This is a genomic window from Mangrovibacterium sp. (assembly GCF_041596335.1).
GTDB lineage: Bacteria > Bacteroidota > Bacteroidia > Bacteroidales > Prolixibacteraceae > Mangrovibacterium.
In genome coordinates this window covers 1-57,671 of the sequence record NZ_JBFHIT010000006.1, presented here as the reverse complement: position 1 = coordinate 57,671, position 57,671 = coordinate 1, and the positions used below count along the sequence as shown (strand labels likewise).

55 protein-coding genes and 1 tRNA gene (1 of these 56 running past the window's edge) are annotated in these 57,671 nt (G+C 43.7%); 32 read left to right on the top strand and 24 right to left on the bottom strand.

The window, feature by feature from the left end; all coding sequences use genetic code 11:
• From proC to ABZD21_RS03890, 6 genes are all read right to left on the bottom strand, one after another.
• On the bottom strand, positions 1 to 613 hold the 5' portion of the coding sequence (gene proC, locus ABZD21_RS03915) for a pyrroline-5-carboxylate reductase (RefSeq protein WP_372773027.1). It extends 179 nt beyond the left edge of the window; only the first 613 of its 792 coding nucleotides appear in the window; its start codon is at positions 611 to 613; the stop codon falls past the left edge of the window.
• A 12-nt stretch (positions 614 to 625) separates the two neighbouring features.
• Positions 626 to 1,777, bottom strand: a complete 1,152-nt coding sequence (locus tag ABZD21_RS03910) for an aspartate aminotransferase family protein (RefSeq protein WP_372773025.1) — start codon at positions 1,775 to 1,777, stop codon at positions 626 to 628.
• Positions 1,778 to 1,857: 80 nt separating this feature from the next.
• Positions 1,858 to 2,832 carry an N-acetyl-gamma-glutamyl-phosphate reductase gene (argC, locus tag ABZD21_RS03905; protein ID WP_372773024.1) on the bottom strand — a complete coding sequence of 325 codons (975 nt, stop codon included), beginning with the start codon at positions 2,830 to 2,832 and terminating at the stop codon, positions 1,858 to 1,860.
• 9 nt (positions 2,833 to 2,841) lie between these two features.
• Entirely contained in the window at positions 2,842 to 4,035 is a 1,194-nt protein-coding gene (locus ABZD21_RS03900; protein ID WP_372773022.1) for an argininosuccinate synthase, read from the bottom strand.
• A 248-nt stretch (positions 4,036 to 4,283) separates the two neighbouring features.
• Positions 4,284 to 4,997: a GNAT family N-acetyltransferase gene (locus tag ABZD21_RS03895; protein ID WP_372773020.1), complete on the bottom strand. Its 714-nt coding sequence runs from the start codon at positions 4,995 to 4,997 to the stop codon at positions 4,284 to 4,286.
• 4 nt (positions 4,998 to 5,001) lie between these two features.
• A complete protein-coding gene (locus ABZD21_RS03890) occupies positions 5,002 to 5,487 on the bottom strand; it encodes an arginine repressor (RefSeq protein WP_372773019.1) in 486 nt (161 codons plus the stop codon).
• 248 nt (positions 5,488 to 5,735) lie between these two features.
• Here ABZD21_RS03890 and carA point away from each other — a divergent pair, with 248 nt between their 5' ends.
• The 7 genes from carA to cysK all read left to right on the top strand — a co-directional run bounded on the left by carA (position 5,736) and on the right by cysK (position 15,749).
• Positions 5,736 to 6,821 (top strand): glutamine-hydrolyzing carbamoyl-phosphate synthase small subunit, encoded by a 1,086-nt coding sequence (gene carA / locus ABZD21_RS03885; protein WP_372773017.1) that lies wholly within the window; start codon positions 5,736 to 5,738, stop codon positions 6,819 to 6,821.
• Between the two features lie 52 nt (positions 6,822 to 6,873).
• Positions 6,874 to 10,113 carry a carbamoyl-phosphate synthase (glutamine-hydrolyzing) large subunit gene (carB, locus tag ABZD21_RS03880; RefSeq protein ID WP_372773015.1) on the top strand — a complete coding sequence of 1,080 codons (3,240 nt, stop codon included), beginning with the start codon at positions 6,874 to 6,876 and terminating at the stop codon, positions 10,111 to 10,113.
• A 340-nt stretch (positions 10,114 to 10,453) separates the two neighbouring features.
• Entirely contained in the window at positions 10,454 to 11,023 is a 570-nt protein-coding gene (locus ABZD21_RS03875) for a DUF502 domain-containing protein (RefSeq protein WP_372773014.1), read from the top strand.
• Positions 11,024 to 11,098: 75 nt separating this feature from the next.
• A complete protein-coding gene (locus tag ABZD21_RS03870; protein ID WP_372773013.1) occupies positions 11,099 to 12,145 on the top strand; it encodes a TerC/Alx family metal homeostasis membrane protein in 1,047 nt (348 codons plus the stop codon).
• 174 nt (positions 12,146 to 12,319) lie between these two features.
• Positions 12,320 to 13,246, top strand: a complete 927-nt coding sequence (locus ABZD21_RS03865; RefSeq protein WP_372773012.1) for an ABC transporter ATP-binding protein — start codon at positions 12,320 to 12,322, stop codon at positions 13,244 to 13,246.
• Between the two features lie 3 nt (positions 13,247 to 13,249).
• Positions 13,250 to 14,596, top strand: a complete 1,347-nt coding sequence (locus tag ABZD21_RS03860; RefSeq protein ID WP_372773011.1) for an ABC transporter permease — start codon at positions 13,250 to 13,252, stop codon at positions 14,594 to 14,596.
• 241 nt (positions 14,597 to 14,837) lie between these two features.
• Entirely contained in the window at positions 14,838 to 15,749 is a 912-nt protein-coding gene (cysK, locus tag ABZD21_RS03855) for a cysteine synthase A (RefSeq protein WP_372773010.1), read from the top strand.
• Between the two features lie 209 nt (positions 15,750 to 15,958).
• Here the strand turns inward: cysK and ABZD21_RS03850 are convergent, their stop codons facing one another.
• Complete coding sequence (locus ABZD21_RS03850) at positions 15,959 to 16,618, bottom strand: porin family protein (protein WP_372773009.1); 660 nt, start codon at positions 16,616 to 16,618, stop codon at positions 15,959 to 15,961.
• 602 nt (positions 16,619 to 17,220) lie between these two features.
• On the opposite strand from ABZD21_RS03850, the gene ABZD21_RS03845 reads away from it, so the two are divergent.
• From ABZD21_RS03845 to ABZD21_RS03810, 8 genes are all read left to right on the top strand, one after another.
• The gene (locus ABZD21_RS03845; protein WP_372773008.1) at positions 17,221 to 17,556 is read left to right on the top strand and encodes a TM2 domain-containing protein; all 336 of its coding nucleotides are present in this window, start codon (positions 17,221 to 17,223) and stop codon (positions 17,554 to 17,556) included.
• A 3-nt stretch (positions 17,557 to 17,559) separates the two neighbouring features.
• Positions 17,560 to 17,976 carry a DUF2752 domain-containing protein gene (locus ABZD21_RS03840; RefSeq protein WP_372773007.1) on the top strand — a complete coding sequence of 139 codons (417 nt, stop codon included), beginning with the start codon at positions 17,560 to 17,562 and terminating at the stop codon, positions 17,974 to 17,976.
• The gene (locus ABZD21_RS03835; protein ID WP_372773006.1) at positions 17,973 to 18,410 is read left to right on the top strand and encodes a hypothetical protein; all 438 of its coding nucleotides are present in this window, start codon (positions 17,973 to 17,975) and stop codon (positions 18,408 to 18,410) included. The genes ABZD21_RS03840 and ABZD21_RS03835 overlap by 4 nt, the downstream gene beginning before the upstream one ends.
• Positions 18,407 to 19,207: a M48 family metallopeptidase gene (locus ABZD21_RS03830; RefSeq protein WP_372773005.1), complete on the top strand. Its 801-nt coding sequence runs from the start codon at positions 18,407 to 18,409 to the stop codon at positions 19,205 to 19,207. Before ABZD21_RS03835 ends, ABZD21_RS03830 begins: the two co-directional genes overlap by 4 nt.
• Positions 19,208 to 19,259: 52 nt before the next feature.
• Positions 19,260 to 19,490, top strand: coding sequence for a PLD nuclease N-terminal domain-containing protein (locus ABZD21_RS03825; RefSeq protein WP_372773004.1), 231 nt, complete (start codon positions 19,260 to 19,262; stop codon positions 19,488 to 19,490).
• Between the two features lie 67 nt (positions 19,491 to 19,557).
• The gene (locus ABZD21_RS03820) at positions 19,558 to 20,670 is read left to right on the top strand and encodes a phosphatase (RefSeq protein ID WP_372773003.1); all 1,113 of its coding nucleotides are present in this window, start codon (positions 19,558 to 19,560) and stop codon (positions 20,668 to 20,670) included.
• Positions 20,671 to 20,700: 30 nt separating this feature from the next.
• On the top strand, positions 20,701 to 21,864 hold the full coding sequence (locus ABZD21_RS03815; protein WP_372773002.1) for a sigma-54-dependent transcriptional regulator: 1,164 nt from the start codon (positions 20,701 to 20,703) through the stop codon (positions 21,862 to 21,864).
• Between the two features lie 406 nt (positions 21,865 to 22,270).
• Positions 22,271 to 23,854, top strand: coding sequence for an ArnT family glycosyltransferase (locus ABZD21_RS03810; protein ID WP_372773001.1), 1,584 nt, complete (start codon positions 22,271 to 22,273; stop codon positions 23,852 to 23,854).
• A gap of 101 nt (positions 23,855 to 23,955) precedes the next feature.
• Here the strand turns inward: ABZD21_RS03810 and ABZD21_RS03805 are convergent, their stop codons facing one another.
• Positions 23,956 to 25,773: a hypothetical protein gene (locus ABZD21_RS03805; RefSeq protein WP_372773000.1), complete on the bottom strand. Its 1,818-nt coding sequence runs from the start codon at positions 25,771 to 25,773 to the stop codon at positions 23,956 to 23,958.
• Positions 25,774 to 25,777: 4 nt separating this feature from the next.
• A complete protein-coding gene (locus ABZD21_RS03800) occupies positions 25,778 to 27,193 on the bottom strand; it encodes a glycosyltransferase (protein WP_372772999.1) in 1,416 nt (471 codons plus the stop codon).
• 323 nt (positions 27,194 to 27,516) lie between these two features.
• Between ABZD21_RS03800 and coaD the strand changes: the two genes are divergently transcribed.
• Together coaD and ABZD21_RS03790 are read left to right on the top strand one after the other, a co-directional pair.
• Positions 27,517 to 27,990 carry a pantetheine-phosphate adenylyltransferase gene (gene coaD, locus ABZD21_RS03795; RefSeq protein WP_372772998.1) on the top strand — a complete coding sequence of 158 codons (474 nt, stop codon included), beginning with the start codon at positions 27,517 to 27,519 and terminating at the stop codon, positions 27,988 to 27,990.
• A gap of 2 nt (positions 27,991 to 27,992) precedes the next feature.
• Positions 27,993 to 29,411, top strand: coding sequence for a peroxiredoxin family protein (locus tag ABZD21_RS03790; RefSeq protein ID WP_372772997.1), 1,419 nt, complete (start codon positions 27,993 to 27,995; stop codon positions 29,409 to 29,411).
• On the opposite strand, the gene ABZD21_RS03785 is transcribed toward ABZD21_RS03790, so the two are convergent.
• On the bottom strand, positions 29,399 to 30,025 hold the full coding sequence (locus ABZD21_RS03785; protein ID WP_372772996.1) for an NUDIX hydrolase: 627 nt from the start codon (positions 30,023 to 30,025) through the stop codon (positions 29,399 to 29,401). The two genes, ABZD21_RS03790 and ABZD21_RS03785, sit on opposite strands and share 13 nt — an antisense overlap.
• Before the next feature lie 32 nt (positions 30,026 to 30,057).
• On the opposite strand from ABZD21_RS03785, the gene pyrE reads away from it, so the two are divergent.
• From pyrE to ABZD21_RS03735, 10 genes are all read left to right on the top strand, one after another.
• On the top strand, positions 30,058 to 30,693 hold the full coding sequence (pyrE, locus tag ABZD21_RS03780; RefSeq protein WP_372772995.1) for an orotate phosphoribosyltransferase: 636 nt from the start codon (positions 30,058 to 30,060) through the stop codon (positions 30,691 to 30,693).
• Positions 30,694 to 30,816: 123 nt separating this feature from the next.
• Positions 30,817 to 31,266, top strand: a complete 450-nt coding sequence (locus ABZD21_RS03775) for a hypothetical protein (RefSeq protein WP_372772994.1) — start codon at positions 30,817 to 30,819, stop codon at positions 31,264 to 31,266.
• A gap of 55 nt (positions 31,267 to 31,321) precedes the next feature.
• On the top strand, positions 31,322 to 32,356 hold the full coding sequence (mnmH, locus tag ABZD21_RS03770; protein ID WP_372772993.1) for a tRNA 2-selenouridine(34) synthase MnmH: 1,035 nt from the start codon (positions 31,322 to 31,324) through the stop codon (positions 32,354 to 32,356).
• Complete coding sequence (gene selD, locus ABZD21_RS03765; protein ID WP_372772992.1) at positions 32,349 to 33,380, top strand: selenide, water dikinase SelD; 1,032 nt, start codon at positions 32,349 to 32,351, stop codon at positions 33,378 to 33,380. The genes mnmH and selD overlap by 8 nt, the downstream gene beginning before the upstream one ends.
• Before the next feature lie 130 nt (positions 33,381 to 33,510).
• Complete coding sequence (locus tag ABZD21_RS03760; RefSeq protein ID WP_372772991.1) at positions 33,511 to 34,221, top strand: hemerythrin domain-containing protein; 711 nt, start codon at positions 33,511 to 33,513, stop codon at positions 34,219 to 34,221.
• Entirely contained in the window at positions 34,221 to 34,823 is a 603-nt protein-coding gene (locus ABZD21_RS03755) for a response regulator transcription factor (RefSeq protein WP_372772990.1), read from the top strand. The genes ABZD21_RS03760 and ABZD21_RS03755 overlap by 1 nt, the downstream gene beginning before the upstream one ends.
• Before the next feature lie 194 nt (positions 34,824 to 35,017).
• Positions 35,018 to 38,416, top strand: coding sequence for a two-component regulator propeller domain-containing protein (locus ABZD21_RS03750; protein ID WP_372772989.1), 3,399 nt, complete (start codon positions 35,018 to 35,020; stop codon positions 38,414 to 38,416).
• Positions 38,417 to 38,485: 69 nt separating this feature from the next.
• Positions 38,486 to 39,055, top strand: a complete 570-nt coding sequence (locus tag ABZD21_RS03745; RefSeq protein WP_372772988.1) for a Crp/Fnr family transcriptional regulator — start codon at positions 38,486 to 38,488, stop codon at positions 39,053 to 39,055.
• 69 nt (positions 39,056 to 39,124) lie between these two features.
• The gene (locus ABZD21_RS03740) at positions 39,125 to 39,511 is read left to right on the top strand and encodes a hypothetical protein (RefSeq protein ID WP_372772987.1); all 387 of its coding nucleotides are present in this window, start codon (positions 39,125 to 39,127) and stop codon (positions 39,509 to 39,511) included.
• Positions 39,495 to 39,995 carry a DUF4405 domain-containing protein gene (locus ABZD21_RS03735; protein ID WP_372772986.1) on the top strand — a complete coding sequence of 167 codons (501 nt, stop codon included), beginning with the start codon at positions 39,495 to 39,497 and terminating at the stop codon, positions 39,993 to 39,995. Before ABZD21_RS03740 ends, ABZD21_RS03735 begins: the two co-directional genes overlap by 17 nt.
• Before the next feature lie 251 nt (positions 39,996 to 40,246).
• On the opposite strand, the gene ABZD21_RS03730 is transcribed toward ABZD21_RS03735, so the two are convergent.
• Together ABZD21_RS03730 and ABZD21_RS03725 are read right to left on the bottom strand one after the other, a co-directional pair.
• Entirely contained in the window at positions 40,247 to 41,170 is a 924-nt protein-coding gene (locus ABZD21_RS03730) for a flagellar motor protein MotB (RefSeq protein WP_372772985.1), read from the bottom strand.
• A 293-nt stretch (positions 41,171 to 41,463) separates the two neighbouring features.
• Positions 41,464 to 42,165: a DNA alkylation repair protein gene (locus tag ABZD21_RS03725; RefSeq protein ID WP_372772984.1), complete on the bottom strand. Its 702-nt coding sequence runs from the start codon at positions 42,163 to 42,165 to the stop codon at positions 41,464 to 41,466.
• Positions 42,166 to 42,377: 212 nt separating this feature from the next.
• On the opposite strand from ABZD21_RS03725, the gene ABZD21_RS03720 reads away from it, so the two are divergent.
• Together ABZD21_RS03720 and ABZD21_RS03715 are read left to right on the top strand one after the other, a co-directional pair.
• Positions 42,378 to 43,703: an oligosaccharide flippase family protein gene (locus tag ABZD21_RS03720; protein WP_372772983.1), complete on the top strand. Its 1,326-nt coding sequence runs from the start codon at positions 42,378 to 42,380 to the stop codon at positions 43,701 to 43,703.
• Positions 43,694 to 45,262 carry an asparagine synthase-related protein gene (locus ABZD21_RS03715; protein ID WP_372772982.1) on the top strand — a complete coding sequence of 523 codons (1,569 nt, stop codon included), beginning with the start codon at positions 43,694 to 43,696 and terminating at the stop codon, positions 45,260 to 45,262. The genes ABZD21_RS03720 and ABZD21_RS03715 overlap by 10 nt, the downstream gene beginning before the upstream one ends.
• 44 nt (positions 45,263 to 45,306) lie before the next feature.
• Here ABZD21_RS03715 and ABZD21_RS03710 read toward each other — a convergent pair whose 3' ends face one another.
• The gene (locus ABZD21_RS03710) at positions 45,307 to 45,675 is read right to left on the bottom strand and encodes a DMT family protein (protein ID WP_372772981.1); all 369 of its coding nucleotides are present in this window, start codon (positions 45,673 to 45,675) and stop codon (positions 45,307 to 45,309) included.
• A 155-nt stretch (positions 45,676 to 45,830) separates the two neighbouring features.
• Between ABZD21_RS03710 and ABZD21_RS03705 the strand changes: the two genes are divergently transcribed.
• Positions 45,831 to 45,902: transfer RNA gene (locus ABZD21_RS03705), tRNA-Glu, on the top strand.
• A gap of 172 nt (positions 45,903 to 46,074) precedes the next feature.
• Here the strand turns inward: ABZD21_RS03705 and ABZD21_RS03700 are convergent.
• The 11 genes from ABZD21_RS03700 to ABZD21_RS03650 all read right to left on the bottom strand — a co-directional run bounded on the left by ABZD21_RS03700 (position 46,075) and on the right by ABZD21_RS03650 (position 56,365).
• Positions 46,075 to 46,698 (bottom strand): rhodanese-like domain-containing protein, encoded by a 624-nt coding sequence (locus ABZD21_RS03700; protein WP_372772980.1) that lies wholly within the window; start codon positions 46,696 to 46,698, stop codon positions 46,075 to 46,077.
• 11 nt (positions 46,699 to 46,709) lie between these two features.
• Positions 46,710 to 47,315, bottom strand: a complete 606-nt coding sequence (locus ABZD21_RS03695) for a YeeE/YedE thiosulfate transporter family protein (RefSeq protein WP_372772979.1) — start codon at positions 47,313 to 47,315, stop codon at positions 46,710 to 46,712.
• A 77-nt stretch (positions 47,316 to 47,392) separates the two neighbouring features.
• Positions 47,393 to 47,908, bottom strand: coding sequence for a YeeE/YedE thiosulfate transporter family protein (locus ABZD21_RS03690; protein WP_372772978.1), 516 nt, complete (start codon positions 47,906 to 47,908; stop codon positions 47,393 to 47,395).
• A 111-nt stretch (positions 47,909 to 48,019) separates the two neighbouring features.
• Positions 48,020 to 48,961, bottom strand: coding sequence for an NrfD/PsrC family molybdoenzyme membrane anchor subunit (nrfD, locus tag ABZD21_RS03685; RefSeq protein ID WP_372772977.1), 942 nt, complete (start codon positions 48,959 to 48,961; stop codon positions 48,020 to 48,022).
• An 11-nt stretch (positions 48,962 to 48,972) separates the two neighbouring features.
• Entirely contained in the window at positions 48,973 to 49,506 is a 534-nt protein-coding gene (locus ABZD21_RS03680; protein ID WP_372772976.1) for a 4Fe-4S dicluster domain-containing protein, read from the bottom strand.
• Complete coding sequence (locus ABZD21_RS03675) at positions 49,503 to 51,746, bottom strand: molybdopterin-dependent oxidoreductase (RefSeq protein WP_372772975.1); 2,244 nt, start codon at positions 51,744 to 51,746, stop codon at positions 49,503 to 49,505. The genes ABZD21_RS03680 and ABZD21_RS03675 overlap by 4 nt, the downstream gene beginning before the upstream one ends.
• Before the next feature lie 278 nt (positions 51,747 to 52,024).
• Complete coding sequence (locus tag ABZD21_RS03670; protein ID WP_372772974.1) at positions 52,025 to 52,585, bottom strand: molybdenum cofactor guanylyltransferase; 561 nt, start codon at positions 52,583 to 52,585, stop codon at positions 52,025 to 52,027.
• A gap of 288 nt (positions 52,586 to 52,873) precedes the next feature.
• Positions 52,874 to 53,671, bottom strand: a complete 798-nt coding sequence (locus ABZD21_RS03665) for a hypothetical protein (protein ID WP_372772973.1) — start codon at positions 53,669 to 53,671, stop codon at positions 52,874 to 52,876.
• Between the two features lie 98 nt (positions 53,672 to 53,769).
• Positions 53,770 to 54,486 carry a L,D-transpeptidase gene (locus ABZD21_RS03660; protein ID WP_372772972.1) on the bottom strand — a complete coding sequence of 239 codons (717 nt, stop codon included), beginning with the start codon at positions 54,484 to 54,486 and terminating at the stop codon, positions 53,770 to 53,772.
• Between the two features lie 83 nt (positions 54,487 to 54,569).
• Positions 54,570 to 55,682 carry a L,D-transpeptidase family protein gene (locus ABZD21_RS03655; RefSeq protein WP_372772971.1) on the bottom strand — a complete coding sequence of 371 codons (1,113 nt, stop codon included), beginning with the start codon at positions 55,680 to 55,682 and terminating at the stop codon, positions 54,570 to 54,572.
• Positions 55,683 to 55,762: 80 nt separating this feature from the next.
• Positions 55,763 to 56,365 carry a hypothetical protein gene (locus ABZD21_RS03650; protein ID WP_372772970.1) on the bottom strand — a complete coding sequence of 201 codons (603 nt, stop codon included), beginning with the start codon at positions 56,363 to 56,365 and terminating at the stop codon, positions 55,763 to 55,765.
• Positions 56,366 to 56,529: 164 nt separating this feature from the next.
• Here ABZD21_RS03650 and ABZD21_RS03645 point away from each other — a divergent pair, with 164 nt between their 5' ends.
• Together ABZD21_RS03645 and ABZD21_RS03640 are read left to right on the top strand one after the other, a co-directional pair.
• Positions 56,530 to 57,099 carry an RNA polymerase sigma factor gene (locus ABZD21_RS03645; RefSeq protein ID WP_372772969.1) on the top strand — a complete coding sequence of 190 codons (570 nt, stop codon included), beginning with the start codon at positions 56,530 to 56,532 and terminating at the stop codon, positions 57,097 to 57,099.
• 62 nt (positions 57,100 to 57,161) lie between these two features.
• Entirely contained in the window at positions 57,162 to 57,569 is a 408-nt protein-coding gene (locus ABZD21_RS03640; RefSeq protein ID WP_372772968.1) for a hypothetical protein, read from the top strand.
• The last annotated feature ends 102 nt before the right edge of the window (positions 57,570 to 57,671 follow it).

The window sequence follows — 57,671 nt, the reverse complement described above, 5'->3', positions numbered from 1 at the left end:
GCGCTGTAATAAACTGAGCCATTTCGGCACCAAAACCCATCTCGATTCCTCCTTGCATGGCAGCGCGCACATAGCGCAGGGCAAATGCTGTTCCGCAGGAAGCAAGCACCGTAGCTGCTCCCATCAACTCTTCGGTAATAATCACTGTTTGGCCTAACTGGTCGAACAATTCCTTCACCGAATCCATACAATCTTTGGTGTTTCCGTTGCCGGAAATACAGGTCATTGATTCTAGAATAGAAATGGCTGTATTAGGCATCACCCGAAGAATCTTCTTGTCCGCGCCAGCCATCGATGCCAACTCTTTCAAGCTGACACCAGCGACAATAGACACGATTATTTTATCTGGAGTCAATACATCTTTCAAATTCGCAATTACCCCTTCAATGTGATAAGGTTTTACAGCGAAAAGCACCAAATCGGCATCCTTCGCGGCTTCGGCATTTTCGGAAAATGCATTGAAACCTTGTTGCCTCAACGCTTCTAAAGTTTTCTCGCGCGGATCGGAAATAGAAATTGATGAGGCCGGGAGATATCCTGATGTCAGAATCCCTTTTGCGATTGCACTTCCCATATTTCCTGCGCCAATAATGGCAATTTTCCCGACTTTCATATCCTTTATAATTTAATTCTGCTCCGCTTTCGCGTACAGCACGTTCAATACTTTTTCAAATTTCGAAATAAAATCGTTCGCTTGCTCCATTGTCAAACTCAGTGGTGGCAGCAAGCGAATAATGTGTGTGCCTGAAACACCGGTGAACACTTTTTCGTCTTCGAGCAATTTCTGACGAATAGCTTTGATAGGTTCTTCAAACTCCAAACCGATCATCAGTCCGTGGCCACGAACTTCCTTAATTTGTTTGAATCCGGCAAGCGTTTGCATCAAATATTGGCCAACTTTTTGAGCATTCCCAACCAGTTGTTCCTTCTCCATAATTTCCAGCACCGCAATTCCGGCGGCACAAGCCAAATAGTTGCCACCAAAAGTGGTTCCCAACATGCCATACCATGGTTTTAGCTCCGGCTGAATCAATAAACCGCCAATCGGAAAACCATTGCCCATGCCTTTTGCTGTAGTTATTAAATCGGGTTTGATGTTGGTATACTGAAAAGCGAAGAATTTTCCGCTTCGTCCATATCCAGACTGTATTTCATCCAGGATCAACAACGTGCCGTATTTCTTACACCGACGTTCCAGCTCTTCCAAGAAAGCGGGCTCAGGCACGCGAATTCCGCCAATCCCCTGAATTCCTTCAATTATGACAGCGGCAACATCTTCATTTTTCAGGCATTCAACTACCCGATCGATATCGTTCAATGGTAAAATGATGGCATTTTCGGTTTCGTTTACCGGAGCAACAATTTTTGGATTGTCGGTAATGGCAACAACAGCCGATGTACGCCCGTGAAATCCCTTATTAAAACTGATCACTTTTTTCCGCCCTGTGGCAAACGAGGCCAACTTCAAAGCGTTTTCGTTCGCTTCGGCTCCGGAGTTGCATAAAAACAGCTGATAACTATCGAACCCGGAAAGTTGACCCAACTTATCCGCCAGCTCTTGCTGCTGCGGAATAACAACCGAATTACTGTAGAACCCGATTTGGTTTAGCTGATCGGTAATTTTTTGGATATAATGCGGATGACTGTGTCCCACTGAAATAACAGCATGACCTCCGTATAAATCGAGGTATTTGTTCCCTTCACTATCCCACATATAAGCTCCTTCGGCTTTTACCGGGATGATATTGAACAGCGGATATACATCAAAAAGTTTCATAGTCATTCAAAGTAAAAAGGTAAAAAGCTCTAAGCTTCATGTTCCAAACGTCTATTCATTCAGACGTCCCGAAATCGGCTTTAAAATGATACCGGTTTTAAGTTCAGCCCGGTTTTTTCATCCAAGCCAAATTGCAGGTTCATGTTTTGAACTGCCTGTCCCGAAGCGCCTTTCAGCAAATTATCGGTCACACTCAGAATCATGAGTTTGCTGCCATGTTTTTCCAAATGCAAAATGGCTTTGTTTGTGTTCACCACCTGCTTCACATCCGGATTTTCGTTGGTAACAAACACAAACGGATGTCCGGCATAGTAGTCCTCGTACAACTTTATCGCTTCTTCAATCGTTCCGGCAAATTCCGTATAGGTTGAAGCAAAAATGCCCCGGGTATGGTTGCCCCGCACCGGAATAAAATTGATGGCTTTATCGTAACCAGGCTGAAGCTGTTTCACACTTTGGGTAATTTCGCCTAAGTGTTGGTGCTGAAACGCCTTGTAAACCGAGACATTGCTATTTCGCCAGCTAAAATGCGAGGTCGACGAAGGCGCCTGCCCAGCTCCCGTTGAACCGGTAATGGCATGCACATGCAGCTCATCGGTCAGCAGGCCGGCTGCCGCAAGGGGCAACACAGTCAACTGAATTCCGGTTGCAAAACATCCGGGGTTAGCAATGTGTGCCGACTGCCGAATTGTTTCGCGGTTCAATTCCGGCAGGCCGTACACAAAGTCATTTCCTTCGGTCTTCAAGCGGTAATCGTGACTAAGGTCGATAATTTTCACGGTTGAAGGAATGTCATTCGCGGTGACAAATTCCTTCGATTTACCGTGTCCCATGCACAGAAAGATGACATCACACAGGCTAAAGTCGGGCTTAGCGACAAAAACCAGCTCTGTATCTCCCACCAGGTCACGGTGCACTTCGTAAATTGGGTTTCCCGCATTACTGCTGCTTTGAATAAAAGTCAATTCAGCTTGCGGATGGTACATCAAAATCCGGATTAATTCGCCAGCCGTGTAACCGGCTCCTCCAATAATTCCTACTTTAATCTTGCTCATCAGTCCGGACTAGAATTTCTTATTTACTGAATTATAAATTTTCAGCGACGTTCCTAAAATCTTGGTAAACCCTTTCACATCGTCTGATGTCCAGGCTTTATTCATTTCGCCATACTCACCAAAATCAGATTTCATCAGGTCGTATGGAGAATCAACACCAACCAGCACAAACTGATAAGGACGCAATTTCACAATCACTTTCCCCGAAACCGTTTGTTGCGTATTTTCCAGAAACTTCTCAATATCGCGCATGACCGGGTCGAGGTAGAGCGACTCGTGCAGAAACATTCCGTACCAGTTCGACAACTGTTCTTTCCAGTACATTTGCCATTTGGTCAGGGTGTGTTTTTCCAGCATCTGGTGGGCCTTCAAAATGACCATAGGAGCGGCAGCCTCAAAACCGACCCGTCCTTTAATACCGATAATGGTATCGCCAATATGCATATCGCGGCCAATACCAAAAGGAGCTGCTATCGCTTCCAAATCACGAATAGCCTCAACAGTATTGAAATAACGTTTTCCATCAACTCCTTTCAACTCACCTTCAACAAAATCGAGTGTAACTTCACGCTCTTCTTTTTCGGTTAATTGAGAAGGATAAGCCGACTCGGGTAATGTTTGATCCGATGTTAGTGTTTCTTTGCCGCCAATACTGGTTCCCCACAAACCTTTGTTGATGGAATAGGCCATTTTCGACCAATCAGCATCAACACCATGTTCCTTCAAATAATCAATTTCCTGCTGACGAGTCAACTGCAAATCGCGGGTTGGGGTCAAAATCTGGATATCCGGAGCCAACACTTCAAAAGTCAGGTCGAAACGAACCTGATCGTTTCCGGCACCGGTACTACCGTGAGCCACATATTTGGCACCTATTTTTTTGGCATATTCAATAATCGCAATGGCCTGAAAAACACGCTCCGAGCTTACCGAGATAGGGTAAGTATTGTTGCGCAATACATTTCCAAAAACCATGTACTTAATACATTTTTCGTAATAGGTGTCGGTAACATCGAGTGTTACGTGCTTGGCTGAGCCCAACTCGTAAGCTTTCCGTTCAATGGTCTCCAGCTCTTCTTTACCAAAACCTCCGGTATTGGCAATGGCTGTATAAACTTCCAACCCTTTTTCAACCGACAAGTATTTTGCACAAAATGAGGTATCTAAACCTCCACTATATGCTAATACTACCTTTTCTTTCATTTTAAATTGATTTATGGTCAGGGACCTGTTGGTAATTTATTGAATCGCAATTCGCTTTGCTTCTTATCGAAAACAAAGCGAATTGAGATAAGTTAATTTGATAAAAAAAGTGGCGACACACATTCAGCATTTTACTGAAAACTTACAACTTTACTAACCTTGAGGCCTGCCCGGACTACTGTTTAACAATTAATCCTGAAAATTCCTATGATACTATAACATCCGAAACAGACCCTTTATGAAAAAAATTAATCCTGAAATGACTGCTGAACAGTGCCACCACTTATATCTTGTTTTACTCGTTTAAACATGCTAAAGTTTGAAACTTTGTCACCATTATGCGACTTCGACTTCAATTTTCCGATCATTTCGATCAACGAAATCCTCTTCGGCTTAATTTCAGCCTCTTTTTTATTTTTCTCCCATACCGGATCAAACAGCATTCCGGTGCACAAACACTTGGAACGACCAGTGCGCTGAAGAATATCGTAATTTACACAACTCTGACATCCTTTCCAGAAGCTTTCATCGTCGGTTAACTCGGAGAAAGTAACAGGGCGATACCCCAGTTCGTGGTTAATTTTCATGACCGCTAAACCGGTTGTCAACCCAAATATTTTGGCATCGGGGAATTTCTTACGCGACAATTGAAAAGCTTTTTTCTTGATTTCGCGAGCCAAACCGCCACCGCGATATTCTTTCACAACAATCAAACCCGAGTTGGCCACAAACCGGTTGTGTCCCCACGACTCCACATAGCAAAAGCCGGCAAACTTATCTCCATCAAGTGCTATAATTGCTTTTCCTTCCGCAATTTTTGTGGTAATATACTCGTCGCTCCGACGGGCAATACCTGTACCACGCTCCTTCGATGCTGCATCGATGGTGTCGTTAATAACCGTGACATAACTCAAATGTGAGTCATCCGCAACAAAAACTTTTACTCCTTCTACTGTCTTCATTTCTTTATTTGCCAATCTTTTCCTGTAACTTGGGCATAATTAATATCAAGCCGTTTTTAAGATCGCGGGGAGTAACACCTTCACGCATAACCAACAAAATGGTATCATCTCCTGCTATACTCCCTAAAATCTCGTATGGCTCTGCATTATCCAGAACGGCAGCAATACTGCTGGCATATCCCGGACGAGTACGCATAACCGCCAGGTTACCGGAGAAATTCAAATCCCGAAATCCATCAGCCAGGAAATTCACCTCCGAGCCCGACGTTCTGATTTCATTGTTCATTCCTTCCGGAACCACATATCTATAACCTTGATTTCCCGACGGGACCTTGGCTACTTTTAGCATCTTCAAATCGCGCGACAAGGTCGCCTGGGTTAAATCATAACCATCCTCATGCAACTTCACCAACAACTCTTCCTGACTGTGTATCTCGTTGGAAGAAATGATCTTTCTTATGGCTAATTGTCGGCTTACACGATTTCTCATTTTGTATATATATTCAAATACAATGCAAATTTATTCATTTTTTATAAAAAACAAATTTTAATTCCGGAAATATTTCTATTTTTGTACCGGTTGAAAAAATCAGGAGAGTTTCCTGAAAACAAAAAATGAAAGATTAATTTCTGAAAACGTGAACAGAAAACATCAAATCAATAGAAATAAGCACAATGCGTTTGAACTACTACCGTAGGCAAACGCATTTTTTTTAATCATATAAGCGATCATAAGAAATGACAGAGGCAAAAAAAGTCAGTTTGGTTTTAGAAGATGGAACCCGTTTTGAGGGAAAATCTTTCGGATATGACAAGTCGATTGCAGGCGAGGTAGTTTTTTACACTGCAATGACCGGGTACCCGGAAAGTTTAACAGATCCTTCATATACGGGACAGATTTTGGTTTCTACCTTTCCGCTCATCGGAAACTATGGTGTACCGTCTGATCAGATGAAGGATGAGATTCACGAGTTTTACGAATCGAACAAGGTGCACATCAGCGGATTAATCATTTCCGATTACTCAGCAGAATACAGTCACTGGAATGCCATTAAAAGCTTAGGCGAATGGTTGAAAGAATCGAAAGTTCCGGGCTTGTATGGCATTGATACACGCGCGCTGACAAAGATCCTTCGGGTAAAAGGCTCCATGTTGGGTAAAATCGAGTTCGAAGATGAACCGATAGAGATGTATGACCCGAATGTACAAAACCTGGTAGCTGTTGCCAGCACCGACAAAAAAGAAGTTTACGGAAATGGCGAACACCGGGTTGTGTTAGTTGATTGTGGTGTAAAATACAACATCATCCGCTGCCTGCTCGACCGGAATGCAACTGTTATTCGTGTGCCCTGGGATTACGATTTCACGCAAGAAGAATACGATGGCGTTTTCCTTTCGAACGGCCCGGGCGACCCTGCTCAATGCGAACCAACTGTTGCCAACATCCGAAAAGCCATTCAAACTGAAAAGCCAATCATGGGAATCTGCCTTGGAAACCAACTATTGGCGCGTGCTGCGGGAGCCGAAACTTACAAACTGAAGTTCGGTCATCGTAGCCATAATCAACCGGTGTTGCTTGCCGGTACTGATCGCTGTTTTATTACCTCACAAAATCACGGCTATGCTGTGGCTCCCGAATCGTTGCCTGCCGACTGGGAAGCAATGTTTGTCAATGTGAATGACGATACCAATGAAGGGATCCGTCATAAAACCAAACCATTTTTCTCTACGCAATTCCACCCCGAAGCCTGCAGTGGCCCGGTTGACACGGAATATTTGTTTGACGAATTCATTGAAAACATTGTAAAATTCAAAAAAGGCTAACAAATCATTCCTCCCTAAAAAAGGAACAGAAAGGAGCACAAACATTAATATTATGGTACGTTTAAATACAAGTATAAAGAAAGCGATTGTTCTGGGTTCGGGTGCGTTGAAAATTGGTGAAGCCGGAGAGTTCGACTACTCCGGATCGCAAGCACTGAAAGCATTGAAAGAAGAAGGTGTTGAAACCATCCTGATTAACCCAAACATTGCCACAATTCAAACGTCGGAAGAAATTGCCGACAAAATTTATTTCCTGCCCGTAACCGCCTACTTTGTTGAGCAGGTGATTAAAAAAGAAAAACCGGACGGTATTTTGCTGGCATTTGGTGGACAAACAGCACTGAACTGCGGGGTCGATCTTTTCCGCCAGGGAATACTCGAAAAATACAACATCCAGGTTGTAGGTACACCGGTACAAAGTATTATTGACACCGAAGACCGTGAGATTTTCTCAAGCATTCTGAAAGAAATCGATGTAAAAACGCCACGCAGTATCGCCTGTGTAAACATGGCCGAAGGGAGAATAGCTGCTGAAAAGCTGGGCTTCCCGATTATTGTACGTGCAGCTTACACGTTAGGCGGGCTCGGTAGCGGATTTTGCAACAATGAAAAAGAACTGGACAAACTGTTGTCGAGTGCTTTCACCTATTCTCCTCAGGTTTTGGTTGAAGAATCAATCAAAGGCTGGAAAGAGGTTGAATACGAAGTTGTGCGCGACAAATACGACAATTGTATTACGGTTTGTAACATGGAGAACTTCGATCCGCTAGGTATTCATACCGGCGAGTCGATCGTAGTTGCGCCATCGCAAACACTTTCAAACGCCGAATATCATAAGCTTCGTAAAATCGCGATTAAAATCATCCGCCGCATCGGTATTGTTGGCGAGTGTAACGTTCAGTACGCGCTCGACCCTCACTCCGAAGATTATCGGGTGATTGAGGTGAACGCTCGTCTGTCGCGTTCATCAGCCTTGGCATCGAAAGCAACAGGATATCCTCTGGCTTTTGTGGCAGCAAAATTAGGTTTGGGTTACGGACTGCACGAGTTAAAAAACTCGGTTACCAAAGTTACAACCGCTTGTTTTGAACCGGCTCTCGACTACATCGTTTGTAAAATTCCTCGTTGGGACTTAAATAAGTTCAGCGGTGTTTCAAAAAACCTGGGTAGTTCAATGAAATCAGTGGGCGAAATCATGTCAATCGGTCGCAGTTTCGAAGAAGCCATCCAAAAGGGAATTCGAATGGTTGGACTTGGCATGCACGGATTTGTTGGCAACAAGGAAGAAATAACGATTGAACAAATCGACGAAGAATTGTCGAATCCGACCGATCGCCGGATTTTTGCCATCGCCGCGGCATTCGATAAAGGCTACTCGATTGAAGATATTCACAAAAAAACCAGAATCGATCATTGGTTCCTGCAAAAGCTACACAACATTTATGTGTTGAAAGAAGAGCTGGCGACAAAAAACCAACTAACCGAGGTGAGCGACGACTTACTGCTGGACGTGAAAAAAGCCGGCTTCTCCGACTTCCAAATAGCTCGTTTGGTGATGGATTCAAGCAACAAGGAAATCAACGAAGGACTGCTGAAAGTTCGCGAGTATCGCAAAGCAAAAGGCATCACTCCTTTCGTGAAACAAATTGATACACTGGCCGGTGAATATCCGGCACAGACCAACTACCTGTACGTTACCTACAATGGTACAGAGCACGATGTTGAATTCCCAAAAGATGAAAAATCAGTCGTTGTGCTTGGTTCGGGAGCCTACCGTATTGGTAGTTCGGTTGAGTTCGACTGGTGTTCGGTGAATGCCATCAGCACCATTCGTAAAGAAGGGCTGCGTTCGATCATGATCAACTACAATCCGGAGACTGTAAGTACTGACTACGACACCTGCGACCGCTTGTATTTCGACGAGCTGACTTTTGAGCGGGTGATGGATATCTACGAACTGGAGAACCCTAAAGGGGTTATTGTGTCGGTTGGAGGACAGATTCCGAACAACCTGGCAATGAAACTTCACCGCCAGCAGGTTCCAATCATGGGAACATCGGCTGTAAAAATTGATAACGCGGAAGACCGCAAAAAATTCAGCGCGCTGCTCGACGAAATTGGTGTTGACCAGCCACGCTGGAATGAGCTGACCAGTATCGACGACATCTACAAATTTGTGGAACTGGTAGGCTTCCCGGTGCTCATTCGCCCGTCATACGTGCTATCCGGTGCGGCCATGAACGTGGTTTCGAACCACGACCAGCTGGAACACTTCCTGCAAATGGCAGCCGATGTATCAAAAGAGCATCCGGTGGTAGTGACTGAGTTTATTGAACAAGCAAAAGAAATTGAAATTGACGCCGTAGCCGACAAAGGTGAAATGGTGGCTTATGCCATCTCGGAACACGTTGAGTTTGCCGGTGTTCACTCCGGTGACGCTACCATTGTGTTTCCGCCGCAAAAATTATATGTCGAAACCATTCGCCGAATCAAGAAAATATCGCGCGAAATTGCCAAAGCACTCGAAATTACCGGTCCGTTCAACATGCAATTTCTTGCGAAAGATAACGACATCAAAGTAATTGAATGTAACCTGCGTGCATCGCGTAGCTTCCCATTTGTATCGAAGGTGATGAAAATCAACCTGATTGAAATCGCGACTCAGGTGATGTTGGGCGCTCCGTATACCAAGCCGGACAAATCGTTGTTTGAATTGGATTACGTTGGCGTGAAAGCACCTCAATTCTCCTTCGCCCGCTTGTTGAATGCCGACCCGGTCTTGGGTGTCGACATGTCGTCAACCGGTGAAGTTGGCTGTATTGGCGAAAACTTCTACGAAGCGATTTTGAAATCGATGCTTTCGGTAGGTTACAAGTTCCCCGAAAAGAATGTGCTAATCTCGTCGGGACAAGCACGCTCGAAAATAGAACTGCTTTCCAGCGCCCGCATGTTGCAGGAACGTGGATTCAATATTTACGCAACCGAAGGAACACATCGTTTCCTGCGTGAAAATAAAGTTGAATCGACCATGCTTCACTGGCCGGACGAGGAAGATCAACAGCCAAACACAATGGATTATCTTCGGGATAAGAAAATTGATCTGGTGGTGAACATCCCGAAAAACTATACTAAACGCGAGTTGAGTAATGGTTATAAAATCCGTCGGGGCTCAATCGACTACAATATTCCGCTGATTACGAATGCCCGTGTGGCCAGCGCGTTTATTCACGCTGTTTGCAAATACACACTCGATGATATTGGCATCAAACATTGGGACGAATATAAATCGTAACCCTCGCCTATTTAAATTGAAAATCCCGCTTCATCGAGCGGGATTTTTTTTACCCTATCAATGGCCAGCCCTACCTTTCATCCTGTTTGCCAGATGATCTTTCAATGATGTATTGGCAGTGTAAACGAATGATCAGCTTATTTCGCTCCCATATCGTTTCAGAGACGGCGAAAAAATCAATCCGAAAGCCCGATTCGTACACCAAACTTTACTCAAATTTAATTGTATCATAAATTTGCCGCCCCCGAAAGAATTATTTTAGGGTTAATTTTCAAACTGAAATATCCTGCTTCCATAATTCGTAATTTGGCGCCACCATTCAATTTAAAAATACTTTAATATGAAACGGCTTATCACCTATTTCATGCAAGGGTTGGTGTTTGTTGCCCCCTTGGCCATAACTATTTATATCATCTTTCTGATTTTCGATATCATTGACGGACTGCTACGCAATGTTGTTGGCACCTGGCTCGGACATACGGTTCCCGGTCTGGGACTTCTCATCATAGTAGTCCTGCTCACCCTGCTTGGTTTAATTGGTGAGTACATCGTCTTCAATCCTTTCAAACGAATTGGCGAACGGCTATTAAACCGGGCTCCTCTGCTGAAGGTAATTTACACCTCGTTGGTCGACCTGTTTTCTGCTTTTGTTGGAAAGGAGAAGAAGTTTAACAAACCGGTGCTCGTGTGTATTAACCAGGAAAACAAGCTCTGGAAAATTGGTTTTCTCACACAACAAAGCATGGATGAAATACATATGCCGGGGTTGGTGTCAGTCTATTTTCCGCATTCGTACAACTTTTCGGGCGAGTTATATTTGGTTGAAACCAGTGCTGTAAAAGCCCTGGAAATGCCACCGGCTGAAGCCATGAAATTTGTTGTTTCGGGAGGCGTAACCCGCGTTAATTAACAAAAAGCGCTCAAGTACAAATTATCAATCTATATAATCCATCAAATCAGAATGTTTAGTCCTGAAATAGTTCTCATGGGAGCATTTATCCTCCTAATCGTTATTGTATTAATGATCGATTTACTCTGGGTCGGAAAAAATTCGCACGTTGTTTCAACCAAAGAAGCGTTTGTTTGGTCGGGGGTGTGGATCGGACTCGCCTTACTGTTTTATTTGTTCCTCCTCTATTGGGGTCATCTGCTACACGGAATCGACAATATGGAGCATCTGCTTGAAGTGAAAAACCGATTTTCGCCCGGATTAAAGTTCCGGAGTACCGACTATGAAGGCATGCTTCGGGATTACCGCCAATATATGTCACTGACCTATATTTCAGGATATTTCATTGAGAAAACCCTCTCCATCGATAATATTTTTGTCATTCTGCTAATATTACGAGGTTTTTCGGTTCCGCTCGAAAACTACAAAACGGTGCTTTTCTGGGGAGTCCTTGGAGCAGTCGTATTGCGATTCATCTTCATTTTTGCCGGTGCTGCCCTAATCCACCGCTTCGAATGGATCCTATTGGTCTTCGGTGCTTTTCTGGTTTTCCAGGGTGGTAAAATACTGTTTCAAAAAGACAACCACCACAAAGATCCGCACGACTATGCGATTGTTCGCTACCTATCGTGCCATTTCAATATTGCCAAAGAGTACAACGGCAATAAGTTCTGGTATCGAGTCAATCAGAAGCTAATTCTCACGCCACTATTTGTTGTTCTGGTGTTAATTGAATTTACCGATCTTCTTTTTGCGATGGATTCCATTCCGGCGGTGTTCTCCGTTTCGCTCGATCCGTTTGTCGTGTTTTTCTCCAATATTTTCGCCATTATCGGACTGCGAGCCCTCTTTTTCCTGATCGCCAACATGGTCGACAAGTTCCGCTTCCTCAGCATTGGGGTTAGCATACTTCTAATTTTTGTAGGCTTAAAACTACTGTTCCACACCTGGCTCAATGAAATTGGATTTACACCAGCATACTCGCTTTATTTTATCGGGTTTATATTGGTTGGCAGCGTACTTTTGTCGATCGCAATAAAGCCCAAAAAACGACTGGCCTTTGAAGCGAGAAAAAGCAATTAGATCGTCTCCGAGGGTCTTGCTATTTCCTAAATCTGCCAACAGCCGGAAAACCGTTTACCGCTTTTTTTCCACTGTTGGCAGATTCGTATAGGTTGTGCCAATTCGATTTCTTAAATTTGATGCTGATCATAAAAATTAAGTTCAAAAACAGCTCAAAAACCCAAAATCAGATTTATGGAATTGTTTAACGCAACGGATGTTGTAAAAGACTACGCTGGGCATCGGGCGCTCGATCATGTGAGCATATCGGTCGAAGAGCAGTCGATCTTCGGACTACTCGGACCAAACGGAGCCGGCAAAACAACGCTCATCCGAATCATCAACCAGATTACTGCTCCCGACTCGGGCGAAATCTACTTCATGGGGCGAAAAGTAAAATCAACCGACATTCAATACATTGGTTATCTTCCCGAGGAACGTGGATTGTACAAAAAAATGAAGGTTGGCGAACAAGCTTTGTACTTGGCTCAACTAAAAGGTTTGTCTCGCAATGACGCGCTAAAAAACCTGAAAAAATGGTTTGAAAAGTTCGAGATCCAAGGCTGGTGGAACAAGAAAGTGGAGGAGCTTTCGAAAGGAATGGCGCAAAAAGTTCAGTTCATTACAACGGTCATTCACGAACCCAAGTTGCTGATTTTCGATGAGCCCTTCAGTGGTTTCGACCCCATTAACGCCAACCTCCTGAAAAATGAAATATTACAACTGAAGGAACAAGGCGCGACCATCATTTTTTCGACCCACAATATGGGCTCGGTTGAAGAAGTTTGCGATCATATCGCGTTGATTCACAAGTCGCGCAAAATTCTGGATGGCAATATCTACGATATTAAAGAAAACCACAAGCTCGGAATTTTCGAGATTGAAACCCCCACGCTGACCGATATTACTGCCAATTTTTCGGGCAATGGATTTCAACTCATTGAGAATGAAATCAGGGGAAACCGCCAGCGGGTTAAGTTTCAGAAATCGGAACATGAGAGCAACCGCGAAGTACTTCAAAAGCTGACGGCACAACTCGACATTTCAGCTTTCCGCGAAGTTATTCCCAGCATGAATGACGTTTTTATTCAAGTAGTTGAACAAGCAAACCTAAGCAAATAAGTCATGAACAAAGCACTACTCATTTTAAAACGCGAATACCTCACCCGTGTCCGCAAAAAGTCGTTTATTATTATGACGATTCTGGTGCCATTCCTGTTTGGAGCCATGACTATTTTGCCGGCATGGCTGGCGATGCAAGACGACAAGGAAGAGCGCACCATTGCCGTTTACGATGGAACCGATGTATTTCTGGGACGGCTGGAAAACACTGAATACACCAAATTTCACTTCATACCCCAGGAAGAGTTTTTGCCAATTAAAGAAGACATCAAAAACAGTGGTTTTTATGCCGTTTTGTTTATTCCCCCCAACCTGCTAAGTGCCAACCGCGCGCAGATCTTTTCCGACAAACAGGTTCCGATCGATTTAAAAATGATGGTGAATCGCCGATTAGAGCAGATTCTGGAAAACGATAAAAAGCAGGCCGTCATTAACGAATCCGGCATACCCGATCTCGACAAAAAACTAGCTGCAACGCGAACAAACATTAATCTGGAAACGATAAAGGTTGGCGACAAAGGCGAGTCGGTGAAAAGCTCGACCGAGATCGCCATGGCTGTTGGTTACGCTGCCGGATTCATTATCTATATGTTTGTTTTTATCTACGGAACGATGGTTATGCGCGGTGTGATGGAAGAAAAAACAAGCCGGATCGTCGAAGTCATCATCTCATCAGTAAAACCCATGCAGCTCATGTTTGGCAAGATTGTCGGTATTGGGCTGGTAGGTCTCACGCAGCTGCTTTTTTGGGTGATTATTGGCGGAGCGATTATTGCCGGGGTGCAAACCTTTGCAGGCGGCGATCCGAGCCAGGCAATGGAGCAAACTCAAAACCTGATGAACTCGCAAGGTGTCACTATGGCTCCCGCAGTTCAGGCACAGCAACAAAACATGGCTCTCGAGATTGTTGATATGATCAGCAACCTGAATTTGCCACTCCTGCTCGGGTGCTTTATCTTTTACTTCCTGGGTGGCTTCCTCATGTATTCGTCGCTTATGGGTGCCATTGGCTCTGCTGTCGACCACGACGAAGAAGCACAGCAACTAATGCTACCGGTAACCCTGCCGTTGATATTCTCCATCATCATTTTATTCCCGGTGGTTAAAAATCCGGAGGGAGCGCTGGCCTTTTGGGCATCAATTGTTCCATTTTCGTCACCAATCATCATGATGGTGCGTGTTCCCTTTGGCGTTCCGGTTTGGGAATTGCTCCTTTCCATGGCTACGCTAATTGCCTCAATTGCAGGCACAATATGGGTTGCAGGGAAAATTTATCGCACCGGAATTCTCATGTATGGCAAAAAAGTCAATTTTAAAGAAATTATTAAATGGCTCCGATATCGAAATTAAATGAGCTAAAAATGTTTTTATCTGAACTTTTTTATTTATAATTGTTCCAGATAAGAAAAAGCAAAACAAAATGACTCAAAACTTCTTCTATATGTATATGTGTTGTTGTATGAAAATACAGCCAGGGGAAGTTATATGTCAACATCAATAAGTCGCTATTGAATTCAACAATATAAAGCCTTCCCTAAATGGAAGGCTTTTTTTTATGCGAAAATTTTTAATCATCATAAAAATAGCAAACATGAAATTTAACAACATTTTGGAAACCATTGGCAACTCGCCACTCGTTCGTTTAAATCGTCTGTTTCCTGCAGACTACGAAGTATACGTAAAAGTTGAAAAAACCAATCCCGGAGGCAGCATCAAGGACCGGATTGCGCGTGAGATGGTGGAAACCGCCGAAGCACAAGGGATTATTAACGCAGATACGCTGCTGGTTGAGCCAACCTCGGGAAATACAGGTATTGGATTAGCCTTGGTAGCTGCTGTAAAAGGTTATAAGCTGGTGCTGGTAATGCCTGAATCAATGTCAGTCGAACGCCGCCGCATTCTCACCGCATACGGAGCAGAGCTGGTGCTAACGCCTAAGGAAAAAGGGATGAAAGGTGCCATTGCAAAAGCCGAGGAAATTGCTGCTGAAAATACGAACTCGTGGATTCCCTCGCAGTTCGACAACGAGGCAAACATTAACGCCCACCGCAAACATACGGCAAACGAAATTTTGGCTGATTTACCAGAGGGATTCGATTACCTGATTACCGGTGTTGGAACCGGAGGACACATTTCGGGAGTGAGCGAAGTGGTAAAAGCGAAATTTCCGAACATAAAAACATTTGCTGTTGAGCCCGAATTGTCACCGGTAATAAGTGGTGGAGCGCCTGGCCCACACCCGCTGCAGGGAATTGGCGCCGGATTCATTCCGAAGAACCTGTTGACCGACCAACTGGATGGCACCATTCAGGTATCGAAAGAAGAAGCTTTTGAATATGCCAAACGAGCAGCCAAAGAAGAAGGTTTGTTTATCGGTATTTCATCGGGAGCATCGCTGGCAGCCATTGCTAAAAAAATACAGGAACTGCCGAAAGGTTCGCGCATTGTTACGTTTAGCTACGACACCGGCGAACGCTACCTGTCGGTTGACAACCTATTTTAATCGATATTCGATTTCGCACGATTCTCATTTCGAACAATTGGGAAATACGCCATGACTAGCCAGCTCCGAAAGGGGTTGGCTTTTTTTATCCTTGAATACGACGGAATGGACACCGGAAATCGAAAAGAGAAATGCCGCCCCAAAATTTCGCGACGGCATTTTTCCTCTATAAACACCTTCATTAGTCGAAGGCTAAAACCACTAGTAGCTTAATTACCAAACCAATAACCAACTGACAACCGCAGTACCTGGTTTTGTATCTTGGTACCATAGTCGGTGTACGACGAAATATTAGCCAATCCCAAATCGTAAGAAACGCCGACAATAACATTATTCACAACAACACCGGCACCGGCAGTTAGCCCAAAATCCAAGCGTTTCAAATGGTCATCGTCACCCGACCCCCATTCAATATCATCGGTTCCGGATTCCGAATACCCTTCCCCCGAGTACTCCCATTTATCTTTACCACTCAAACCATAGCCAACGTATGGCCCAACGTTTCCAAAAATTTTCATCCCACTTTGCAATTCCTGTGTAAGCTTCAAGGTAACCGGAATATCGAGATAGTAAGTTATGATCTTGCTCTCATAACTCATCCCCTCGTCCGACTCATCCATTTTCGTCCCTTTTGTGTCTAACATGAGCCCGGTTTCAACCGAAAAAATTTCGTTTAACGGGAGATCCAGGATGACTCCAACATGAAAACCAGGAATCATTTTTGTTTCATCGCTGTAATCACCATCATCATCCTTCATGACCGCATCACTGAGGTTTAATCCTCCTCTGACACCAATGACCTGTGCTATAGTCTGCGAACTAAACAAACAGATCAACAATACCGATAAGACCTTCACTAGATTTTTCATAAATTAATTTGATTAATGACTTACTACTCGTAGGCTTTTCGAAATTCGCCTCTTACTCTTTTACAAGGATTTTCAGAAGTCTCCTTCTAAAAAAAAGAATTGATCGGCTTTAGTAATCTGAAGATTCAATCACCTATTTTTCTTACGTGTTTCGCACTAAAAAGATATTAAAATGAAGAGCCCTAAAATAGGCTCCGGCATCTGCTCGAAGATGATTTGTACTTTGCATTCGGCGAATAATATCGATGCCAATCAAAAAAAGTTTGGGGTAAAATCCAGAGGTGAACTTTTATGGTATCATTCCATACAGCGCAAAATAGAAAAGGTATACAAATCGGGCCACCAATTAAATCGTCTATGAGACTACAGCAGTGAGACTTTGGGCATTTCAAATGTTTTTTTTATTCACTGAATGATGCCACTCTTTTACCTGCACAGCAATTTAGAAATGATATAAACTATGATTAGAACCGGAGAGATTATTCATAATCAATTATATTTAAAATGATTTCTTACGAAGTCGCACAGGAAGCCGGAAACCAAACAAACGGGGCGATACCGAAAAGCCAAACGAGTAGGAATTACATCTAACTAAAACCTAAATGGAAGCACAAAAAGTTGATATGTTTATCTTGAGCAGTGGAAAGTTTTTTGAAAGTCACCAACTACCAAGTATCCGTGAGCGATTGTTGGCGATGGATGATTCAAAATGGGCCATGGCACAGACCCTTCAGTTTAAAGACCCTACAATTTCGTTGATTGTATCTCTCCTTGCCGGGGGATTTGGTGTTGATCGATTTCTGATTGGCGACACCGGCCTTGGTATTGGCAAATTACTCACCTGCGGAGGATTGGGTATTTGGGCCATCATCGACTGGTTTCTGATCATGGGAGCCACTCGCGAAAAGAACTTCGACAGATTGAATCAAGTTATTTAATTCGTGCCGATTAGTCGCACCAGATTATATCTTATACTAAGCATAGCCTGCTTTTTGGGCTATGCTTGGTTGTTTTTTCAACTACACCGGGTAACCGAAGAACTTGGGCTACCAACCGTATGCCTTTTCAAAAATATCACCACTATTCCTTGTCCTTCGTGCGGTTCAACGCGCGCGGTGTTAGAGTTGAGTCAGGGGCATCTGTTGAATGCGGCATTGATAAATCCGCTTGGCTTATTGTCAGGTATCGGGCTACTAATTATTCCGTTTTGGCTGTTATTCGACCTATTCGGGAAACGTGACACATTGCACCGATCCTACCTAAAAACAGAGCTATTTATCCGAAGACCTGCTCCGGCCGTCGTCTTCAGCTTAGCTATCATCATCAACTGGATTTGGACTATCGTTAAAGGACTATGATACAAACAAACACCTTCATTTACGAACCAGGAGAGCATGAGGCCGAAAAAGCATCGAATAGCTACCTCATGTCGCTGATCGCCGTTATGGCCGGACTTCCATTACCCATTATCAATCTGGCGGCTACCTTCATTTTTTATATGGGCAACCGCAAAGGAACTTATTTTGTGCGTTGGCATTGCATGCAGGCTTTGTTATCGCAAGCATCGCTGCTGGTAATCAATAGCTATGGTTTTTGGTGGACTATCTCGGTGCTGTTTGGCCCGGCTACAATTACAAATGCGTATATCGCTTACCTTATTTCGGCCTTCCTCTTCAACCTTTCCGAATTTATCGCAACGATTTACACGGCGATTCAAACCCGAAAAGGGATTCATGTGGAATGGTGGTTTTATGGCCGCTTAACCAACTTACTTTGCAAACCAAACGTATGAAAAAGACCCTCTTTCAAGGTTTAGCTATCATTTTTTTGTTTTTGGCGACTTGGTTTCTGTTAAATCAAATCGACTGGATGAATCTGCTTCGGATTGAAAAGGCGACCCAATCAACCGAAGAAAAACTAAGTGAGCTTTTCCTGGAATCATTCACTAGCAACGCTGCTGAACTGACCGACTCGGCGCTTCTTGCACCAATTGACAGCATTGTTTCAAAGGTTTGCACGGCCAACCAAATTGAGCGTGAAACGATTCATCTCCATTTGTTAGATCGCGACGAAGTAAACGCTTTTGCACTGCCGGCCAAGCATCTTGTTATTTATTCGGGGCTACTACGCGAAACCGATAATCCGGAAGAATTGGCCGGAGTAATTGGACACGAGCTGGCCCACATTGAGTTGAACCATGTTATGAAAAAGCTGGGCAAGGAAATCGGGTTGACTGCCTTAATTTCGATGACCGGAGGAAACAATGGATCGATCTTCGCCAAAGATGTAGCCAAACTGCTCAGCTCGACGGCATTTGACCGGGAACTGGAACGCGAGGCCGACGAAACAGCATTGGAATACCTGCTGAACGCCAAAATAAACCCGGCTCCCCTGGCCGACTTTCTATACAAACTTAGTTTGAACGAAACTGACCAACCCGACTTTATCAACTGGATCAGCACACATCCCGACTCGAAAGAACGAGCAGAGTCACTGGCAGAACGCTGCAAAAAGCTCGACGGTGAATACGAAGCTGTAATAAGCGCTGAAAGCTGGGATTGGTTAAAGGCACAGGAAGCATTGAATTGATACTCATGCCTTCATCGTCAATTGGGAACAACAACCTAAAATAAGATAAACGATGACTTTATTAGGACTTATTGGATCAGGAGAATTGATCGTGATATTAGCGATCACCTTAATTGTATTTTTACCTCCGTTAATTGCACTAATCGACATCTTACGCAATGATTTTGAAGCCAACAACAAGATTATTTGGGTATTGGTCGTAATCTTTTTGAATCTGCTTGGCGCTCTGCTGTATTTTTTCATTGGCCGCAATCAAAAAATTCGGACGAATAATCAGCGGTGAGGATTCATTGAACTCTTTCGCATGCTGTTGTTTCAATAACACAGGTTACAAAGCGGCACCATCAAAGATGCGATTTGATTGCGGACCACGTTCAATCGCTAACGGGATCATTCATGCGAATTCGCCATGTGGTGGCATGCTTTCAATGGTCAGCCATAATTTATCGGTTTTTAAATCGTCTGAAAAGAGTTTCATTCAACCGACTCATGCATTTCCTCAGTCCGGAGCAATTTCTATCTTTAAACTTCGAATTAAAACCGACGAAATGAGACTGGCTGTAATTGATCTGGGAACCAACACCTGCAACTTATTGATTGCTGAACAGGACGGGAAAAACTACCATTTGTTATATCAGGGAAAAGTTGGGGTGAAGCTGGGAAAAGGCGGCATCAACAAACAAGAACTGACACCGGAAGCGTTTGATCGGGCCATTAGTGCACTGAACCGGCATAAACGTACAATTGCTGATATTGGCGCCGATCGGGTGGTCACGATTGCTACGTCGGCAGTGCGCGATGCCGACAACAACGCGGAATTTGCAAGCGCTTTGCGAGAAGCCACCGGACTGGAACTAACGATCATTTCGGGCGAGGAAGAAGCCCGGCTTATTTTTGGGGGTGTGCTGCTGGCTTTTGGTTTTTTGCCAAACAACAGCCTGATAATGGATATTGGCGGAGGGAGCAACGAATTCATTCAAACCCAAAACAGCGAAGTATATTGGAAAGAAAGTTTCCCTCTGGGAATGGCGCGGGTGGTGGAACGATTTCCCCTCTCCGACCCCATTTTGCCCGACGAACGTTTGGCCATTGAGCACTGGTTTGACGAGGGAATGAGCAAACTGTGGCAACAATTAAACGGCACCGCGGTAAGCAGACTTATCGGCTGCTCGGGCGCTTTCGACACCCTGGCCGACCTGATCGACCAGACGGCACCGGGGACAAAAGCACGAATCACACAAGACGTTGACATGAATGACTTTATCCGCATTACTGACGAAATCATCCGTTCGACCAAAGCCCAACGCGAGCACATGGTGGCGATGGAGTCGCTGCGAATTGAAATGATTGTACCATCGTTCATTCTCATGCAGCTGGTGGTAAAAAGGTTAAAGATTACTAAAATCACGCAAACCGACTTTGCTTTGCGCGAAGGCGTTTTGCGAGATTGGATTAATCATTAGTTTTGTTGAACACGACGAAAACAAAGAACTATGTCAAGAATATTAGTTATCGACGACGAACGCAGCATCCGCAATACGCTGAAAGATATTTTGGAGTACGAAAAATACCAGGTTGATTTGGCCGAAGACGGCAAAGCCGGACTGGAATTGCTTAAAAAGAACGAGTTCGACATTGTTTTGTGCGACATTAAAATGCCGGTAATGGATGGTCTTGAAGTGTTGAGCCATATACAGGAGTTGGGCATCGACACTCCGGTGGTGATGATTTCGGGGCACGGCAACATTGATACGGCGGTAGAGTCGATCAAAAAAGGAGCTTACGATTTTATTGAAAAACCGCTCGATCTCAACCGATTATTGATTACCATTCGCAATGCGATGGACAAGTCGAATCTGATTACAGAAACAAAGGTGCTGAAGAAAAAGGTCAGCAAGAAATATGAGATTGTAGGCGAGTCATCCGCCATCCGCAGAATTATAGACATGACCGACCGGGTGGCACCCACCGAAGCGCGGGTACTGATTACCGGATCGAACGGAACCGGAAAAGAGCTGATCGCGCGTCGTTTGCACGAGAAAAGTCACCGTTCAGGCAGTCCGTTTGTCGAAGTTAACTGTGCTGCTATTCCATCGGAGCTAATTGAGAGTGAATTATTTGGCCACGAAAAAGGAGCATTCACCTCGGCTTTAAAACAACGCAAAGGACAATTTGAACAGGCCGATGGCGGAACCTTGTTCCTGGATGAGATTGGCGACATGAGCCTGTCGGCACAAGCCAAGGTATTGCGCGCATTGCAAGAAAACATTATTACCCGGGTTGGAGGCGAAAAACCAATTAAAGTTGACGTGCGCGTTGTGGCTGCCACCAACAAAAACCTGAGCGAGGAGATTGAAAAAGGTCATTTCCGTGAAGATTTATATCACCGGCTGAGCGTAATCCTGATTAAAGTTCCGGCTTTGAACGAACGCCCGGAAGATATTCCGCTACTGGCCGATCATTTTATCAGCCAAATTTGTGGCGAATATGGTATGCCACAAAAGAAAATCCTGCCCGACGCCATTGAAAAACTGCAGGAAATGAAATGGACCGGCAACATCCGCGAGTTCCGCAATGTAATTGAGCGCTTGATTATTTTGTGCGACAAGACCATCTCCGGAGCCGATGTTGATGCCTTTGCCGCTCCGCTGAAATAAGCAGCAATCGGATCGCACTCAAAATCATTTAAAAAATAGCGCTGCAGTCGACCGTTTTAAAACTAAATTTCAGGAAGCTGCTTGCTGCTATTTTCATTTTTTTTAATTCAGATGAAAACATCTTTAGATTTCTGTTGTTTAAAATGACATTGAAGTTGACGTTCTATTACAAACGACATAAAGATGGTGAACCTCTGAGTGCGGAAAGTTTATAGGTTGTTGTCATGGCGTATTTTAACATCTAAATCCGGTCAGCGTGTCCGGAGTACCGACCGTTATCCAGAGGTTCCTCTTTATTTTTTCTCTCCGTTTTACGGCTTCCTTTTCATAAGTTTTCTAAATTTGATCGGCGGTTCACAACCGTTTGAAAATCTTTTCCTTTAGATCACTAAGCTTAGAAAAACGCATGAACAATTGGCTAAAACGGCACTCATTCCCATCTATAATCATCCTGTTATTTCTTGTGCTCTTCTTTTTCATGGGTTACCATCGTTTATGGTCTGCCGGTCCGCAATCGATCCATGCCTGGCGACAAAGCGACAGCTACGCCATTGCCCTAACGTATTTCACCGAGAACCATTCGTTCTGGGAACCTCATTTACTTTACACGGGAGCGAATGGCGACCGGCAAGCGGTAAGCGAATTTCCAATCATTTATTATCTGGTTGCTAAAATTTGGAAAATAACGGGTGAATCCCCCGGCATCTTCAGACTGATTAACCTTCTGATATTTTGGATTGGCCTGTACCATCTGGTTTTACTAATCAACCATTGGGTGAAAGATCAATTTTGGTCCTTCGCCGTACTTTTATTCCTGTATTCGTCGCCAATAATTGGCTATTACAGTTTCAATTTTACGCCCGACGTGCCTGCCTTAGGACTGGCTTTGAGTGGGTTGTACTACCTCAACAAATACCTCCACAATGGCAAAATTACTCCCCTGATTGCCGCGTGCCTGTTTTACACCCTTGCCTCGCTGCTCCGGGTAACAGCCCTACTTTCGTTGCTGTCAGTGCTTTCCGCGCTGTTAATTTTTTACCGAAGGCAACAATTCGTCAGCGGGAAAAAATTGTTTGAACTCAGCCTGTCCGTTTTGTTCATCGCCGGAACCTATTTTGCATGGAACCGTTACGCCAACTGGTACAACGAACAGCATCTGAGTACGATGTTTTTGCAGGAAATCCTTCCAATATGGAGGCTCAATGCAGAACAAATTAACCGAATTATTGAGTGGGCATATCGGGATATTGTTCCCGCGTATTTCAACCAGGCCGGCCTAATCCTCCTGTTTTTCGTCTTTGGTCTGTTACTAATTCGACATAAACAGGCACCGACCTTGCTTCTGCAGTTTTGCATCCTTTTCGCACTCGGCACTGTTGCCTTTGTACTCCTGTTCTTCAAGATGCTCGATGTACACGACTACTCCCTAACCTTCAGCCTCATCGTTATTCCGGCCGTTTTAACTGCAGGGCTGATTTATGTCCGACGACAAAATCCGGCATGGATTAACTCCCGGACAAACAAAGTGCTGACCGTTATTCTGCTGGCTTTTCTTTTGAATAGCAGCATGGTTGTTTCTCGCTCACATTACAATCCGCATCAATCTGCCGTTCGGAACAATTTCCCTATGGAGAAATCGAAAAAGGAATACTGGGAATATATCTATTGGACTATGGAACTTGAAGAATTTCAATTTAAAGGAATATCGAACTATTTACGGGAGTTAAACATTACCAGCAGCGACAGAATAATTTCGCTGGGCGATTATTCACCCAACCGGACCTTGGGTTGGATGAAAACTCAAGGGTTCACCGATGCTTTTCTGCAAGGCGGAAACCTTGGATTTTTTATTGAAGAATGCATTCGGGCTGGTGCCAAATACATTGTGTATAACGAAAACCGACCACCCGATCTGGAAAGTCTGGCTCCGTATCTGGGAGACCAAATCGGTCAGTACAACAAAATCAGGATCTACAATATCGCCCGCTAAGCCATTAATTCAGTTTGACTGAGCGGCTTCTATGTCAAAAACAAGTTGATATTCCCGAACGTGCAGAACTGATACAAAACGGTTCAATCAATTTTATTCATTTAATTACGCTCGGCCATATAAACTGCGTCGAGGTAAATCATGGAGTCCAGCGAAATTCCTTTGTTTTCGGCTTTTTCCTTCACCAGCGAAAGCCATTCCGGTGTATTGCGAATTTCGTTGCTGTAGTAGTCAACTTTACGTTGAAATTCAGCCTGACTTTCGGAATCGTCCATCATCAACCTCTTTTGAACAGACTCCAGCTGATTTGGATCAAGTTGCGGAGTTAAAGCAATAATAAAGGTACCTGTTCCTGGCTGATTGAAAATCGTATCAACCGCAACCGCAATATTGTATTGGGCAGCTGTTCTTTTTACAACATCAACCAACCTTGCGGCCTGCCTCGATGGCGTCGATAACACATGGATTGTTTTACCGGAAACGAGCACCGTGTCGAGCGACGCATCCGAAGAATGCCAGAATCTCACCTGATCGCGACCTTCAACAGAAGTAATCACATGCGGATAAACCCTGTGAAGCACCTCTTCATAATTTATCCGATCGGCGCAATAGCTAAAACCGTAAACCAGTGCATTTTCTACCTGTGGCCCGCTTTCCCAGGTTGGCTCCACAAACCAGTAGTCGTCCCGATCAATCTGATCTCTGACAAACTGCGCTGCTTCCGCCTGATCATTTTTAAATTCCACCTGAGAAGCATTCCCGGCCAATATTTGTCGGGTTGACAACAGCAGTAGGATTGCTGGCAAACTGTACTTGATCACTGCGGTGACTTTTCTATAGGATCCATTTTTATCGAGAAGAAATACGACTCCAAAAAGCATCAGCCCATAAATGCTGAAAAGTGGCGCCAGGTAGTAATTCTTGTAGTGTTTGGAAACCATGAAAAGTTGAATGAAAATCAACACCATGCACCCGACCATAAACAGCACACTCTCTTTCCGGTTTTCCGGCTTCCGGAGGGCGACCACAAGGGCAAAGAGAAGCAATGCAATAATAATCGGAAGCTCTGGATTCGTTGTGAAAATCGTTTTGATATTATTCGCGATCATTTCAAAATTAAAAACCCGCGCATCGCCCGAACCATATAACCCATCGTGCCCGATAATTCCAAAAACGAACCGTTTAAACTCCTGAAACTTCCCTAAAATGGGCGAAATAAACACGGTAAATGACACTAATCCGGACGCTGTATAAATTCCCCGGTGCTTCCAGTTTTTCAGCATAAACAGCGAAAAAATTAACACTGGCAGGTAGTTTATTTTCGTAGCAAAACCAAGCCCCATAACCACCCCCAGCCATACCGCCAATCTTAACTGACTGGACCTCTCACCAAACAAAAACTTCAGCAAAACAATAATCAGCAAAAGTGTTACAATTGAAAGAAAACGATCGGGATTGCAGCGATTAAACAAGTCCAGCAAAACCGGATGATAAAACAGCGAAAATTGCAAGATCAGTACGTTTGTAAACCGGTGCGATTTAATGCCAATTCGCCCAATAAAATAAACCAATACGGACGCGAGTAGGGTCAACGAAACTGAAATTGCTCCGAGATAAAACTCCGGCCGGTTCAATACATCAACCACAATACGATCTTTGCCAGCAAAAAGATGGACAATCCGAATGACAAGCCCATTGTACAACTGAAACGGGGTGCCCGGATGATCGGTGTGGCCAATTTGCCCGAACTTTAAACAAGCGCAATTCAGCCCATTGATCAGATAAGGGTATTCCGGGTCGCAACCTTTCACATAAAACGGCAGACTTGTAAAGTAGGCATACAAACCCCAAAACAGAATGGCCAACGGAACAAACCAGATTGAAATGGTCGGTTTAAGAAAGGAAGTTCTTGATTTCATGGAGCTATCTGAATTTTATTTTTTTAGCAGCTACGAAACTCATTTTTATGAGCAGCCAACCATGCTTGAATCGACTAATTTGTGTACTGCCATATTCCCGATCTTTATACCTGACGATGATTTCGGTGATTTTAAGATTCAGTTTTGCGGCTCCAAACAATAGATCGAAGTCGCCAAACGGATCAAAATCACCGAAATAGTTTCGGTTCGCTTTAATTTTCTCGTAATCTGTTCGGAACAGCACTTTCGTCCCGCAAAGGGTATCCTTCAGGCGCTGGCCCAACAAGAATGAAAAAAACCAGCCGAAAAATTTATTTCCCAGAAAATTCAGGAATCGCATTGCCTCTTTCTCCATGGGGTAAACCAGCCGACACCCGTTAATAAACTCCCCTTTATTTGTCGACAGTGCTTCGTAAAACTTTGGCATATCTTCAGGCGGAGTAGTCAAATCGGCATCTAAAATCATCAATATATCACCGGTCGCAACTTCAAAAGCATCGCGAACGGCGTTCCCTTTTCCCGTTCCGGATTGTTTCATCACTTTGATGTCTTTGTCAGGATAGGCTTTCTGGACCCGCAACATTTCTTCGTACGTACCATCCTGCGATCCACCTTCTATAAAAATAAATTCCTGATGAGACCCAAAAGAAGGCGTTCTCCGGATGGCATTTTCAACATTTCCCTTTTCGTTTCGCGAAGGAATGACAATGGTAGTTGAGTATTGCTTTTGAGACGCATAATCGACCGGTCGGGCGGTGATGAAATTCACCAGGTTCAAGGCATTCACCCCCGGAAGGTTAGCCAGAAACTTATTGACGATCACATTCAACACCGGAACATATTTGGGAAACAACAGCTTCTTGTCAACCGTAATAATCTCAAAATTTTCAAGTCGAAGTAAATTTCCGAGGTCCCTCACCGACAGCCAGTTCTGCAAGGGCTGCTTGGCTTTAAGCCGTAAATTTTCACCCAATCTCAAAGTGGGCTCCCACAAATAATTATAGCTGGAAATAACAATTTTTGTCGACGGGCTCACATAAGACCGAAGCGACCTGAAAAACTTTTGAACATCCCAAAGCGAGCTAAGCAGGTCAGAAACAATGATATAATCAAACTTTTCGGTCGTAGTAAATTCAATCGCGTCGGCCACCAAAAAATTCAACTGCGGATATTTTGCTTTGGCAATTTCAATCGCTTTCACAGAAAAATCGACTCCCAATCCATAAGCAGGTTTCACAGCATGGAGTAAATCTCCGGTTGAGCAGCCTAATTCCAAAACGTTCGCTCCTTCGGGAATAATAAAGGAATATTGCTTTTCCAAAACGAGGTGGTAAAACCGGTTCCTTTTTTTCCATTGATCGCGTCTGGAAGCATTTTCTTCGAAATAATCGATTAGGCTTTGTTTCGTTTGGTTTGTCATAGACTAGTTGGTCATTAATTAACCGGTGAAAACAAACCCATGAATTCATTCGTTTTGTCAGATAAACCGGTCGGTTGATTTTATGCTTCTGCTAACAGCTAACACTCGGGTAAAAATAGAAAATTCTGCTGATAACTAACCTTTAATTAACTCCGTTTAGACTTCAACCATGCGATGTGACTCAAACTGCCTGATCGGAGAACGTAACTTCGACCCGAAACACGAACAGGCATCAAAATGGGCAACGATCTGAGAAAGTCGGTATATTTTCGGCTTTCCAGATTTTATCGTTTATATTTGGACGATTGATTCAAATTATGCTCATGGAGAAAATTGCCATATTCCCCGGTTCGTTCGACCCGTTTACCATCGGACACGAAAGTGTTGTACGCCGTGCAATTCCGATGTTCGATAAGATCATCATTATGATTGGTTACAACACGAAAAAACAATCGTTTTTCCCGCTTGAAAAAAGAGAACGATGGATTGCACAGGTTTTTGACGATCAGCCGAAAATTGAAGTTCGGACGCACGAAGGGCTAACGGTTGATTTTGCCCGCTCGGTAAACGCAAGCTACATATTGCGTGGTTTGCGTACATCGGCTGATTTTGAATATGAACGGGCCATTGCTCAAATGAATAAAAAACTTTATTCCAATATTGAAACTGTTTTTCTGCTCACCATGCCCGAGCACACGCCGATTAACTCGTCGATTGTGCGCGATATTATTTTACATGGCGGTGATGCCAGTATGTTTATCCCGAAAGGGTTGAATATGGATGAATTCACGCTTTAAAAATGATCCGGTTTCTTTCCATCGTCTTGCTGTTTGCCCTTTTTCTGAATACGAAGGCGCAAACACAGCCCGTAAAAATTAGCGGGATAGCTCCCGGCTATGCCGGAAAAAGCATCGATCTGCTTGTGCAAACCGACCCGATTACCGATCGCACCTCCACTGTCGCCACAATTCAAGTTCTGGCTGACGGTACGTTTGACACCTCGGTTCCGGTCAAACAGACCAGCTTTTGTTTTGCCACTTTCGATCGGTGGAAAGCTGAATTATATTTACAACCGGGTGCCAACTATCACTTGCTACTGCCCGGCTACCAACCGCTAACCGAAGCTGAAAAGCGAAATCCTTTTTTGCAACCTATTGAAATTCCGTTCGGACTACGAGATGCGGAAAAAAACGATATCAACGAACTAATCCGGTCGTTCGAAGCTGCCTATGTTCGAGAGGAAGCGAACTATTTTGGCCAGATTTTTAAAGACAAGTCTCATGCTGCAGCCGATTCGATGACGGCTCGTTTGGTTCGTCAGTTTCCGAAGACGAAGAACGGGTATTTTGAAGACTACAAATTCTACCGACTGGCGACAATTCGTTTTGCCCTGAACCAGGACAATGCGAATGAATTTATCAAAACCTATCTCGACCGGCAGCCGTTGCCCTTCAACCTACCGCCTTATACACAGTTGTTTGAACAACAATTTACCGGTTTCTTTTACCAGGAGAGCAACCGCATTGGTGGCGATCAATTTCGAAATATGGTTGGCAAAGGAAATTTGGCAGAGATTGAAAATTACCTGACGGGACAAAAGAAATGGAGCCCGGCTTTAAGTCGAATGGTCATTCTGAAAGGTATTGCCGATGGCTATTACCAGGGACAATTCAACCCAAAAACAATGCTTTCCCTGTTGGAGAAAATAGCCGGCAGTAATTGGAATGCACAAGAAAAAGAAGTGGCCAAAGCCCTTCAGCATAAACTGACCTATTTAACCGCTGGAACCGCTGCTCCGACTATCAGTGGTGCCGATTTGAACGGACAGTCGTTTAAGTTATCAGACCTTCGCGGGAAATTGGTTGTCCTGCATTTTAGCAGCGTCACCAACCCGATTTGCCGCCAACATTTAGACGAGTTGAAAAATATCGCGGACCAATTTAAAGGCAAAGTTGAATTTATCAACCTCCTGCCTATGGCCGACCTCGCAAAAAAAGCATTGATCACTCAGCAAAACTGGCCCGGTCGGTTTATACTTGTTGATGACCAACAGTTGGAGAAATACCGGATTAAAACCTTCCCGATTTCGTATCTGGTGGATGAACAAGGAAACTTGCTGTATGCTCCGGCACTAAACCCAACGGAAGGCTTGTCGCGGCAACTATCTGGTTTGATGAAACAACGACAAATCGAAAAATTCAGAAATCAAGCTAAATAATCGTTTAGTAGTTCAAGTAAATTACCGTAGGTCGACTCGTAAACCACGTCCATATTTTGAGGATCAAACCACCGGATGTCGGTAATATCCTCTGCGATTTGCGGAACAGGAACCTCTACGCCGTCATAAAACATTTCGAACCAAGTGGTTTCTTTCCAAACCCAATTATTCGGTTCGGCTATAAACGGCGACCGGTAAATATGGTAAGTTGAAGTGATTCGGCGACCTAAGCGAATGCCCGACAAACCACACTCCTCTTCCACTTCCCGAAGGGCAGCTTCTTCAACCGACTCGTTGGCCTCGATTTTACCTTTGGGTAAATCCCACCGATCAAACCGCCGGATAAACAGGATTTTTCCCGCTGCATTTCGGGTAATTCCTCCTGCGGCCGGAATCACATTCATCTGTGCGATCAATTCCGGCATGAAGTCTTTTTCAATCAAACAATTAAGGATAGGTTGTTCAGCATATTTCCGTTTTTCAAGCAATTTCAACATTTCGAAAAACTTACTAATGCTCTGAATTTCAACTACATCACCAATGTTACCCAAAAGTGAATTCTTAAATTTGGGGGTAAAACGAATCAGGTACTCATTGAAAAAAACTTTGTACATTTGCGGGGAATTCAGATTAAACAATTACAATTATGCAAGACATCCATTTGGAAGTAACAAAAAAGCTCGTACAAATTAACACAATAAAAATCCAACCGGCAAACCCATTTACCTGGGCATCAGGCTGGAAAGCACCCATCTACTGCGACAATCGTAAATTATTGTCCTATCCTGAAGCCAGAACGTTCGTTTGCAAGCAATTCGTAAAAATCCTTCGCGAGAAATACCCGAATGCCGAAGTAATTGCCGGGGTAGCTACCGGAGCAATCGCCATCGGTGTACTAATTGCTGAAGAGCTAGGCTTACCATTTATTTATGTTCGGTCGAAACCGAAGGATCATGGTTTGGAAAACCTGATTGAAGGTGATTTAAAAGCCGGACAAAAAGTTGTTGTGATTGAAGATTTAGTATCAACCGGAATTAGCAGTCTGAAAGCTGCCGAAGCAATCACATCGGCCGGAGGTGCTGAAGTTTTAGGTATGTTGGCGATATTCACCTACAATTTCCCGGTTGCTCAACAAGCTTTCGAAAAAGCCGGAATTGAACTGACAACTTTAAGCCGCTACCAAACGCTACTCGAAGTTGCTCTTGAATCGGGCGACATTGAAGAAAGTCAGCTCGAATCGTTGAACAAATGGCGTGAAGATCCTGCAAACTGGGGTAAATAATCCAGACAAAATCAAACAGATACATAGCAATCCCCGGCCCCGTCGGGGATTTTTCTGTTTTTAGAGTCATATTCATCAACCGAGTCCGGGAAAACAAAAAGCCCGCTCATTAACCCACCAACTATGGGATTAGAAAAATATATCAGCGATATCAAAATCGTTGAGCAAAATCAAGACGTTGTATACAACTACCTGTCGAATTTCGAAAATCTTTCGACCTACATTAACGAAGGTTTATTGTCGAAAATAAACGAAACGATACCACAAGTCAAGGTTTCAGACTTTGAATCAGACGCTGATTCCTGTCGGTTCAAAATCTCAGGAATGGGACAAGCCGAGATTCGCATTATCGACCGCGAACCGGCAAGCACCATCAAATTAGCAAGCTCCGGAAGTTTGCCAATTGGCATCACATTTTGGATTCAGCTGTTACCTGTAACACCGTACCAATCGAAAATGAAATTGACGCTGCATGCCGAGATGAGCATGATGATAAAAATGATGGTGAATAAAAAACTAGGCGAAGGCATCAACCAATTGGCTGACATGCTCGCAAAACTGCCCTATCGTTAATCGATGGCATGTCACTCCCCAACCAACAAACACACCTATAAAACCGCAAACCACCATGGTGACCAAACTGAATATAGCACAATACTTCGAGCAAAAGGCCGGAAGCCTGCCATTAATTGATGTGCGGTCGCCGGGCGAGTTTGCCAAAGGCCATGTTCCGGGAGCGCACAACATTCCGCTTTTCAACGACGCTGAGCGAGCCGAAGTTGGCACCATGTACGTTCGTCATTCGAGGGAAAAAGCCATTGAGCTGGGCTATAAATTTGTAACGCCAAAGCTTCGCGATTTCATTGAGCAAGCTACACTTATTGCACCTGACAGACAAGTTGTTGTGCATTGCTGGCGGGGAGGAATGCGGAGTGCAGCGTTTGCCCAACATTTGTCGGACAACGGATTTCAGACTGTTTTTTTGATTGAAGGTGGCTATAAAGCCTTTCGAAATCATGTGCTCAAAACCTTCGACTTCCCATTCAAACTGAGAATTCTTGGAGGATATACCGGTAGCGGCAAAACCCATATTTTGCAGGCTTTGAAACAACGCGGACATCAGGTTGTGGACCTCGAACATCTGGCCAACCACAAAGGTTCTGCTTTTGGTGGCATCGGACTACCGGAGCAGCCCACAGTCGAACAGTTTGAAAACATGCTGTTCGACGAATTCCGCCGACTCGATTTTTCACGTCCCATTTGGCTTGAAGATGAAAGTCATAACATTGGAGCGGTGAAAATCCCCATGAATCTGTTCACTCAAATGCGGCAGCAAAAGCTTTATTTTGTCAACATTCCGGCTGAAAAAAGGGCAGCGCATCTGGTAAAGGAATACGGCAATTGTCTTTCGGAAGAACTGGCTTACTCCATCCAGCGAATTTCGAAACGGTTGGGTGGGTTGGCGGTCAAAAACGCCCTGCACTATTTGGCTGACGGAAACTATTTCGAAGTCGCTAAAATTGCCTTGTTCTATTACGACAAATCGTACCTGATTGGTATGAATTCGCGCGATCAGTCAAACGTGGACACTCTGGAACTGAAGGATACCAATGCCAGGGAAAATGCGGAAATTATATTAAATTATTTGGAAAGTTATGTCTGAAATTCGACTCACTCAATATAGTCACGGTGCCGGCTGCGGATGCAAAATATCGCCACAGGTTTTGAGCACCATCTTGCATCACACCACCAGTATGCCCGAAGATCAACGATTACTGGTCGGCAATCAAAGTCGCGACGATGCAGCGGTGTACGACATGCTCGATGGAACAGCGATCATTAGTACAACCGATTTTTTCATGCCCATTGTTGACGATCCGTTCACCTTTGGAAAAATTGCCGCCACCAATGCTATCAGCGATGTATACGCCATGGGAGGAAAGCCCCTGCTGGCGATTGCCATTCTGGGATGGCCGGTCGATAAGCTACCGGCAGAGGTGGCACAAAAGGTGATGGATGGCGGTCGCGAAGCCTGCCTCGAAGCTGGAATTGTTCTGGCCGGAGGTCACAGTATCGACAGTCCGGAGCCTATTTTCGGATTGGCTGTCACCGGAAATGTGGAGCTAACCAAGCTCAAGCGAAATGACACTGCCACCTCGGGCTGCCTGCTCTATTTGACGAAACCGTTGGGCGTGGGTGTATTTACCACGGCCGAAAAACAAGGCAAGTTAAAAGCCGAGCATGCCCAACTCGCGCCCGAATCCATGTGCCGGCTGAACAACATTGGTCTCGACTTCGCGGCAATTGAAGGCATCCGCGCAATGACCGACGTCACCGGCTTCGGATTGCTTGGCCATCTAACCGAAATGTGTGAAGGCAGCAATTTATCGGCTGAAATTGAATTTGAGAAGATTCCCCGTTTCGCGGGGGTAGATGAATATATCGAACAAAAATGCATTCCGGGCGGAACGTTCCGTAACTGGAGCAGCTATGGTTGTAGCATTAAGCTGCGCACCGACGATGAAAAACTAATTCTTTGTGACCCGCAAACAAGCGGTGGCTTGCTCATTGCTGTTGAGCCTGCTGAAGCGGCTAAAATTGAAGAAATTCTGGAACGACACGGATTTCAAACCCATCCATTTGGTTTTCTGAAAGATAAAGCTGAATTTCTGATTGAAGTAAAATAATTCAATCCGGGGTTCAGTTAAAAACGGGGTTAATTTGAAATTAAGCCGATCAAATTAGCACTAAAACTGTTTAAAAGATTGTCGGAGTGTTTAGTTCGAAACAGAATCGCAAATTCGGAGAAAAAGCATTATGAAGCTATTCAAAAAAGAAGACAAGATGAGTTCGTTGGTTACCGCCAACTGCAATCTACTGCCGGTGATCAACCGTTTTGGTATCCGGCTGGGGTTCAAAGAGAAAACCATTGCCGAAATATGTACAGAGCAAGATGTAAACCCCGATTTTTTTCTGGCGATTGTCAACACCTACACCGACGAAAATTATTTCCCGGAGCAGGAACTTTTGTCCTTCTCCCCTCTTTTGCTGATTGATTATTTGAAAAATACGCACAACTACTACATCGGTTATGTGCTTCCGAAAATCGAACGACTTCTTACCAAGGTGATGGAAACCTGCCGGGACAACTGTGACAGTTTGAAAATGATCAGCTCCTTTTACAAAAAATACAAGACGGAATTACTGCTCCATTTAAAGACTGAAGACGAAAAGGTTTTCCCGTACATTGTAAATTTGTATAAAAACCGAAACCGACAACCCGATCAAAAGTCGATTGCTGAGTACGAAGATGAGCACACCAATGTAGAGGAAAAACTGAGCGACCTGAAAAATCTGGTGATTAAATACCTGGACCCCAATTATGATCACAATGCCATGAATGAGTTCTTACTGGCCTTGTTTCAGTTCGAAAAAGACTTGTACGATCATGCGCGCATTGAAGACGCGATTTTGGTGCAACAAGTGATCATGTTGGAAGAGGAAGTAAAAACAAAACCCGCTCAGTAATGGAAGAGAACGTATTTATCATTCATCCTTCCGAAATTATCCGCAAAGGGCTAACCTGGGTATTGCAAGAGTACTTCAAAATGGAGATCACGCAACTGAGCTCCATTGACGACTTAAATTCATTTGCAGCGATTAGCAACAATCTGATCATTATTATTTTGCAAAAAGGAATGACCCTACCCGTCGAAACGGAAGAACGGTTACGCCGAAACAACCATGTATTTTTGGTGAGCCTGAGCCCGTCGACTGACAAGGATGGGCTGGTAGAAGGGTATGATTACGATTTAAATGTACTGGCCACCAACCTCGAAATCCAAACGCTGGTTCAAGTGATACGCAAATCGGCCAGTAAAATCAAAGCTATAACGGCTGAAAACAGCGACCTCACCCAACGCGAAAAAGATGTGATCCGGCAAATTGCCCTGGGCCTATCGAATAAAGAAATAGCCGACAAGCTGAATATCAGCATCCACACGGTTATCTCACACCGAAAAAACATCACCGAAAAGCTGAACATCAAATCCATCTCAGGTCTCACGGTTTATGCCATCATGAATAACCTGCTGGATATTACAGACATCAATTTAGAAGAACTGATTTAATTGCTCGTGATTCCCTAACCTAACTACCGTCATCGCTCTGTTCGAAAAAAGCGACTGTCGGACAATAATGAACATAATGCCAACAGAAGCCCGGAAAACCGCAAAATCGTGGTTTTATAACAGGAGTTTTATTCAATCTTCGATGCTAAAAATGTTAATTTTAGCGTTTTTCCGATTCTATAAATTCGTTGTCAATGAAATTTGGGCTTACTAAATGTGCCGGCCGAAGCATACGTTTAATCGTGCTGCTGATAGTACTGTGTTCGTTAAACGGGAATGCCCGTCACAGTGAATTAAAATTCGATCACCTAACAATAAAAGACGGACTCTCTCAAAGTTCGGTCTATTCCATCTTACAAGACAGCAGAGGTTTTATGTGGTTTGGTACCCGAGCAGGAGGACTGAACCGCTACGATGCGTATTCTTTTACAGTCTTTAAATACCATAGCGAAGACCAATTTAGTATCAGTGGCAATCAGGTTATTTCGTTGGCCGAAGACAAGGACGGAAATATATGGGCCGGCACCCGCCAAGATGGTTTAAACCGTTTTGACGTGAAAACGGAAAAATTTTATCGCTACCGGTTTAGTGAAAGCGATTCAACCTCAATATCCAACAACACTGTCAATACAATTTATTTAGATAAAAGTGGAAAACTGTGGGTGGGAACCAATAGTGGTTTGTGTTTGTACGATCGTGAAAACGACAACTTTATTCGCTATGATGCTTCGAAAGACCTAACTCTTGAAGACACCAGAGCTATTGTTGAATCGGACGATGGTTTGTTTTGGCTCGGCGGCAAAACCGGCCTGGCACTTTACGATCCCCAAAAAAATAAGACCCTGGCAACTTTCGGGCACGATGAGAACAACCCCTCCAGTTTAAGCGAATCGCAAATAGAAACGCTGGTTGAGGATCGAATGGGTCGTGTTTGGGTGGGCACTCGAAGTGGCGGCCTAAACTGCCTGACAGACCGTGAGAAGGGAACATTTATCCGCTATCGTCACGACCCGAATAATAAAAACAGTATCTCCTCCGATGTGGTGAGAACACTCCACGAAGATCGCAAGGGAGTTATTTGGATTGGAACCAAAAAGGCTCTGGAACAACTTAATCCGGACCAACAGGAGAGTTCAAACCCTATTTTCATCCATCACGTCCGTGTTGAAGGTGATGAACACAGCATCAGCCAAAATTCCGTTTTTTCTTTTTATGCCGATCGTCAGGAAAACTTTTGGATTGGTTTTTATAGTGAAGGGATTAGCTATTTATACAATGGAGGTCAGAAATTTCACCACTACAAAAACAACATTTTCGATCCGTACAGCCTGAGCAACAACATGGTGAGTTCTTTTGAAGTAACCGAGGCCGGCATATGGATCGGAACACAGGGCGGAGGGCTAAACCTTTTAGACCGGACAAACGGAACGTTTACGCACTTCCGGATGGACACGAATAAACCGGGGAGATTGACGAGTGATAACATTAGAACGTTGTTTGTGGATAGTGATGGCGATTTATGGGTTGGAACCTACAATGGGGTTCATTTTTACAATAAAACAATAAACCGTTTCGATCACTACCTGAACGACCTGAATATTTATACCATAAAAGAAGGCTTGAAGGGAGAGATTTGGATTGGCTCCACTGAAAGCTTAATTCGACTGAATAAATCAACCAAAAAAATTAAGATCTACACGAACAACAAATCCGATACCCGAAGTATGAATTCGAATTCGGTAAATACCATCTATCGCGATAAACAAAACGGACTGTGGATTGGAACTAAATTCGGGTTGAACTACTATGACCGGGCCAACGACAATTTCATTCAATATAACCATGAAAAGGATAACCCGACTACTCTTAGCGACCCCAACGTGACTTCAATTTGTGAAGATTTGGAAGGAACGCTTTGGATAGGAACACTTGATGGCCTGAATAAATTTGACTCTGTAAAGAAGAGCTTTCAGCGCTTTGGCGCGGAGCAAGGGCTTCCCAGCAGTATAATCAGCAATTTAATTTCTGATCATCGTGGCTATTTGTGGCTTACGACAGTTCGCGGACTTTCGAAACTAGATCCCAAAGCAACTCTCGATTCTGTTTTCAGTCCTTCAAACTTTATTCTTAAAACTTATGATAGCGAAGATGGATTGCAAGATGTTGATTTCCTGCAAAATTCAGCGTTTAGGAGCGAGCGTGGTGACTTGTTTCTTGGCGGAATAAATGGCTTTAATATTTTTAATCCCGACAGCCTAACTGACAATACGCACATTCCGGAAGTATACATTACCGATTTTAAGCTTTTTAACAAGTCGGTTGTGCCTGATGATGAAAATTCGCCTTTAAAAAATAAGATCTGGCTTACCAACAAAATTGAACTAAACCACAAACAATCCTTTATCACATTCAATTTTGTGGCTTTAAATTACACATTGTCCCAAAAGAATCGGTTTTCCTATATGATGGAAGGTTTTGACAAAGAATGGAACTACGTTGAGGGCAAACGTGAAGCGCTGTATACCAACCTGCGACCGGGCTCCTATGTATTTAAGGTAAAGGCATCGAATAACGACGGTGTTTGGAACGAACAGGGGACATCCATTAAAATTATTGTACATCCTCCATGGTGGGAAACGCTGTGGTTTAGGATCCTGGGAGTTCTGTCGCTTCTCGGAATTGTAGTTGTCGGCCATCGCATTCGCCTTGCCAGCCTTCAGAAACAAAAGACAACACTACAGCAAAAGGTAAAAGAAAGAACCATTGAACTGGAAAAAGCCGAATCGGAATTGAAGATCAAAAACCAGGAAATTCTAGCGCAAAACAGCAACCTAAGAATACAGAAAGAAGAAATCGGCTTACAAGCCAGAGAGCTTGAATTACAGAAAAAAATACTCGAAGAAACGAATGCCTCAAAAGATAAATTCTTCTCAATATTAGCGCACGATCTTAAAAATCCCTTTTCAACAATGATCGGTTTTTTGGAAGTTTTGCGGGATGATTACTACGAGTTAAATGAAGATGAGAAAATAGAAATGATCGGTATTGCGCATGATTCAGCCAATCTGATTTTAAATTTAATTGAAAACCTGTTGCTTTGGTCACGGAGCCAACGGGGTTTAATGCCTTGTCAACCTTCGAAATTAGATGTTGTTACATTGATTGAAAAAGAATTATCGTTGTTAAAAACAATGATTGAAAAGAAGGGTATCGCGTTAAAATTAAGGTATCAACAACCTAAAATGGAAATTCAGGCCGATGAAAATATGCTAAGCATGGTGGTGCGCAACCTGGTTTCGAATGCCGTTAAATTCACCAATCAAAATGGGGAGATAAAAATTGACGTAAAAAACACGGGAGAGGCGGCTTTATTCGAGATTTCTGATTCCGGAATTGGAATCCCCAAAGATGTCGCCGACAGGTTATTTCACTTAAATACCAATTTCTCGCGATTAGGTACTGCCAACGAAAAAGGAACCGGACTAGGATTGGTTCTTTGTCAGGAATTTGTAAACGTACATCATGGAAAAATTTGGGTTGAAAGCGAAGAAGGTCGGGGGGCTTCGTTTTATTTTACAATTCCGTTAAATTAGCCGTAACCAACGGAACATTGCTCGGGCAGGGGCATGAAACGAAGACAACCATCAAACAGCGGGATTCTCATGAAAGAAAAACTAGAAGAATTTTTAGCCGAAAAATTTAATGCCGGCGAAAACGAGATTACTGAAGTTGTCGCTAACTTCAAAACGATTAACGCAACAAAAGACGAGGTTCTGGTTGAAAAAGGTAAGGTTTGCCGGCATCTGTATTTTATTGTTAGTGGCTGTATAAAGGCATGTTTCACCGATGATCGCGGACAAGAGACGATTCGCTATGTCGCTTTCGAGAATCAATTTATCTCATCCATCCACAGCTTCATTAAGCAAACACCGACCAATGAATATATCTGTGCCGTTGAACCGTCAGTATTATTGGTTATTTCGTATGCCGATTTTAAAACAGCATTACGCAATAGTTCGCTCTTTAAAGATTTTTACATTGGAATGCTTGAAGGAACTTATTTGAACAACCACTGGCGCATTGAAACGTTCTTAAGACTTGATGCAAAACAGCGATATGAATACATCCTCAAAAATAACCCTCAACTTGTTCAACGTTTATCGAACAAAAACCTGTCAAGTTTCCTGGGAATTACGCCTGAAAGTTTAAGCAGAATAAAGGCTAAAAAATAATTTCTTATCATATATCAATGTTTTAGGACGCACTTTACTGCAACTTTGCCCAGGTAAAAACTAAAAGAGATGAACTACACTTCAGTTTTAGAAAAAGGCGAAACCTTGCTATTGTGGGTTTACAGAGCAATTGCAAATAAGTTTACAAACGTTTTCAATAAACTTAGGAATCAATTCCCGATTATTGACAGATCGCCACTATTAAAATACAGTTTAATCCCTGCGTTAATTGGCTTATTCTTCCTGCTTCGCAATATTATCAATCTGGGCATCAACGAACTGGCGAGCTGGTCGTCAAATTTACTAGGTGAAGCATCCGGCGTAAATGTTCCGGAAAGAACAATCGTTATCGCTTTTGCAGTTTTAGTAATTACGCTACGGATTGGCCTAAAGCTTAGAAGTGAGATAAAAAAAAGGATAAACAAATTGGAGCCAACAAATGAACGAAACAACTAGATCCTCAAAATCAAGAAGAAACTACTATGTTGATATCGCTAGTTTCTTCCCATTTCTTCTTCTATTAATTAGCGGAATAATAATGCTGGTGTACCATGCTGGGAAACCAGCTTCAGAAACCATACTGGGTAAGGATTCTCATTTCTGGTTGAATACCCATATCGTTTTTGCTGTTATCTCGATTGTGGCGACCGCGATTCATTTAAGTCTTCACTTAAACTGGTTTAAGAAGTTATTTTCGGGAACTTTAAAAAACAAATACTGGCTTAGAAATTTGATCTTGTTGGTTCTGTTCTTGATAACGACCCTAACATCTGTTGTTCCATGGCTATTTTTTGACGAATCCCCTACTGCGACTGCGATACTTGGCATCCATAATAAGTTTGGACTAATATTAGTCGTGTTTTTTGCAATTCACTTGCTTAGTTACTTCAGTTGGCTGATTAATATGACAAAAAAAGTGTTTGCGAACAATCGACCCTAAGTTGGAGCAAAGTTGTAATCGGCAACTTGTGTGGCAAAAAAAAATTCCAATTCTATTGAGATGCACAATTTATAAATTGGCATGAACCTGCTGGAAATAGAAAAAGGGAGAAGCTGTCCGATAGTATTACCGTCCAGCTTCCCCCTTTTTTGTCAATTTCATCTATTGCTCTCCTCAGTACAAGAGCTTTTTTCATCTAACCTTGATTCCACCTCTTCGGTGTTCACATGAATCAGCGGGCTCTAATTGTGTTAATTTGTTTTTAACAACTGCATAATTTCATCCAACTTCGGAGACAAAATAATCTCAGTCCTCCGGTTTCTTGCTCGCCCCTCGGGTGTTGTGTTGGTGTCTCTGGGCGAGAACTCTCCTTTTCCAGAAGCGGTTAAACGGATGGGCGTAATCTTGTATTCTTCGGTCAAAATCCGAACAATGGAAGTTGCCCGGGCGACACTCAAATCCCAATTGTCGCGATAAACAGCTGTACGAATGGGAATACTATCGGTGTGACCTTCGACAAGAATGCTAATGTCCCGGTTTTTATCCAGCACATCGGCCAAAACCTTGATGGCTTCTTTCCCTTTTGTTTCAATAGCTGCGCTTCCCGACTTAAACAACAACTTATCGGACATCGACACGTAAACCTTTCCGTTTTTGATCTCAACAGAAAGCTCGTCTGACTTGAAACTTAACAGCGCATCTCTTAAAATATTGTTTAGTCGATTGGTAACCGAATCCTGCCGCGAAATTACCTGCTGAAGTTCCTTCAAAGCCGCTTCTCTTTCGAGGATAAGTTTCTCCTTTGCCGACAGTTCGTCCGATTTTTGTTGCAACGCCAGGTTGAAGCTTGCCGATTGTGAAAGCTTTTCATCGGTCAAATCCTGATACTCATCCGTTAAATCCTGATACTTCTTCTCCTGTTCTTTGAGTGACAGATATAAACCGGCCACATCTCCATTCAAACCCGCGATTGTTTTGTTTAACGAATTGATTTCGTTTTCTCGCTGATCAGCCAGCGAACAGAGACTATCCCGCTCTCCCAAAACGGTCTGAACCCGCTCCGACACAAACAATTGTCTTTTTGGCTTGACTTGCCCGCACTGATAAAAGGGCTTACACGAACTCAGGAACAAAGCACCTGAAAAAATAAAAAGAAACAAATACCGAGTTTTCATATTTACGTGTTTTAATTCTTGCAAGAATAAGAAAAAATTACTGTATCCTGATTTCTACTTGGTCTTTATGACCATGATACTTTAAAACAGCTTAAAACAGCCGACAGACTTTCGATGAGGATCGTGAAGTCGTTACCTCCAAAACTGCCGTTCCTCAAATTTCAATCCTATTGGATTGCCCCCGGCTGCGTATCGCCGAAAGCGATGTAAAAATGAAAAAAAGGGAAAAGCAACCCGGCAATTGTGCCAAACAGTTTCTCCCTTCTGTGTTATTTTGTGCCTTTTAAAATGAGTTATAGCTCCGGGGTTCCTGAGTCCATTTCGGCGATATCTTCCAACAGCAAATTGGCCAGGTTTTTCGGGTGTTCCTCCTCCATTTCTTTCACCAGCCCAAGAAAATCAATACACGACTGGCGCAGCTCCGCGTTGCGATTGGCCATCAGCAAAACTGTTCGGTAAAAAATTTGTCCCAGCTCGGGGTCTTTGGCCAGTGGAACCAGTTTTTCGAAGAAGGGCTCAAACATTTCATTAATCGCCTTTTTGTCGACCAATGCCAGGCGTCCGATCAATTGCAATCCGGCACACCGAACCAAGTGTTTCTTTCCACAACAGTATTCAACGGCTTTCACGAAGGCAAATTTCGAATGCACAAAAAGGTTCGCTACAGCTTGCTCAATCAGTTCAATCGTTTCAATGCTTTTCGTCCAGTAGTCCATTTGCTCTTCAGTCACTACGTTTGGCTCTTCGAGCAATGTGGCCAAAATCATAGTTTCGCGCCAGCCTTTATTCCAAAGTTTTAGTGCTAAAAGGTGATTTTTTTCGTAATTCTTAGCCAACTCACGCAGGTGAATCACCGACACACCCCAGTTCATTTTATAGTTCAGCCCCATGGACTTCATTTGTGCTACTGTTTCACCGTTTTTGCGCAAACGTACTTTGGCTATGATCTCCTGAAAAGTTTTTTCCGTTGCCGGATCGTCCAATAAAAAATCCATAGATAACAATTAGAAAAATGAATATGAAAACCAATTGCCGCAAAAGTAAGCAATAGAATAGCGCGATGAAATATTCTTAGTGATTATTACCCGGAAGTTAATCGCCGAAACAACGAACGAGCAGAATCGGAGCGGGGAAAGAATAACCGGATAGCAGAAGTTCGGATCGATTTTCTACTTTTATACCAATCAACCTAATTCGTATAAAACCCGTGCGCGAGTCGCTGAGCAAACTATTAAAGTCCGAGTTCTATCGTAACATCTTCAGCCTTTTCACAGGGTTGTTTGTGTCGCGCCTGCTACCTGTGCTTTTTGCTTTCGCGATTGTCCGAATCTATTCTCCCGACGATTTCGGTTTCTTTGTTTTCTTCCTGACGATTGCCTCTGCCCTTTCAATTATTTCAACCGGAAAATTTGAGAATGCCATTATTCTGGCAGAAGAAAACGAGGAAAAGAAACATCTTTTTTCGTTGGCGATGAAGATAAATGGGATGGTTAACGGCCTTGTATTAATCCTGTTGCTGATTTACTATTCGTTAGCTGACAATTCGCTCCAGCAACTTTGGATGTTGGTTCCGGTTTATTCTTATTTCTTCGCGGCTATTCAACTCCAACGGCATGTTTTAATTCGCGAAAAGCAATTTCGCAAACTTTCGCTACTCGAAATAGCCCGGGCTTTTGTTACCGGCCTGTTACAGGTTGGCTTATTTTCGTTTCCCGCCACCGGACTTTTCTGGGGCGCCTCCCTGGCCAATGCCATCGTATTCGTCTGGTATCATTTCCGAAAACCGGGTCTTCACTGGCCCCGAACCTTTCGGTTCTCGAATGAAGAACAGCAACTAGCCAGACGATACCTGAATTTCCCGAAATTCTCGATCGTTTCGGAGTTGCTCAATTTCCTGAGCAGCCAGCTCCCCATCTTTATATTGAAGCCATTTTTTGGATCGACCGCACTTGGATGGTACGCACTACCCCATCGGTACCTAAACATTCCGGTTCAGCTATTTAGTAACTCCATTTCGAGGGTGTATGTTCGCGAGGCGCAAGCATTACAGTCGCAGCCCGAGCAACTCAGCGCACTAACCTATTCTCTTTTCCGGAAACAAGTTCTCATCGGCATCATCCCATTTTCAGTTATGGGTTTGTGGGGCGAAAGTTTGTTCCAACTTTTTTTTGGCGCCGAATGGGCCTTCTCCGGATTCCTCGCGCAGCTTATTGTTCCATGGCTATTTGCCGTTTCTATCAGCTCTCCGCTTTCCGCCATCCTCATTGTGCGCGAAAAGCAGCGTGCCTCCATGATTTTCAATATCGCCCTGTTCTTGTGTCGGGCGTTCAGCCTACTTGCCGGTGTCTTCTGGATAAACGACCTCACCTGGACCATTGGGTTTTACAGTTTTACCGGCTTTATTTTTTTCATCGGGTTAGGGATTTATTCTCTCAAACTCGCAGGAGTGAAACGATTACCTGTACTGCTATTTGTTTTCAAAATATTAGCCCTAACTTTAATCCCCTTAGCCCTTGTGAAAATATGGATTTAATAGTGAAGGTCAAACTACAAAAATTCAATTGGTACTCTCAAGGCAAAATTCATGCTGCCGGATTTGCCTGGTTTGGCAATTCATATCTGGCACGCGAAAGTCTGATTGACGAACTTAAAAAACATCAAGACAATATCATCGGGCTCAAGGAATTTCTTGCTGGGTTGAACGGACAATACGCGATTCTGATAGAAAGGAATGACGAGTGCTGGCTGGCAAGCAGTATCCATTGGTGTTTTCCTCTTTTCTACAGCCAACAAAAAACCGGTCTCCAAATTAGCGATGACCCGGCTCTCCTGGTGAATAACAATCAGGATGATCCATGCGAATTCACCGCAAACTATTTCACAACCTTCGGCGTATGTCCGCGAAACAGAACCCTTGACAATGACATCTTTCAAATTAGGCCGGGCGAATTACTTCAATTAGACGCTGAAAATTCTACATCCATCCCGATTCATTTTCAGTCGGCTAAGCAAATCCCCCAACCACCAACCTTGTCAAATCCGGAGGAAGTGAAAAACGTTCTCTTGGAAAGCTTTAGCCGATACAGCAAGCTGATTGCCGATAAGCAAGTGCTATTGCCTCTCACCGCCGGTTACGATTCGCGTTTGCTGGCTTGCTTGCTGAAAGAGTTTGGGCACACAAACGTACTTTGTGCCACTTGGGGGAGGGCCGACAATCAGGAAAAAGAAACGGCCGCCAAAGTCGCTCAACAACTTGGGTTCGATTACCATTTCGTGAATTATTCGGAAATTGTGCAAGCAGGATTTTCGGGAGAGGACGATTTTCGCGAATACATTCCCTTTGCCGGGCACACTTCATCCATGCCTTTTCTCCAGGATTATTTCGGGATTAAATGGCTGAAAGAAAACCAGCTAATCGATTCCTCAACGGTTGTTATGCCCGGCCATCCAGGCGATTTTATAAGCGGTGAACACCTCTCTAAAATGCATTTATTTAAAAGCCCCGGTGAACTCTCGCGACATATAATTTCACGTTTTAGCACATCTATATCGTTGACCAAAGCCCAGAAACTCAAACTCTCGAACCACATCACAGCTAATTATACCAGCCGCCCCGACGGACAATTCTGGAAAGGATATGAGCAATGGGATCTGGAAGAACGACAAGCGAAATTCATCGGCAATTCGACTCTGGCTTTCCGCTTTTTTGGACTGGAGCCAATCATGCCTCTCTTTGATCAAACGATTCTTCGCTTTTTTGAGCGACTGGAGCCGCACCAGCGTATTAACTCCCAACTGTACAACAAAACATTGGAGACACTTTTTTTCAGACCGCAAAAAGTTGACTTTAACCTTAAACGACAAAAAACGAACCATCAACTATTCACCTCTCTTAAAAACCTGGCATTAAAATTTACTCCGGAGTTTGTCAAACAACACTACTACCCGATTAATGACCCGATCTGCTATCGCGAAATGACCAATGAACTTCGGGAGATGTGCCCTGACCTAGATTTCAGCAAACCTGTGAAACCACATTTCTACAACGCTTTTCTCACTCAATGGTACTTGAAAACACTCAATAACCGGTAGAAGTATTCGTTTGGGGAACGATCCTTTTTTTAATCGTTCATTCCTCACTTCTTAAAGATGAAGTAGACCGCCAATACCAGAAACAAAAAGCCAACCAAGTGATTCCAGCGAAAACTCTCGCTCCTAAAAAATACCAGGGTAAACATTGAAAAAACAACGAGCGTAATCACTTCTTGCAACACTTTGAGCTCTATCAATGAAAACGGACCGCCATGTTCCCTAAAGCCAATCCGGTTGGCCGGCACCTGAAAAAAATACTCGAACAAAGCAATCCCCCAACTAATCAGCACAATCGAAAGAAGTCCTAATTTATTAAACCACTTCAACTCAGCAAATTTAAGGTGCCCGTACCAGGCAAAAGTCATAAAGGTGTTCGACAGAATCAGTAACCCAATAGTAAGAATGGCTTTCATTGTTGGCAAAAATTATCGGCCAAATTTATTTATTTCCCCTACTGTTTGTACTGCCGGAACCGGAATTATAATTTTAAAAAAAAAAACGCAAAACAGAGTTTGTAAAATCAAAAAAGCATTTATATTTGCAAACCCAAATCAAGGGAACCAATGATGGCCCGTTCGTCTAGCGGTTAGGACGCCAGGTTTTCATCCTGGTAGCAGGGGTTCGATTCCCCTACGGGCTACTCAAAATCAAAAAAAGAAGGACCAACACGGTCCTTTTTTCGTTTCCAAAAGTTTTCTATCAAATGGATCTACATGAGGTGCAGTACCCAACGGATCAATACAAAAAAGGCTGCCCGATGATTGGACAGCCTGATATAAGAATTGGTTTTTTTCTCTAAAAAGGGACAACGACTAACAACCGCCTTGCACGCCCTTTTTCTTTTTCTTTTGCATAATTGGCGGCAAGGCAGCCGGCGTGTCGGTCGATTGAGTTGCCGGAGCAACAACGCCACCACCCAGTGCTGCACCGGCTCCCTTACGGAAATCGTACCTTGCCATCTCTTCATTCGGACTTTGTTCCGATGGTTCCTCCGGGTTCATGATGGTTTCAACCCAGTAATTCAAGCCGCCTTGCAACACATAATTGTTTCGATAGCCGAGTTGACGGGTTATCATCCACGCCTGATTGGCTTTGTTCGAACTATTCGAGTAAAATACGTTCAGCTTTACATCCTGATTCAGATAATCGGTATAGTCGTCAGACAGGAGGCTTTCAATCGGAATGTTGATTGCTCCCGGCAAGCTGAACTTTTCAAACTCAGCGCGACTGCGAACATCGATCAGTTGCAGGCTGGGATCTTTTTGAACCAACATATCGGCGATTTGATCGGGATTTACAAACTGTAGCTCTTCCTTCACCTCATCGAGCAACTGATCGGCAGTCAGACGATATGGCTTTGTGGTATTTTCGGGTACCGCCGCAATAATCATCCCCAACGGCACCACAACGCTTGCTAATATGATTCGTGCTTTCATTTTGGTCGTTTTTAGTTTTGGTTAATCGTATAATCATTCCGGGCAAATTTCTTTTCGGCCCACTCGCCAACCCAGAACATGCCAAGAGCAACCAACACAAGTAAAAAGGTGAACAATCCTCGTGACACACCGAGCCAGTCGCTTAACAGCGGACTTCCTAAAAATTCGGCATTGTAAAATTCTTCCCATAATGGATAGCCTTCAGCAAAAATGAAGATCCCCAGAAAGATTCCGCCGATGAACGCCATGGCATCAATTTTACCGATGGCCGCGGCACAGAAAGAAGTACCAGGGCAATACCCCCCCGTAATAAAACCGGCACCCATAATCACCCCGCCGCCAATAGCCGACCACAGGAAGGTTGGGTTAATATAGATATAGCTGAGGTCGATCCAGCCAAAAAGGCTCATAAACAGTAATCCGAGCGCACCGACGATTGCGGCTGTGAAAAATACTTTAAGCACGGTGGTATCGTATCCATAAAACATTCCGGCTAAACGCCGGCTGGACGAAAATCCGTTTTGCTCAAGAACAAATCCAAATGCGATGCCGATTAAAAACGCAATTAGAAAATTGGTATTTGGTGAAATTATTTCATTGACAATTAGTGGTCCCATGATTGAAAAATTTGAATGTTAGAATTCTGAATTTTAGACTGGCGAATAATCCATCGGGATTAATCAACAGGCAGTTTTTAAAGCCACAGCTTGCGGGCAAAGTAGGCCAAGGCGAAAGCGGTTCCAAAGATTCCGGCCATGGTTATAAAACCACCAGCCGATAAAACCGACATACCGGTTAGCGCCGAGCCACTGGTACAACCACGCCCCAATTGAGCCCCAAAGCCAAATAAAACTCCTCCAATTATGGCAAAGAAAATCCGAACTTTACTGGTGACATTTGGTCCCTTTTCAACTTTAAAGTTTAAACGACCAGCCAGAGCTCCCGACAGAAAGCCACCGACGAGTACTCCCAGCATTTCGAAAACCAACCATGATTTTAGCGGGCTCTCGTGTGTCGAGCCATATTCCTGGTAGAACGCTGCCTTTTCAGCATGTGCAGGTGCAACGGCTTCAACACCGGCAACGATCACCGATTTTGCTGCCCCGCTGGCACCCAAACCTCGCCCCGATACCCAAAAGGCAACGATTAGCACCAAGCCCAGCAGCACCCCGCCGAGATAAGGATTCATATATTTTTTAGCTTCTTCCATATTGATATAAATTTAGATTTTGAATTTTATTGTCATCCAGAACTTGTTTCGAAATCTGTTAGTCCGGAAATCCTGAAACAAGTTCAGGGCGCCCCGCGCTAACGATCTCAACTAATACAGCCACCGGCTGAATTGGCCGGCATAAGCAATTATGAAACGTAACATTAAGCTACCGAAGAGGACGAGTGCAACCGGCAGAAAAACCGGTATCTTTTTATGTCGAAGCTCCATGATTTCGAGCACCGCCGGAACCAGCATCCCCAATACAACCACAAAAATCCAGAAAGGAGCCGTGTATGGCCCACCCAGAAACAGATCGGCTGCTTCGATTTGAACTTGCGTACTGGCCCGAAATCCCATAAACATATGGATGATCAGAAACAACTCGATGCCAATGAGCATCAGGTCGATTTTTGCGAAAATCTGTCGTTCCTTTTTACTTTGTGCAAACAAAATAATAACTGCGGCACCGGCAGAAAGCCCTGAAGCAAGGAAGAGTGGTCCGAGAATGGAGGTATTCCACAACGGGCGGGCATTGAAGGCCGAGAACAAAATCCCGGTGTAGATCCCCAAAATCACCGATAAGATGACCGTAATCCACGCCAGGCTCAACTTATTTTTGGTGAAAAAATCATTCATTTCGACCAGAATAACATTTTTCCATTGCCACTTGGGGAAAAATTCCTGAATATGAATCGCCACCCAAATAATTGAAATCGGCGTAATAGCCATCAAGGTCCAGGCACCCCACGACATAGGCGACTCCAGCTTGATGGTTGTGTACAACTGCCAGAAATACAATTTGTGCCGCAAATCGAGGAAAAGCGCCCCCAAGCCAATTACGAGCAAAAATGGCACAATAATCGGCGCACGACGAACAGCTCCGGAATAGTCCGATTCGCGACCCAGTATAACATACAGCGAAGCGAAAAACAGGATTCCGGCCGCGAGACCTCCTAAAAACAAATACAGAGGAATGTGCCAATGCCAAATTTCAAGATACGGGTCGATGTTAGCATTCATACGCCCACTGGTAATTAATTCTTCTCTCATAGCATGCTTGGTTAAATGAGGTAAAAAACTTGTGGTTTTGTTCCTGCTTCGGGAATCAAACTTTTGTATTTTCGCTTTTTAAGCACGTTAGAAACATCGCTATTCGGATCGTCCAAATCGCCGAAATACATACATTTTGTTGGACAAACAGCCACACATGCCGGCCCTTCGCCGAGCGCAATCAGGTGATCGCAAAACGTACATTTATCGACATACCCATCGGGATGCGAATAACGGGCATCGTAGGGACAGCTGGCAATACAAGCTCCACAGCCGATACATTTATGCGGAGTAACTTTTACAATTCCACCTTCAATATAGTGGCTCGCGCCGGTTGGGCAACAACGAACACAAGGCGAATTATCGCAATGATTACAGCGTTCGGATCGAATTTCAATTTCGAGCTGCGGATAAGTTCCATCGGTTCGCTCAACAATCCAGTCGCGACAATAACCAATTGGAACATCATTTTCCGTTTGGCAGGCCACCACACAATCGGAACAGCCTACACATTTCTTGGTATCAATGGCCATTGCATATCTCATGATTCAACCTCACTTCCTTTTTCAAATCGAAACGTTACAAAATTTCCACGCATTCCGGTTCCTCCCATAATCGGATCGACCAGCACCCGTGTAATCAACTGCGAATCACTGGCTCCACGACCATGTGCCCGACTAAGCTGTTTATGGTTGTGACCAAAACCGTGCACCATATATACAGAGTCGAAGCGAATCCGCTCGGTTACCCGAACTTTAATCGGGAAATCGGAAACGACGCCATCCTGATTTTGCAGATAAACTTCCTGACCGGCCTTCAATCCCCATTGTTTGGCGACCTTAGGATTGACCCAAACCACATTCTCGTCCATCAAATCGGTCAGATTCGGATTATTAGCTGTCCGGCTGAAGGTGTGCATGGGTGCCCGTCCGTAATTCAGGTGATAATAGCCAGTAGGTGGCTCCATGTGAGGGTTATATGCCGGAACCGGATCGAACCCCTCTTCTGCAAATGCTGTTGAGTACAGTTCAATTTTTCCGGAATTCGTATTAAACTCAACTTCCGCACCGTCTTCAAAATAAAGCGGGCCATATTGACGAGGAAAATTTTTCACACCAATGCGCATCATTTCGTCCAGCGACGATCCAATTTCTTTGAGCTGCCAATCGAGCATATCTTCAAATTTATCCCACGCGAAATACTCCTCCAGCCCCATTTTTTTCGAAAGCTCTTTGGCCATCCAGTAGGCCGGCTTGGTATCGTATTTGGGCTCAGCAGCCGGCATACGCAAGGCAATATTCGGAACACGTCCCTGCACCACCCTAAGGTCGTCCCATCGTTCGAGATACGTGCACTCCGGCAACACAACATCCGCATATCCGGTAATCTCCATCGGCATCGTATCGACCACGACCAGCAGTTCCAGATTTTTAATGGCTTCCAGTGTTTTTTGCATGTCAGGCAAGGTCATTATCAGGTTCGTACCATTCACGATCCATCCTTTAATCTGACAGTCCATTCGTACGGAGGGAATTGTGGCTTCACAAACGCCGTTTGCCAAAGCAAGATCGGCTAGTTTAAATTTGCCCCCCATCGCTTCGCGCCATGTGCGTGCGGGTTTCGGAAAAGGAGGATGCGGATAATCCGGGACTTCGGCTGTCTCCGGAACAAAAAATCCGCCACGGCGTCCCCACGATCCGAGCAGGGCATTTAGAATAGCGACAGCCCGCAAGCGTTGCGTGTCATCGCCATACCAGGTAACATGACGCCCGGGGTGAATGATCACCGAAGGTGCCGCATTAGCCATTTCACGCGCTGTTTCGCGAATTACATCAGGCTTAATCGTTGTAACACCGTAAGCCCACTCCGGGGTATAGCTTTGTACGCTTTGCTTCAACTGCTCAAAGCCATAGGTATATTTTTCAACATATTCTTTGTCGTACCAATCATTTTCAATAATAACATTGATCCATGTTAACAACAAAGCAATATCCGTAGCCGGTTTAATCGGCAACCAAAACTTCGACTTACTGGCAACGGTTGAAAAACGCGGATCGACAGTGATAATCGCAGCTCCCTTGTCGATGGCGTCCGACATTTCCTGCACCTGAGCATTGTGCATATTTTCGCCCAAGTGAGAGCCGATAAGCACCAAACAGCGTGTATCCCGAATATCGGTCGGTTCGGGCGAGTTTAAGCCTTCTCCAAAGGTTGCAATAAATGCGACTTCGCGCGGACCTCGACATTGCGCATAGGATGGAGCGGCAATATTGCCCGAGCCAAAAGCCTTTAGCAAAGTCCCAAAATAGTGCCCGCCACTCCCATGAGTCAAGAGTGCTGTACACTCGGGGCCGTGCTCTTGTTTGATTTTATTCAGCCCTTTTGCAACCACATCCAACGCTTCATCCCAACTTGCTTCGCGAAAGGTTTGTTTTCCATCGGCACCAGTCACCCGGATCAGCGGAGTCTTCAGGCGATCTTCGTCATGATACATTCCGACGCCACCGGTGCCACGCGGACATAGTCTTCCGTTGCAGTTGGTATCGTCGTCGTTCCCAATAATTTTTTTGATGTTTCCTTCATCGTTCTTGTAGACCCATCCCGCACATTTCCAAAAACACACCTCGCAGTAAGTTGGCGTGCGATGCAAATCAAACTCCCCCGAAGTTCCCGGGGTTGATTTTTGAAATGTGGGAATAGCAGAACGCAGGTGGCTAGCCCCGAAAATAAGTCCGGCTGCGCTTAATGAAGAAATTTTTATAAAATCCCGTCTCTTGTGAGCCATATCGTTATTGATTTAGTATCCTAAATATACAAAACTAACCATATCGATATATGTCATTATTTCGATGCGTATTGCAATTCAAAACATAACCCATGACATAAAACCCAACACAGACCACAGAATACTAAATACCAGCAACTTAAAAGGCATACCTGATTTAATTTAGACTTGATTCAAATAAGCATGCCGGTCAATTTAGAAAGATTCAAAGGAAAAAAAAGAACCGAACATTGCTCATCAATCAGAAAATTCAGCAGCATTTTCGATTGCTACCCATTTCATATTAAATCACCGACAGAGTTAATGTTCCGAAAAAGATCCGGAAACTTATGTACCAACCGGTCTGCATCAACCAAGTTCAATTTACAATCTCGGATCACGCGTTGAAGTTTATATTGTTTTTCGTAAAGTTTCGTCTCGAAAAAGGAAGCCATTTCTTTCCGATACAACGCAACTAGCGGCTCAATTCCTCGTGCGTGCAGTGGAACAACGGCATCCCAACCGTCCTTGTCGGCCAACAACAACGACAATAATTCCGGCCGGACAAACGGAACATCGCATGCAATTACCAAGTTCCAATCGAAGTGTGATTCTTCCAATGCCGCGTGCAATCCACCAATTGGCCCGCAGTCGATAAAAACATCGTGTACCGTTTTTAATCCGAACTGCTGATATTCTGTTTGGTTAGTACTTATTACGATCTCAGCACAAAGTGGATTTAACAAATCAATGGCGTATTGTACCAGCAGCTTTCCCTGGTATTCCATCAACCCTTTATCAGTGCCCATTCTGGAGCTTTTTCCTCCGGCAATAATTATTCCGCCAATTTGTGTTGTCATCTTAAATCGCTCTAACGGTTTCAACCGTACAAGTTCGTAAAAATCGGGCAAAGAAAAAACAGAAACAAAATTCGTTACCTGCGTACAATGTAATCGTCTAAACAGTAAAATATGTGATCATGAATAAAGCGAGTAAAACCAACAACCAAGGCAATTTGATAGCTTTTGCCATCGGTTTTTTCTTGATTTTGATCTTGTTATTTCTTTACCTGATGTAATTCAGGGATAGAGGAGATACGAGGGGGGGAATAAATACACCGGGAATTTAAAACGCCCGGTGTTTATTTTTTACATACGAATACAAATTAAGGGCTGAACGGGAAGTGCCCTATAGATTGCTTTCGCGTCGGCTTCGGAAATCACCAATTCAATCTGCGGTTGATATTCGGGCACTTCAAAAAACAAGGTCTTGCGCAGATCCTTTTTCAGTTGCAAAAAATCCTGCTTCCACCAAAATTGCTGTCCTTGCCACCATTCTGAATTGGTATACTCATCTGTCCCTTCAATTTTCAGAACGATGCCATTGTCTAATTTCAGCATCCAGTGTACAGCTTCATCCTTTAAGCTATCGACAACATGCTTTTGGTTGGCAAATTCAATGCTGTCCTTCGGAGCCTTTTTCACAATCAGTGGCTCTTTTTCAATCGTTGACAAGGCGTTTGTACCGGTCGCCTGACCGCCAAAAAAATGGTGATAGGCTCCGGCATTCAACTGGTAAAAGAACTGATCGGCCTCGAAAGCTGTAATTTTTGATGTTTTCAACACCACTCCTTTTAGCTCCAACTGCAGCAAACTATCTTTCAAATTTATGGACAAGCTAATTGAATCAGTTCGACTGATTTGAAAACGGGTTTCAAGCCATGTTTTTTCTTTGTAATGGCCGAACCAGACTGTATCCGCTCCAGATCCGGCGGACAGAAGTTTCACATCATCAAGCTGGTAAACCGACTTTAAATGATTCCGAACCGAAACGACGGACAAAACGGCATATTGAATAGCTACCAGAAATAGTATAACAGGAATGGCAACAAGCAGGAAGATTCGCACGGATTTGGATCTTTTCGACATATTTGTTTGCTCTTTCATCAGTAAATAATTTGTTTTTTAATTGTCTGATGGAACTTACATGTTGCTGAAACGATTTTCATTCGTGTAGGTGTTTTGAGCAACATGTTCGCTTCATATCAATAAATAAAAACTTTGGCCCCAACGGGCAGGGTTTTGTAAACGGTTTCCAAATCCTCATCGTTCATGCGCACGCATCCGTGCGTAACCGGCAATCCAATAAACCGTTTGTACAAGGTGCCATGAATAAGATAGCCGTCACCCAGACTAAGCGCGTAGTCTCCTAAAACGCCAGGTTCATATCGCGAGGCATCGGTAGCCGACGGAACCGGGAGTCCCTCTTCGACAAAAGCCCAATCAGGCTTTCGCCAAACCGGATTCGTAATTTTTCCTTTAATTGTAAACACCCCTTTTGGCGTTTCGAATATCCAGTTTTTATCATCCGACACTTCCAACTTAATGTAGCTCCCTGTTGAGCATAAGCCTTCACGAATACACTCCTTATTTTTAAATAAGCGAAAAGTATTCGCCGAGGTATTAATGATCAGGTAGACGCCGCCGGGAGTCAGGCGATCGAGCTTGCGCTGCAACCTGCCGATATCGGCAACGAGTGTCTGATCGTCGATGACATTTACATCCTGATCAGCAGCAAGCTCGTGGTTGATTTTATAAAACACCGTTTGATTTTTAACTGCAGGGACAGCGAAAAAAATCAACCACAAAAAAATCAGTCCGGATGCAACAATCACTGTTGAAAATCCGATCCATTTCCAATACGTATTTTTAAGAAATCCGAATTTTCCGGAATTAACACCAGGATTGCTTTCTTCTTTCATTTGTATAATCAGTCATTTTTTATCGCAAATTCATTCTAATATATTCAGCATCTTGATTTTTGATGCTCCTTACCACTATTTATTTAGTCGTGCCCCAGAACTTCACTAAGGGGTTTCAACGAACCAACAATCACGACCGTGGTACCAACACCGACCTGTCGAAACAAGCTGTCCATATCTTTATTTTTTAGCGCTACACAACCATCAGTCCAGTCAACTCCCTTGCCCCCAAGTCCGTGAATCTCAATCAGCCCGCCAATATCCGTTTTCGCGGAAAGAATACCATTCTTCTTGGCCAGTGCAAACCGTTGCCGATCATCGTCATTTGGGTAATTAATCAATAGCGCTTTGTAAAACTTGGTGTTAGCTGTATCCTTTTTTCGGGTTACCCGATAAATGCCCTCAGGCGTCGCTTTGTCGCCTTTTCGTTGTTTATCACCCATCCAGTTCACGCCCAACTCGGCTTCGAAACTGCTGATAACCCGCCCATTTTGATAGACCATGCAAGTATGTCCCAACTTATCAACTAAAATAACCTTCTGGCCATTTTTCGACATTTGCACAGCCTGTTTAGCTTGTTTCTGCCAGTTCGCGTGACCGCTAAACCACTGCCGAACGATGACCTCCGCCTTTTCATTCGAGTTATTTATCAACTCTGTTGCCATCTGGTAATGCTTTTCGGCTTCCGAAAAGCGTTTATTCTGCCAGGCAAACTTTGCTTCCGAAAGCTTTAACACTCCCTTGTTATGCGCCTTAACTACCGACGATGGCAAAGGCATTCTTTTAAAATACCGTTCGTAGCGATTCACTTTTCTCTCCAACGCATCCAAGCCGGCTCGCACTCGCTTGTTCGTTGATTTTGATCGGTCGCCGGATAGCTGCTCTGCCTCCATCGCTTTTTCAATAACGAGGGCAATCCATGCATCGAGTTGTGAATAATCGCGTACCAGGAAAAAACGCTTATTCTCCGTCGACCAACACACCATAGCCGAATCGTAGGCTTGTTCGGCGACTGCGTATGCTTCGCGGGCATAAACTTCAGCTTCTGATTTTTGAGCTGCAGCTAATGCTTCACGAGCCATTTTCAGTCCAACCAAGGGTGGCTTTGGCGATTGATAAATCAGCCATCCCACCAAGACCAACAACGTAATAAACCCCCAAAATCCCCAAACAACTCCCCTTTTCAACTTTCGCATAAAACCGACCTTTTAAAAAAATCCCCGGAACAAATCGTCCGGGGATGTTTTTCGATATCGACTATTTGTAAGAACTAGTCTTATCCTTTTCTATACTTAGAGTATTTCGCAATCACTTCACTCAACTCACCATTAATTGCCAGTGCTTTTTCTTTGGCAGCTTTTGCTTTGTCAAGAGCGCCCATCAAATTTTCAGCAGCAACCAATTCAGTAATTTCGTTCAGCGACGTTTCGATCAAGCTGTTGTCACCTTTGATAGCTTCGAGTGCAGCAGCACCTTCTTTACCTTTTGGTGCTTTAGCAACCAACTCATTGTTTTGAGCCACTAAGTTTGTCAATTCAGCTTGTAAAGCAGCAACTTCCTGTTTTACTTCTTCTTTACGCACTTCAGCTTTCGTTTTTGTTTCAGCTGCAATTTGGTTTAAAACAACCAATTGCTCTTTCACTTTGTCGAAGTTCTTGAAAAGCTTGCCATTTTGAGCTTCAACATTTTCGCTCACAGAGCGCATCGAATCTTGCAATGCAGCAAAATCTTCAGCTACATAAATATCAGCACCAGCAGTTTTAGCAGCTTCAATGGCTACATTTGCAGCATCAATTTCAGCTTGAGGAACTTTTCCACAACTACTAAATAAGACAGCCATACTTACAGCCGTCAACGCAATCATCAACTTTTTTTTCATCGTTAACAAGTAAAATTTATTTTTTTGAGTAAATTCTCCCCTCAATGCTTATTTTCGTTTTTTTCGCACAATCGGGATTAAAATTTCAATTTAGACGGAGGTAAAATCTGAAGTAACACAAAAATTGAAAAAAAATATTCCTCAACCTGTTTTTAACTCGGCTTATGCATAAAGAGCAACTAAAAAATACGACCGACGAACAACTTATCCACCTGATTATCAAGGAGGGGAAAAGTGAACTATTCGAGGTTTTGTACAAACGTTATTATTTGAAGGTGGTCGACAAATGTTACAGCTTTATAAAAAACAAAAGCATGGCCGAAGATTTTGCGACCGATATTCTGGCAAAAGCTTACGAAAAACTACCGGGGTTTAAAGGCAATGCTCTTTTTTCGTCGTGGCTATATGCGATTACATATAACTATTCCATCGATTACCTGCGTACGAAAAAGCGCCTGCACTATCCGAGTTGGAACGCCGAAAACGAAATTCCCGATATACCTGACGAATCGGAAGCCGACCTGCAAGATTTAAGCTATGATAATTTGATGAAAATCCTTGAGCAGATTCACCCCGAAGAAAAAGCCCTGCTGTTGATGAAATATCAGGACAATTTATCAGGAAAGCAAATTGCGCAAACGCTTCGTATTAGTGAGGATGCTGTAAAGATGCGACTCAAACGCGCACGAACACGAGTTATTTACCTGTACAAAACGATGTTTGAAAAAGATTAACAATTTGCAGTGTTACTTCTACAAAAATCAACGTCAAAGAGTTAGCAGAAAACGATAAAATCATGGATGTCAAGAACTTCTTTCACAAAATACTTTCCGGCAACAAAGGGACGACAGTACCCGCGACAGTTAAAGAAAACTTCGCCCTAAAATTTAACCATCCGATAAATACCGAATGGCAGAAAACCGGCGAACAATTTGAAGCGGTATTCTATAAAGACGATCTGGAGCACATTGCCCGCTATAGTCCGGATGGCAAACTGACCTGCCTTAAAGTGAACCTACCCCTCGAGGGTCTTCCACCAATGATTGAAACGACGGCAAAAAAGCATGGAGAACTGATGAATGCGATCTTTATTGAGTGCGAGGAAAGCCGAAAATATGAGCTTATTGTCCGCGATTCCGAACTAATTCGCTATTTCTTACTCGTGAATCAGGATGGTGAAGTAGCTGAAAAAGAAAAGCTTTGAAAAAACGAGCATTTTTTTTTACTACAAGCGCAAAAAAGTACTTGCGGAGATCAGAAATAAAATATTATATTTGCACCCGAAAGAAAAATGGTGGTTGTAGCT

Coding starts and splice junctions, on each gene's coding strand:
- ABZD21_RS03910 (WP_372773025.1), bottom strand. CDS start 1,777: ATGAAACTTTTTGATGTATATCCGCTGTTCAATATCATCCCGGTAAAA.
- argC (WP_372773024.1), bottom strand. CDS start 2,832: ATGAGCAAGATTAAAGTAGGAATTATTGGAGGAGCCGGTTACACGGCT.
- ABZD21_RS03900 (WP_372773022.1), bottom strand. CDS start 4,035: ATGAAAGAAAAGGTAGTATTAGCATATAGTGGAGGTTTAGATACCTCA.
- ABZD21_RS03895 (WP_372773020.1), bottom strand. CDS start 4,997: ATGAAGACAGTAGAAGGAGTAAAAGTTTTTGTTGCGGATGACTCACAT.
- ABZD21_RS03890 (WP_372773019.1), bottom strand. CDS start 5,487: ATGAGAAATCGTGTAAGCCGACAATTAGCCATAAGAAAGATCATTTCT.
- carA (WP_372773017.1), top strand. CDS start 5,736: ATGACAGAGGCAAAAAAAGTCAGTTTGGTTTTAGAAGATGGAACCCGT.
- carB (WP_372773015.1), top strand. CDS start 6,874: ATGGTACGTTTAAATACAAGTATAAAGAAAGCGATTGTTCTGGGTTCG.
- ABZD21_RS03875 (WP_372773014.1), top strand. CDS start 10,454: ATGAAACGGCTTATCACCTATTTCATGCAAGGGTTGGTGTTTGTTGCC.
- ABZD21_RS03870 (WP_372773013.1), top strand. CDS start 11,099: ATGGGAGCATTTATCCTCCTAATCGTTATTGTATTAATGATCGATTTA.
- ABZD21_RS03865 (WP_372773012.1), top strand. CDS start 12,320: ATGGAATTGTTTAACGCAACGGATGTTGTAAAAGACTACGCTGGGCAT.
- ABZD21_RS03860 (WP_372773011.1), top strand. CDS start 13,250: ATGAACAAAGCACTACTCATTTTAAAACGCGAATACCTCACCCGTGTC.
- cysK (WP_372773010.1), top strand. CDS start 14,838: ATGAAATTTAACAACATTTTGGAAACCATTGGCAACTCGCCACTCGTT.
- ABZD21_RS03850 (WP_372773009.1), bottom strand. CDS start 16,618: ATGAAAAATCTAGTGAAGGTCTTATCGGTATTGTTGATCTGTTTGTTT.
- ABZD21_RS03845 (WP_372773008.1), top strand. CDS start 17,221: ATGGAAGCACAAAAAGTTGATATGTTTATCTTGAGCAGTGGAAAGTTT.
- ABZD21_RS03835 (WP_372773006.1), top strand. CDS start 17,973: ATGATACAAACAAACACCTTCATTTACGAACCAGGAGAGCATGAGGCC.
- ABZD21_RS03830 (WP_372773005.1), top strand. CDS start 18,407: ATGAAAAAGACCCTCTTTCAAGGTTTAGCTATCATTTTTTTGTTTTTG.
- ABZD21_RS03825 (WP_372773004.1), top strand. CDS start 19,260: ATGACTTTATTAGGACTTATTGGATCAGGAGAATTGATCGTGATATTA.
- ABZD21_RS03820 (WP_372773003.1), top strand. CDS start 19,558: ATGCGATTTGATTGCGGACCACGTTCAATCGCTAACGGGATCATTCAT.
- ABZD21_RS03815 (WP_372773002.1), top strand. CDS start 20,701: ATGTCAAGAATATTAGTTATCGACGACGAACGCAGCATCCGCAATACG.
- ABZD21_RS03810 (WP_372773001.1), top strand. CDS start 22,271: ATGAACAATTGGCTAAAACGGCACTCATTCCCATCTATAATCATCCTG.
- ABZD21_RS03805 (WP_372773000.1), bottom strand. CDS start 25,773: ATGAAATCAAGAACTTCCTTTCTTAAACCGACCATTTCAATCTGGTTT.
- ABZD21_RS03800 (WP_372772999.1), bottom strand. CDS start 27,193: ATGACAAACCAAACGAAACAAAGCCTAATCGATTATTTCGAAGAAAAT.
- coaD (WP_372772998.1), top strand. CDS start 27,517: ATGGAGAAAATTGCCATATTCCCCGGTTCGTTCGACCCGTTTACCATC.
- ABZD21_RS03790 (WP_372772997.1), top strand. CDS start 27,993: ATGATCCGGTTTCTTTCCATCGTCTTGCTGTTTGCCCTTTTTCTGAAT.
- ABZD21_RS03785 (WP_372772996.1), bottom strand. CDS start 30,025: ATGTACAAAGTTTTTTTCAATGAGTACCTGATTCGTTTTACCCCCAAA.
- pyrE (WP_372772995.1), top strand. CDS start 30,058: ATGCAAGACATCCATTTGGAAGTAACAAAAAAGCTCGTACAAATTAAC.
- ABZD21_RS03775 (WP_372772994.1), top strand. CDS start 30,817: ATGGGATTAGAAAAATATATCAGCGATATCAAAATCGTTGAGCAAAAT.
- mnmH (WP_372772993.1), top strand. CDS start 31,322: ATGGTGACCAAACTGAATATAGCACAATACTTCGAGCAAAAGGCCGGA.
- selD (WP_372772992.1), top strand. CDS start 32,349: ATGTCTGAAATTCGACTCACTCAATATAGTCACGGTGCCGGCTGCGGA.
- ABZD21_RS03760 (WP_372772991.1), top strand. CDS start 33,511: ATGAAGCTATTCAAAAAAGAAGACAAGATGAGTTCGTTGGTTACCGCC.
- ABZD21_RS03755 (WP_372772990.1), top strand. CDS start 34,221: ATGGAAGAGAACGTATTTATCATTCATCCTTCCGAAATTATCCGCAAA.
- ABZD21_RS03750 (WP_372772989.1), top strand. CDS start 35,018: ATGAAATTTGGGCTTACTAAATGTGCCGGCCGAAGCATACGTTTAATC.
- ABZD21_RS03745 (WP_372772988.1), top strand. CDS start 38,486: ATGAAAGAAAAACTAGAAGAATTTTTAGCCGAAAAATTTAATGCCGGC.
- ABZD21_RS03740 (WP_372772987.1), top strand. CDS start 39,125: ATGAACTACACTTCAGTTTTAGAAAAAGGCGAAACCTTGCTATTGTGG.
- ABZD21_RS03735 (WP_372772986.1), top strand. CDS start 39,495: ATGAACGAAACAACTAGATCCTCAAAATCAAGAAGAAACTACTATGTT.
- ABZD21_RS03730 (WP_372772985.1), bottom strand. CDS start 41,170: ATGAAAACTCGGTATTTGTTTCTTTTTATTTTTTCAGGTGCTTTGTTC.
- ABZD21_RS03725 (WP_372772984.1), bottom strand. CDS start 42,165: ATGGATTTTTTATTGGACGATCCGGCAACGGAAAAAACTTTTCAGGAG.
- ABZD21_RS03715 (WP_372772982.1), top strand. CDS start 43,694: ATGGATTTAATAGTGAAGGTCAAACTACAAAAATTCAATTGGTACTCT.
- ABZD21_RS03710 (WP_372772981.1), bottom strand. CDS start 45,675: ATGAAAGCCATTCTTACTATTGGGTTACTGATTCTGTCGAACACCTTT.
- ABZD21_RS03700 (WP_372772980.1), bottom strand. CDS start 46,698: ATGAAAGCACGAATCATATTAGCAAGCGTTGTGGTGCCGTTGGGGATG.
- ABZD21_RS03695 (WP_372772979.1), bottom strand. CDS start 47,315: ATGGGACCACTAATTGTCAATGAAATAATTTCACCAAATACCAATTTT.
- ABZD21_RS03690 (WP_372772978.1), bottom strand. CDS start 47,908: ATGGAAGAAGCTAAAAAATATATGAATCCTTATCTCGGCGGGGTGCTG.
- nrfD (WP_372772977.1), bottom strand. CDS start 48,961: ATGAGAGAAGAATTAATTACCAGTGGGCGTATGAATGCTAACATCGAC.
- ABZD21_RS03680 (WP_372772976.1), bottom strand. CDS start 49,506: ATGAGATATGCAATGGCCATTGATACCAAGAAATGTGTAGGCTGTTCC.
- ABZD21_RS03675 (WP_372772975.1), bottom strand. CDS start 51,746: ATGGCTCACAAGAGACGGGATTTTATAAAAATTTCTTCATTAAGCGCA.
- ABZD21_RS03670 (WP_372772974.1), bottom strand. CDS start 52,585: ATGACAACACAAATTGGCGGAATAATTATTGCCGGAGGAAAAAGCTCC.
- ABZD21_RS03665 (WP_372772973.1), bottom strand. CDS start 53,671: ATGAAAGAGCAAACAAATATGTCGAAAAGATCCAAATCCGTGCGAATC.
- ABZD21_RS03660 (WP_372772972.1), bottom strand. CDS start 54,486: ATGAAAGAAGAAAGCAATCCTGGTGTTAATTCCGGAAAATTCGGATTT.
- ABZD21_RS03655 (WP_372772971.1), bottom strand. CDS start 55,682: ATGCGAAAGTTGAAAAGGGGAGTTGTTTGGGGATTTTGGGGGTTTATT.
- ABZD21_RS03650 (WP_372772970.1), bottom strand. CDS start 56,365: ATGAAAAAAAAGTTGATGATTGCGTTGACGGCTGTAAGTATGGCTGTC.
- ABZD21_RS03645 (WP_372772969.1), top strand. CDS start 56,530: ATGCATAAAGAGCAACTAAAAAATACGACCGACGAACAACTTATCCAC.
- ABZD21_RS03640 (WP_372772968.1), top strand. CDS start 57,162: ATGGATGTCAAGAACTTCTTTCACAAAATACTTTCCGGCAACAAAGGG.